The sequence below is a fragment of the Lentzea sp. NPDC036955 genome, from assembly GCF_055608005.1.
In genome coordinates this window covers 17,607-75,277 of the sequence record NZ_JBVJRC010000014.1, presented here as the reverse complement: position 1 = coordinate 75,277, position 57,671 = coordinate 17,607, and the positions used below count along the sequence as shown (strand labels likewise).

Genomic DNA, 57,671 nt, shown 5'->3' with positions numbered 1-57,671 from the left:
AACCCGACCCGTCGCCGGTCGCCACCACGGCACCGTTGTCCTTGACTTCGACTTCCTGGCCGCCGGGCTTGGGCGGATCTTCAGCCATGGTGGTGCCTTCGTGTTGCGCGGGTGCACTGCCCGCAGGGCCGACAGGGGTGGACGCGACGCCGGGGAGGCCGTTGCTCGGACGACGCCCTAGGAGGCGGGGGTGGCTCCGGAGATCGCCTTGCTGACCTCGGCCCTCGCACCCGCGATGTGCTCGTTGAGGTCCTTGCCGGTGGCGGCGTTGAGCTCCTCAGCGGTGTCGTAGGCGCGCGCGAGCTTCTCGAGCTCGTCGGCGACCGTCGTGATCGCGTCGATGCTCCTGCGGAGGAACTCGCGGGTCGTGGGCTGGATCGCCGTGCCCTCACCGCCGCTGACGACCTTCACCTGCAGCTGGTGCGCGTCGTAGAAGATGCCGGGAGCGACCTTGACCTTCTCGATCTGCTCCAGCGCGGTCTTGAGGGTCGGGATCAGCGAGCGGATGTTGGTGGCGAACGTCTTCAGCGCCTCGGTGCTGACGCGGATGCCGCGGCCGGAGTGGTCCTTGTTGCGCGGCACCTTGGGCGGCGGGTACTTGTTCGCGAAGTGCTCCCCCTCGGGACCGCCCCAGTCGCCGAGACCGTCCCTGGGCCCCTCGGCGTCGTACTCCTCGGGGTTCTTCTTGGCCTCCTCGTACGACTCCTTCTTCTCGATGCGGTCCGCGATCGTCTTCTTCTCGTCTTCGGTCAGCTGCCGCGTGGTACCCGGCATGGTCACAGCCCTTTCTCTTCGATCGGTGTCACAGCGGAACGGGGGCGTCGCCGGGACGTCCGGCGACGCCCCGGGGACTTACTTCACGCTGTAGCCGCCCCAGGCGTTCATGCCGGTGTGCTCGATCTTGAGGTAGCCGCCGGTGATGTTGTTGAGGGCGACCTCGGCCGAGTTCAGGCTGTGCGGCATGCGCGCGGCGGCGGCGTCCCACTGGGACTTCGCCACCATGTACTGGTCCTTGGCGCCGTCCTGCCAGTCCCCCAGGCTCTGGAGGATCTGCTGGTGCATGCTCTCCAGCTCGGTCTGCAGGCGCTTGGTGACCGCGGCCATCTGGTCGCGGACCGAGTCCGCCATGCCGCGGTCAAAGGTGTAAGTGGGCAAAGCACTGTCCTTTCGATGGCTGAGCGGGGTGGGGTGTGGCGGCGATCAGAGGCCGGCCAGGCCCGGACCCACGGGGATGCTCGACGCGGTCTCGGTGTTGGAGCTCTCACCGGCGGTGATGACCTGCCGGTTGCCGTTCATGACCTCGATCATCTCGCCGAGCTTGTTCACGATGAACGTGCAGTCGTCCATCCAGGCCCGCATCGAGGTGTCGAAGGCCGCGGACGCGTCACCGGTCCAGGTCGACTTCAGCGTTCCGAGCGCGTCGCCGACGGTCTGGACACCGCTCTTGGCCACGTTCTGCGTGTTGCCGAGGTGGCCTGCCGCCGCCTGCATTCCCGGGGTAGTAGTTGACACTCCGGCCATTGGCTGTCTCCCTATGTGAACGAGCTAGTGGTCGCTGACAAACGAAGCTTGCTCAAGCAGCGCCCCGCCGCAGAAGAGCTTGCTCCCACTCGCCGGACCGATCAGCACTCTGCGGACGTTCTTTCCCTTCCACACACCTTTGGTGGCGCGTTCGCCCTCGCCTCCGGTGAACCGCAGGTGGCAGGCTTGTCCGGATTCGGACAACAGCGTTTGCGGTCAACCGACCGAGGCCACCGGACGCGCGACATCGCCATTCGCCGAAGATCGCCAATGCGAATGCGCGAAAGCAATGAGAACAACGAAAGACCACGCACGGCCGAAGAACGCCGAATCCGGCGCTCTTCTCACCGGACTCCCAGGACAGCGCCTAGGACGTCACCGGTGCGGGTTCGTCGACGTCGCACGACGCGAGCAGCTCACCGACCCTGCGCGTGACGTGGTCGTGCGCCATCAGCTCGGCCTCGCTCGACCCGGTCTCCGTCACGAGGTAGTGCTCGCCGTCCGTGCCGCACCACGTGAGAGCGGGGAGGGCGGAGGACCGGCCAGCCCCGGAGAACCCGATCCGGCCGGTCGCGGGAGGTCCGTCCGCGGCACCCGACCGAGCAGTGGACCAGCGGCCCTCCGTCAACAGGTCGGTGATCGCCACGGCCAGCTCGTCGGGTCTGATCGAGGACAGCCACAGCTCGCCGCCGGCGAGCACGGCGAGGACGGCGTCGTCCGCACCGCGGGCGGCGAGCGCCTGCAGCGGATATCCCACGAAGGCGACCAGGTCGACGGCCTCGCGGTAGTTCCCGAGCAGGTGCAGCATCCGGGTGAGGCGGGCGTCCGCGCGGCGTCCGCGGTCGGCCAGACCCCGGTTGACCAGCTCTCGGTAGACCTCTTCGACCAGCACGGCGCCGCATTGGGACCGTCCCCCGGTCTTCGGCACCATCAGGGGGTACGGCATCGGGCCGGGGCAGACGTCCGCCCACAGCACCTCGAAGTCGTACGTCGACAGCGGGAACTGCGGCATGCGCATCCCCCGAGTCAACACCGCGGCGGGCCGCCGTGCAGCCCGCCGCCCGTGTTTGAGCCCGTTCGATCGCCCGGTCCTTCCCACTCGGTCAGAAAACGGGCGATGAGGTCACGAAATCCGGGCCAGCTCGATCTCCACGTTGGCGCAGCGGGTCGGCATCGCCATCTCGTCGAAGACGGTCCACGCGTACTCGAGCAGCTCGCGCGCCTCGTCGAGCGCACCCGCGTCGATGCAGCACCGGCCCTCCCACAGCGCCGCGTCGGCCGCGAGCCCCGTGGCCCCCACCTCCTGCTGCATGACGCGGGACCGCGCGAACAGCGGCACGGCCTGGTCGCACCGGCCCATCGCGTGCAGGCAGCGGGCCATCCCCTCGACGAGAATGGCCGTCAGGCGGTTGCGGGACTTCGTCTCCTCGCCCGCCTGGCCGCGGCGCACCGCTTCCTCGTGCAGCGCCTCCATGAGAGCAAGCGCCTGCTCGTGCTGTCCGTCGAGCAACAGCAGCGCACCGAACCGGTATCGGACCGGCAGCTGCACGGCCCAGAAGTCGTAGGAGGCGGCGAGCTCCACGGACTCCCGTGCGTGCTCCATCGCCGTGGCGCGGTCGACCTGGGAGTACTCGAAGTAGGAGGCGTAGGCCAGCGCCCACATCCGTTCCAGCCGGTCGCCGGCCACCTCGGCGCGGCCCAGGGCGAGCAGGTGCTGTTCCAGCGCGGCCTTGGTGTCGGCCACCATGGAATGCGCCCACCCCAGGAAGTTGAGCTGCTGCGCCTCGGCGGTCACGTCGCCCAGCGCCCGTGCCGCCTCGACACCGGCGCCGAAGACCTCGACCCACTCGACCACCTGCCAGCGGTCGTCGGAGTACCAGTGCATCGCCTGCGCGAGCGTCAGCACCTCGCTGTGCCAGCCCGTGCGCACCGCTTGCCGGAACGCGGCCAGCCAGCTCGACCGCTCCTGCTCCAGCCACGACCGCGCCTCGTCCAGCGTGTCGAAGACCTCGTTCGCGGGTTCCTCCGGCGAGAACCTCCTCCCCGCCGCGATCGCCATGTCCAGCAGGTGCTCCACCACCGCTTCGGTCGTCAGCGCGCGGTCGGCCTCGTCGTGCTCGGCCTCCCAGCGCTCACGCGCGAACAGCCGCAGGAGGTCGTGGAAGCGGAACCGGCCCTCCGCCGGACCGGCCAGCACCATGCTCGCGTCCACCAGCTCGTCGAGCTGGCCGAAGGCCTCCGACTCCGTCAGGCTTCCGACGACCTGGGTCAGCTCCACGCCGAAGTCCGCGCCCGGCACCGCCGCCAGCCGCCGGAACAACATCCGGCCCTCCGGTGACAACCCCCGGTAGGACACCTCGAACGCCGATCGCACCTGCAGGTCTCCCGCGGACAACGACGACAGCCTCGTCCGCTCGTCCCGCAACTGGCCCACGAGGTACCTCAACGTCCAGTGCGGCCGGCTCGCCAGCCGGTTCGCCGCGATCCGCAACGCCAGCGGCAGGTTCCCGCACAGCTCGATCAGCTCACCAGCCACACCGGGCTCGGCCCGCACCCGGTCCGCCCCGACGACGGCCTCCAGCAACGCCTCCGCGTCCCCGTCGTCGAACGGTTCCAGGTGCAACCACCGCACACCCTCCAGGCCCGCCAGCGTCCGGCGGCACGTGACGAGCGTCCGGCAGCCCGGAGCCGCCGCGAGGAACGGCCGGACCTGCGCCTCCGAGGCCGCGTTGTCCAGCAGCACCAGCACCTTCCGCTTCTCCAGCAGTGCCCGGTACCGGCTCGACTGCTCGTCCACCACCGCGGGGACCTCCCCCGGTCCCACGCCCAGCGCTTGGAGCAGCCGGTCGAACACGACCTCCGCGGGCAACGGCAGCTCGTCCATCCCGCGCAGGTCGACGGCCAGGCACCCGTCCGGGAAGTCCTCGCGCCGGAGGTGCGCCGCGTACGCCGCCAGGACGGTCTTGCCCACGCCGGGCTGCCCCACGATCGCCACCGTCGGGTTCGCCTGCAACAGCCGTTGCAGCTCCGCGAGGTCCGCTACCCGCCCGACCGGGTGGGAGGGCAGCGGCGGCATCTCGGCCGAGCCTGCGGCCGACACCGCGGGCCGCCGCCTGCGCCCCTGTTCCGCGACCCGCAGGAACTCCTCGCGTTCCTCCGCGCCCAGCTCGAAGGCGTCCGCCAGCACCTCGGCCGACCGGCGCTGCGCCGCACGGGCCCGGCCCTGCTCCAGCTCCCGCAACGCCCGCACGCTGATGCCCGACCGCTCCGCCAGGCCCGCCTGGCTCAGCCCAGCGGCACGCCGGTACCCCAGCAACAGCTCACCGAAAGTCGTCTGGCCATCCGAGTCGCGCACGAGGCAAACGTAACCGCCCGCTCCGGGCCGATCGAGACAGCGACACCCGTTCAGCCCAATCCGTTTCCATCACACCCTGGTGCGTGGTGCTCCGCCAGGGCGGTCAGCGCGGCGTCCACCCGCTCGCGATCGGTGCGGTAGACCGGAGCGTCCAGCAGCTCGCGCGCGGAGAGCAGGCAGCGCCGCGCCCGGTCCGGCTCCCCCGCCGCGCGCCACGCGAGCCCCTCCCGGACCGCCTGGTCCGCCTCGTGGTGGGCCGACTCGTTCTCGACGGCCAACCGGCGCGCCTCGTGGTGGCTCTCGGCCGCCTCCCGCCACCGGCCGAGACCGGCGAGGCAGAGGCCGATGTTCTCCGTCATCAGCATCATCACCCAGCGCACCACCTCCTGGCCGGCCTCGTGCCGGTGCTCGTGCGCCTCGGTGAGCAGGGTCTGGTGCACCGCCAGCGCGTCCTCGTAGCGGCCCGCTTCCTGGAGAGCCACACCGAGGGTGCTGCGCATCCAGTACCGCATCTCGAAGAAGCCGTACTCCGCCGACAGCTCGTGGGCCACGCGGAGGTGGGCCAGACCCTCCTCGGCCTTCCCGAGCCGCGTCAGCTCGACGCCGAGGTAGCAGTGCGCGAACGCCTTCCCGCGGTGGTCGCCGATCTCCTCCGCGAGCGCCAGCGCACGCGAGCTGGTGCGGAGGGCGAGCTCGTTGTCGTTGCGGCACATGTACTGCGCCCAGCCGAGCTGGTTGAGCATGTCCACCTCGGCCACCTGGTCGCCGAGCCGCCGCGCGGCCTCCAGACCGAGCCGGTAGACCTCGTCCCAGCGGTAGTCGAACTCCTGGCTGTCCGCGAACCAGTGCATGGCCTGCGCCAGACCGAGCACCTCGGCGTGCCGGCCGAGCGCCGCCGCCTCGCGCTGCGCGGCCGACCAGTTCGTGCCCTCCCGCACCAACCAGTCCCCCGCGCTCTCCTGCGAGGGGAACGGCGAGCCGTCCGCGTCGGCCGGGCTGCGGAACACGGACGCCCCCGCGGCCGTCGCCGTGTCCAGCAGGTACCGGAGGGTGTGGTCGCGCAGCTGCTCCCGCACGTCCTCCGGTTCCTCCTGGGCCAGTCGCTCGGCGGCGAAGAGCCGGAGCAGGTCGTGGAACCGCAGGCGTCCCGGCGACCGCGCGGTGTCCAGCAGGGACGCCTCGACCAGTTCGTCGAGCAGTGCGCCGACCTCCGGCCGCGGCGCACCCGTGGCCACCGCGGCGAGCGCCTCGTCGAAGTGCTCGCCGGGGATCACCGCGAGGCGCCGGAGCACCCGGCGTGCGAACGGGGACAGCCGCCGGAACGACACCTCGAACGCGGACCGCAGCTGGAGGTCGCCCGCCGACAGGGAGCTGAGCCGCATCCGTTCATCGCGCAGCTGCGACACGAGGTAGGACAGCGACCAGTGCGGGCGCGTGGCCAGCCGGTTGCCCGCGATGCGGATCGCCAGCGGCAGGTTCCCGCACAGCGCCACCAGCTCGGCGGCCACGTCCGGTTCCCCGCGCACGACGTCGTCGCCCACGATCGAGGCGAGCAGGGCCACCCCGCTCTCCGCCGTCAGCGGCGCGACCGAGATCCAGCTCGCGGTCGTCAGGCCGGCCAGGACCCGGCGGCAGGTCACCAGGGTCACGCCGCGGTGGCCCGTGCCGAGCAGCGGCCGCACGTGCGCCTCGTCGACCGCGTTGTCCAGCAGCACGAGCACCCGCCGGTCGCGCAGCAGTGCCCGGAACAGCTCGACGCGGTCCGCCTCGGCCTCGGGAACACCCCTGGCGGGCACGCCGAGGGCCCGCAGCATCCGCTCCAGCGCCTCGTCCGCCCCCATCGGCCGGTCGCCGGAACCGCCCAGGTCGACCGCGAGGCAGCCGTCGGGGAAGTGGGCGGCCAGCCGGTGCGCCGCCGCGACGGCGAGCGAGGTCTTGCCGACACCGGGCGGTCCGGTGACCACGACGACGCCGGCGGGCTCCGCGGTGCCGAGGCCGATCAGCTCGCACAGCTCCCGTTCCCTGCCGACGAGCTCGGTGACCGCGGGCAGCGAGTGGAGCATGGTGGGGTCGACGGGCTTGGCCGTGCGGCGACGGCCCTCCCTGGCGAGCGTCAGGAAGACCTCCCGGTCCTCGCCGGTCAGGTCGAGGGCGTTCGCCAGCACCGCGGCCGAACGCTCCTGGGCGGAGCTCGCCCTGCCCCGTTCCAGGTCCCGCAGGGCGCGCACGCTCATCCCGGACGAACGGGCGAGATCGACCTGGGACAAACCGGACTCCCGCCGGAGTCTGAGCAGCACCTGACCGAAGGCGGGAATCGCATCATCCGGGACGCTCACGGTCAGCATTAGACCTAGAACAGCGGCTTGATAATTCCTTGATGTTCGCGCGGATGACGACTACCGGCGAGATCGGCACCGACTCGGGTAATGCTTCCCACCAGGCAAAACACCGCTGACGTCAGTTCCGCGAGGGCACCGTGGCACCTCATGGGGTGAATTCACTCTGCACGTCCACACCATGATCGATGTACGTTCGGACACTCTTTCCAGCGCCGCGTTACTCCCTTTCAGTGAATTTCCCGGAAGACCACGCAGAATCTCCCCCGCCGTTCTCGGGTTACCGCCTGGGCTGCTGAACCGGAACAGCCGCGTCCTGCGGCGCGGGGAGCCCGAACCGCTCCGCAACCTCCTCCGGCACCTCCAGCGCACACGTGCCCGCCCTCTGCTTCCCGTCCGGCCAGTACCAGCGCCAGCCGTCGGCGGTGGGCCGGGTCACCGCGACGCCGAGCCGCGCGGCGAGGTCGGCGGCATCGATGCCGGGGTTCACGTCGTCGTGCGCGGTGAAGAGCCGGACCGCCTCGTCGCCGTTCCACCCGGCGGCCCGCAGCACGCGGCGCACGTCGTCCGCACCGAGCGCGACGCCGCGGTCGAGCACCAGCGCCACGACGTCGTCCTCGGCGGGCAGGTACCGGGCCGCGGTGGAGAGCGGGCCGTCCGGGTCGGCCCCGACGAACACGCCCGCGTCGACGCGGACCGCGCTCGCCGCGGGCAGGTCGACGCTGAGCCGCTCGTGCCGGTGGAACGCGGCGTCGCCGGCGAACACCGACTCGGGCGCGGACCAGCCGTGGCGGTGGGCGAGGTCGCCGAACTCGGGCAGCGCGTGCAGGCGCTGTTCCGCCCGCCGCGGGTCGCCGAGCGCCACCAGGTTCCTGCCGTCGAGCCGGACCGCCCTGATGTGCACGGCGCTGCTCCCGCCGTGCAGCACCTGCCCCGGTCCCGCGGCGAGCCACGACCAGAAGCCGTACTGCGACCGGGCGGTCGTGAGCTTCGTCGAGACCGGGACCATGCGCTCCCCCGCAGCCGCGGCGAACCCGCCCCCGAAGGCCGTTCCGCCCGGCTCGGGTGCGAGCACGGCGCCCAGCGCGGCGAGGTACCCCGCCAGCTCCGGCTGCTGCCTGCGGCGCACCGGCAGGTCGACGAGCTTCAGCGCGGCGCCGAGCCCGCTGACGTGCGGGCGACCGGGCGCGGCGGTGGGAGTGAGCACGGGCAGCCGGGGCCCGGTGAGGTCCGTGGCCGCGAGCTTCTGCATCGTCCTCGACCACCGGTCGGTCAGTTCGCGCCAGGCCGCCGGGTGCTGGTCCGCGGCGGCGGCGGCGAGTTCCCCGGCGCGCGTCCGGATGTCCGCGAACTCCTCTCGCGCGAAGGCGATCCGGTCACGCACGCGGCTGCCCTGCACGCGGCCCAGTGGCCGGTCCCGGTGCGTGCGGAAGTCGACGGACGTGGCGGGCAGCGCGGCCGCCATGGCACTCACGACGGCGTCGCCGGCGTGCAGCATCGACACGATCGTCAGCGCCCGGTCCCGCACGGCGATGTTCACCGCGGCGGGACCGCCGGTCGTCTGGAAGTGCCGGGGCTCGTGCCCGGCCGAGGCGAACAGCGACTCCGCGAGCGCGTCCGGGTTGCCGAGCAACGCGGTGAACAGCGGGTCGCCGAGCACCTTCGCGCGGGCCGGGCCGGTGAGGTTCACCGTCGCGAGCACCGCCAGCCGTGACTGCACCGGGGCGCCCACCGGGTAGGAGATCCCGTGCAGGAGGGACCCCTCGGTGGTGAAGGGGTCGTGGCCCTGTTCGAGGTGCCGGGCCACGTCGGTCAGCAGGTGGACGAGCCGGTCGGGACTGAGCGGCCGGACTGCCCGGTGGTCACCGGACCGGGCACCACCGGCACGGACCGGTACGACCGTGGCGGCGAGCACGGCGTCGTTGAGCACCGCGCGCACCTGGTCGCGCAGAGCCGTGCCGGACACGGTCCCCAGCGCGTCGTCCAGGTTCCGCACCAGCTCCGCCGTGCCGTCCGCGAGGTCGTGCTGTTCGACCGCGCCGGACGACAGCGCGACCACCTCGCCGGCCCAGTCCGCCAGATCGGTCTCGGACAGGGACAACCGGGCACGTCCGCGGGTCGCGTCGCGGTACGCCGAGGTCAGCCTGGTCCGGTGCCGCGGGTCCGCGTCGGGCTGCGGGCGACTGGTCGCGGGCGAGATCTGACCGGCGGGCGGAGCGCTCTGGCCGGTGCCGGCGCCGGGTGGTGTGAAGCCGAGTGCGCGCGCTCCCGCCAGGTCGACCTGCAACCAGACCTCGCCGTCCACGCCGTCCACGCCGTTCTGCCCGGTCGCGACGGCGGCGGAGGTCCTCCCGTCCCGGTACCCGAGCGTGAGCGTGGGGCGCAGCTCCGCCAGCACGAGGTAGGCGCTGTCCTGCCGCACCTCGGCGGGAACCGGCTCGGCCTCGCGGGAGGCGTACCGCGAGGCGGCCAGCGTCCGCTCGACCTCTCCCGTGCCGATGAGGTTCTCCGCGATCGGACCGGCGAGCAGGGCGGCCTTCCCGGTCACGTCCTCCTCGGTCGTGACGACCGGGCCGGTCCCCTCCGCCGTCGTCTTGCGCAACGACGCACCGGGGATCGGGCCGAACAGCTGCCGCCTGCCCAGGTCGAAGGTGATCTTCGCCGTGGACACGGTCCTGCTGCCGACGTCGACCTGGTAGCCGTCGGGCGACAGACCCGCCACGAAGCGGGCGGCCAGCTGGGTCGCGGTCGTGGACACGAGCAGCCCGTTCGCCCGGCCCGCGTTCAGCTCCGGCAACAGCTCCGCGAGCCGGGCGTGCAGCCCCTCGGCGTGGAACGGCGTGGCGTTGATCGTGGCGTCGACGGGCAGGCCGGTGCCGTGCGTCAGCTCGCTCAACGGGGTGTCGATCGTCTCCAGCGGCGTCCTGGCGAGGTCCAGGACGGACGGCACCGGCGTCTGGACGGCCGACTCCAGCGTGAAGCCCGGCAGCACCTGCATGTCCCGCACCGGTGTCTGCCGCAGCCCGGGCAGGTGCCTGCGGTAGACACCCGACCGCGCCCAGGGCCGCACCTGCACGGTCACCCGCATGCCGTGGCCGTGCCGTCGCGCCTGACCGGACCACCGGTAGCCGACGGTGGTCCGGGACAGCACCCGGTCGTCCTGCCCGCGGCGGGCCGCCGCGGCCAGCTCGACCGCCGGGTTGACCAGGCCGCTGGTCACCACCGACCCGATCCACTTCGGAATGGACGGCGGCAGGGCCACGCCCGCGGACCCGGTCCACTCCGACCGCTCGCCCCCGCTCGACCGCCGGGTCGTCGTGACCTCGGAGTCGACCAGGAAGGCCTCCTCCACGCCCAGGTCCGCGCCGTCGACGCGCTGCGCGCTCACGACGACCAGCTGTTCGAGCTTGCCCGACTCCCCCAGCCGCTCGCCGAAGATCGGCGAACCACCGTTGAGGACGTTGGCCAGCACCTGGTCCCCGCCGAGCTCCAGCCGCCTGCCGAACGCCTGCACCATCTCGTCGTGCAGCCCGGCGAACTGCTTGCGCACCTTGGGATCGGTGATGGTCTGCTCGTAGTCGCGCAGCAGGTCCCGGAGGTCCCGCACCATCCGCAGGGCCAAGTCCGGCCGCAGCGGCTCCGGCATCCCCAGCTCGATGCCGGCCTCGCTCGTCGAGGTCGCGGGCGGCGTCACCGCGTCCGCGTTGTGCGCGGCCTCGTACGCCCGGAGGTCGTCGGGCAGCAGGACGTGGTCGAGGTCGTGCCGGCTGAGCTCACCGATCCTCGGCACCTCGCTCGCCGGAATCCACAGCGTGACGGCCCGCGGCACGTACTTGCGCCGGTCGCCGCCGGCCACCGGACCGTCGTGCTGATCGCCGAACGGACCGGTCCACGTGTGCCGGGCCGACGTCGTCAGCCGGTGCCGCGCGTCGAACTCGACCAGGTAGCCGCGCTCGACCCAGGCGACCTTCGTGCGCGCGTCCACGGTGGTGGTCTCGGTGGTCTCCGGTCCGCGCAGGTAGGAGGCCGCGGCTTTCGCCTCGGCCGTGGCCACCTCCCCCAGCTTCACCTTCGCGGTGAGCCCGGCGTTCGGTCCGGTGCGCCGCTGCCGGTGCGACTCGACCGTCGTGTGGGTGGCGTTCGAGCGGGTGAACTCGTGGGCTTCGTCCACACCGATGATCCGGGCGTTGCCGTAGGTGCTCGTCAACGTCGCCGTGCCGGTGATCCTGCGGCTGCCGAGCTCCAGCGGCGCGAACCCGCTGTCGCCGTTGTAGTTCTCCAGCCGCAGCTCGTCGCCGGGTCCCTCGGCGAGCCCCAGCCTGCCCTGCCGCGACTGCCAGCTCACCCACTGCTCCAGCGCCCGGCGCGACACGTCCTGCGCGTCGTCCTCGCCGGAGCTGCCCAGCTGTGCCGGACGCGCGCCGACGAGCCGGCTCTTCGCCAGCTCCTCGGCCCTGGCGCGGGAGCCCTCCGGTTCGGGAACCGCCAGCAGCCCGGCGGTCTCGGCGCCCAGGCGGGTGATCGCGGCCATCGAGTCGACCTCGAACCGCTTCGGCAGGTCCGCGGCCCGCTCGAACTCCGCAGCACCGCCCGGCCGGGTCCCGGCGTCGACCCAGTCGCTCTCGGTCCCTGGCTCGACCGGTCCGGCGTCCACCGCACGACCCGGTCGCTGGGCGACCGCGATCTCCAGCTCCGCCGCGATGCCCGTCCGGAGCTCCGCGTCGGCCGCGGGGTCCGGGCGCTCGGACCACGTCATCGGCGGGTCCAGGTCCGACCAGTCGGTGCCGGTCCGCACCTCGATCTCCGCCGGGTGCCGGTAGAGGTGGACCGGGACGTCCTCCCCTGTCCAGGCGCGCTCCTCCTCCATCGTCTCGCTGATCTGGCCGCGCCGCTGCTCGGACCGCGTCACGCCGGCCGTGCCGCCGAGCTCGACCGGCCCGGCGTCGCCCTCGACCGCGACCTTGAAGCCCTTCGACCGCGTCCGCTCCGCCGTCAGCTTCGTCGTCTCGCTGGTCGCGACGAACCCCTGCAGCTCCTTCGTCGACGCCTTCTTCACGTACTCGCCACCACCAGGGGCGACCACGCCGCCGAGGAACAGGTCCTTCTCGGCCCCCGGCAAGGAGATCCGCTTCGGGTCGCCGCCGAAGAGCGCCCTCGGGTCGTCGACCAGGGCGTCCCGCAGACTCCGCTGAACGTCCCGTGCGTCCTGCGCGCCGGAGACCACCCCGTCTGCGTAGAGCCTCCGCACGACCCGGCTGATGACCGCCTCACGGGACACGTCGCTGAGCTTCCACCGGCTCCGCGCGTAGCCGGCGACCTCGTCCGCGCTCAGCCCGGACCGGTCCCGCGCGCCGGCGGCCCGAACCGTCCCCGCGGGCGCCGGCTCGTCACGGGCACCGACGTTGTTGCCGCTGTCACTGTCCACAGGGGAGAAGAGCAACACCGCAGCGGCTTCGACGTGCAACGCCACCAGCGGTTTGTCCTCACGTCGGAGGAACCCGAACGAACGGTGCGCGTCGTCGGATGACAACGTTGCCAGCCGGTACCTCTTGCCCTCCTCCGCCATCACCACCAGGAACGGGAAGCTGATCGTGTCGTCGACGAAGTCGCCCTTGATCCGCTCGGTCAGCTCGTGCCGCACCTGCGACACCCGCTCGGAGAGGTTCTGGTTCACCCGGCTGCAGGACACACCGGCCCCGATCTTCACCCCGACCAGGCCGGCGAGCTCCTCACCGGCGTTCACCCCCAGCTCGAACCCGGCCTCGTGGGTGCCCGCCGCGACCACCGAGTGCCGGTGACCCGCCGCCACGGTGCGTCCCAGCGACCGCGCGGCCGTCTGCGCCAGACCGGTTGCGGACGACTGCCCCTCCAGCGCTTTCCCCTGGCGCACCACGATCTTCACGGGCTTGTGCCCCGGGAAGCTGAACGTCTCCTCGACCTGCTCGCCGGTGACGAGGCGCTTGCCCTGCTTCGGTCCGAGGTCGTCGAGCCACCTCTCCAGCCGGGTGATCTCCTGGTGCGACCCCGACAGCCGCAGCGAGGACTTGACCGCGCTGAAGACCGTGTCGATGCCGACGAACCGGACGTGTTCGAGCGCGTCGCGCGCACGTTCGAAATCAGCGTGGCTGCGCGCCCTCGCGAGGGCGTCGGGGGTGGCGGCGAGGTCCGGGTAGCTCAGCGCGGGGCTCGCCGTCAGCGGGCTCTCCGGCGGCGGGTCGCCCTGCTCGCTCGGGGCGGAACCGAGCTGCGGCCACGACAACGTCATCGTGACCGACTGCTTCCACTCCACCGGCTCCGGCCGCTCGCGGTGGAGGTGCCGCTTCGGTGGCTGGATCCGCAGGCGGTGGTGCACGTCGTGCGACGTCCGGGTCACCCTGGCGCCCGCCTGGGTGATCTCCACGGTCTCCCGTGTCGTCGCGGTCGTCGAGGTGCGCCGCTCCGACGCGGTGCCGAGCACGCCCTGCACCGAGAACGACACGGTCACCGGCCCGGCCGGCACCGATCCCTGCACCGGGTTCACCGGCGTCGAGACCACCTCGGCCGACGTGACGTCCTCCACCTGCCGGACCGTCTCGGACCTCGTCAGGTCCGCGGTCGTGCTGACGGCGTGGTGGTGGGGTGCTCCGATGCCGAGCGCGTGCACCTCGACCTCGAAGTCCTCCCACACCTCGCGGATGCCTTCGAGCGAGCGGTCCAGCTGCTTGAGCTTCGCGTCGGAGAACGTCACGTCGACCCACCGGCCCAGTTCCGCCGAGTCCTCGCCGAGCTCCCGCAGCTGGTCCCGCAGCGCGCTGCGCAGGTGAGCGAAGTCCGGTTCCCCGTCGACCTGCGGCTGGTCGACCTGCGCCCGCCAGGCGCGCGCCTCCTCCGCGGCCGTCACCCAGGAACCGGTCGTCGACAGGCTCGTGCCACGCCGGTGCCGCACCGACCTCCGCCTGCCCGGTCCCGCCGGACTGCCAGGACCACCGGGTGCCCGGTGCACCTCCGCGGGGCTGAGGAGGCTCGTTCCCCGCCGCGGCCTCGACGCTCCGCCTCTCAGCGCGGGCTTCAGCCCGGCCTCGCGCGCCAGCTGTTCGGCGAGTGCACGGACCGGTTGTCCCGGGGGCAGGCCCTCCTCCAGTTGGTACAGCCGGTACGCGACCAGCTCCACCACTTCGTCGTAGGCCAGCTGGAACCGCGACCCCGGCACCGCGAACTGGTTCACCGTCAGCGCCGCCAGGGTCCGCAGTGACGCGACCCGTTCCGGTGGCAGCTGCCGCCACTGCTGCGGCAAGCGGTCCACCTCGGCGACGCTCGACAGCACCGACGACGACGGGACGAGCGGGTGCGGTGCCGCGGTGTGGCCGCCCTGCTCGGGCAGGGCGCTGCGAAGTTCCGCGCCGGCATCCTCCCCTTCGGACTCCGGCCGCGGCGCCGCCGGGACGACGGTGTGCCGCGGCAGGCCGGCGACGGGGCGGTCGGGGAACACCGTGGCGAAGTCGTCCAGCGGCACGTCACCGATGAACAGGTCCAGCACGTCGGTGAACCGCCGCGGCATGCGCAGACCGCCTGCGGGCACCGCGTCCGGGCTCCACCGGCCCATCAGCGTTCCGCTGACGTCGAGCCCGCCACCCTGGTTCGTGGTCTCGTCGACGAGCCCCAGCATGTGGCCGAACTCGTGCGCGCTGTGCTCCTGCGACTGACCGGGGTGCCAGTTCGTCTGGTCGACCAGGCGGCCGGGGTCCATCGTCACCACGTGGTGGACCGCGGACGTCCCGTCGGCGGGCAGGAGGCGGAACCACAGCGGCTCACCGTCCGGTCTGCGCAGCGGCCCCCCGTCGCGTCCGCTGTTGAAGTAGCGGTCCACACCGGCCTGAGCGCTGCGCAGCAACGCCTCCCGCGTCGCCTCGTCGTGGCGCCCCTCGGGGTCGAGCGCGACGCGGACGGTGACCTCGGTGACCGGCCCGTCCCCGGTCGCGAACCGGCGCACCTCGAACGCCGACCTCTCGACCGCGTCGTGGCCGGGCAGTGCGCGGATGCGGCCCCGCTGCACCACGCCCGTGCGCTCCGGCTGCGCTCCGGCGTCGAGTGCCCCGCCGGGCGTCACCGCATCTTCGATGGCGTCGGCGTGGTCGGGCAGGAGGTGGAGCAGTCGCCGCAGCGGCTCGGGTTCCCGGTCGAACAGACCGCTCACGCCGACGGGTTCGCGTTCCGCGAGAGCGGACAGGGCGTCGTGGACCAAGTCGATGGACACGCCGGCACCGGAGGCTGTCTCCAGGTCGACGCGTGCGGCGATGTCGGCGAGCGCGCGGTCCACCCGCCGTTCGGCGGCAAGGGCGTAGAACTCGCGCATCTCGACGATGGCGGCCCGCGACTCGGCGTCGGCGTGTGCCCACGAGGTGTCGTACGGGCCCACCAGGTCGGGGAAGCCGTACACGTGCGAGTCGGTGAGCACCAGCACCGGCACGTCGACGGGATGGCCGTCGTCCCACCTCGCCGGGAAGTTCCGCTGGTCGTCCATCAGCTGCTGCTGCACCGCCTCGGCGGTGCCCTGGTACCGCCGAACCATGTCGGCGCCCGCGGCACGAGCCCAGTCGTCGATGCTCAACGGCCGTTCGGCGTTCACGGACGGGTCGAACACGACCCACTCGCGACTGTTCGGCGTCACCACGGCGACCGCGACGGCGATGTGGAAGTCCCACTCGACCTCGGCCGTGCCCAGCCCCGGTCCCCCGATGACGACCTTGCGCGGGTCGGCTCCCCGCTGCTGGAGCGCGACGGCCATCCGGTGGGCCCGGTAGGTGCAGCCGTCGTCCGCGTAGTCGTGGGGCAGGCGCCGCTCGCCGAAGAGGTGGTCGTCGAAGGTCAGCTCGCGCAGCTGCGCGAACCACGCGTCCGCCTGCTCCCGCGACACGGGGTCCGTGATCACGTCGCCCAGCAGGTGGTCGACGTAGGCGGACTCGTCCGGCCGCAGTCGGCGCAGCTCGGTGCCGAGGTCCTCGCGGAACTCGTCCCAGTAGGCGTCCTCGACGACCCTGATGGTTTGGGGGTCCCTGCCCAGACCGTCCAGCAAGGTCACCGCACCCTCGAAGTCCTGGCGCTGGACACGGGCGTCGACCTCCCGCACCAGCTCCCGCACCGACGGCAGCTCGGCCGGGTCGGCATCCGGGCCCACCGCGATCGAACCGAGGGGCATCTCGGCGGCGGGGTCGGCGAGGAACGTGGTCACCCGCCCCATGACCTGCAACGCGCGCTCGTAGTCGGCGCCGGACAGCCGCCCGTCCTCGTGCGCGGCGGACAGCGCCTGCGCCAGCTGGTACGACCTGTCCTGCGCGCCCGGAACCTCCATGAGCCGGTGCAGCTCGACCAGCAACCGCCTGCCGTTGACGGCGGGCTGCTCCAGCGTGGAGACGACGGACCGGTGTGCGATGTCCGTGGCCTGCTCCGGTGCCACGGGCGTCTGGGCGCGCACGACTTGGCTGACGGCGTCCGGGGCCTGGCTGACGGTGTCCGGGGCCTGGCCCGGTGCCTGTGGCACCTCCGTGCTCGGAGGCAGTGCGGCGGTGACCCGGCCGCCGGAACCCGTGGCCGTTCCCCCGGTCTCGACGGGTGGTGTCTCGTTCGCGGAGACCTGCCCCGCGGCGACGTCGCGTCCGCTGGGCCGGTCGTCGCTGGTCTGCTGGGCCGACGGCGCGGACTGCGGGTCGTTCACAGCCGCCGGGTGGGTGGCGGAGGAGTCCGCAGCCGGCTGCCCGGACGGCGGGGAGGCGGTGAGTCCGTGTTCGGCACGCGGCTGCGCTCCCAGCGGAGCGTCCTGACCACCGGTGATCGGTGCCGTCCGCACCTCGTCCCGCAAGGCGGGCGACGTCTGCGGGGTGAACGGCACGTCCGCGGCGGAGGACTCGGCTGCCAGAGGCACGACCGCTGGAGAGGAACCCGCCGCCGGAACCACCGCCGGAGAAGACCCGGTTGCCGGAGCCACCACCCCCGCAGAGGGCCCGGCCATCAGAGGCACCACCGCCGGAGACGAACCCGCCGCCGGACGCACCACCGCCGCAGAAGAGCCGGCCATCGGAGCCATCACCGCCGAAGGCGACCCGGTTGCCGGAGCCACCACCGCCGAAGACGACTCGGCCGGAGAAGACCCGCTGGCAGGTCCGGCCTGCGGCCCGTTCCCGGTCCCCGACACAGCGGGAGGCCCACCGGCGGGAACATCCCGCGGAACCCCGACCGCGGCGGGAACACCGCCTCGTACAGGCGCCACCCGCCCACCGAGCGGCACGTCGGCGCCACCGTTCCGCATCGACCCGGACGCCGGGCCCGTCACGGCACCCGGCCGACCGCCTCCGGACGCTCGCGCGCCTCCGTCCGCGTGAACGCCTCCCCCGGCAGACGTCCCGCCCTTCCGCCCCGGCGGAACCGCACCACGAGCCGCGCCTCCGCCTGCCCACGTCCCGGCCCCATCGGTCGCCGACAGGTTCCTTTCCGCCACAGAACCAGGCGCGTCCTCCTCGGCAACAGGCCCGTTCGCCGGCGCACCTCCGGCATCGCCGATCGCCCCCGGCACGGGCACCTTGACCGCGTCCCCGTTGACCAGCCGGTCGATCGCGTCCCCGGCGTCGTGCGCCTTCTTCGCGGCGGCACCGCTGAAAGCACCGCCCACCGCACCGGCCCACAGGTCGTTCAGGCTGCCGCCGAGGACCCCCGCGGCACCGGCGCCCACCACGACGTCGGCGACCGCCTCCGCCGCGCCGTGAAACGCTGCCGTGTCCTCGACGCGCGGCTTCCACCGGCCCGCGCCCAGGTGCATGGCGCCGGCGAGGCCCTCCGCCGCGCCACCGGCCACGAAGCTGATCAGCGAGCTGGTGCCGTCCCAGCGGTGGCGGTTGCCCTCGGCGACCTGGGAGAGCTGTGCGATGGCGTCCTGCACGACCTCCTCGACGCCGCCCTCGACGGCCTCGCCGATCAACCGGATGGCCCAGTGCAGCCGCATCGAGATCTGCTGCACGGCGATGCGCGCCGAGGTGATGAACGACGGGACGAGCGGCGCGGTGAAAGGGCTCGACAGCGCCCACAGGATCGACGCGGCGAAGAAGGCGATCTCCACCATCATCGCGTAGACGGAGTGCTCGACGTTCAGCGCGAGGTCGAGCAGGCTGCTCGACTGCGCCCCGGCGATCAGCGCGATGCCGGGGACCTGGCCGAGCACGCGGGTGACCTGCTCGCGGAACGCGCGCCCTGCGCGGCCACCGATGGCGTGCTCGACCGAGCTCACCAGCTGCGCGACGCCGTCCGCCAGTTCCTGCAGCGTCCGGCCGCTGTCCAGCCAGTGCTGCGCGAGCGCACGCGTGGCCGCCACGTCGACCTTCGGCGCCTGCTGCCCTGCCACGAGGACCCAGAGCCAGTCGAACGACGGATCGAAGTGCAGGCTCACCGTTCCTCAGCAGACGTCCGTCGAAATCCTCGCAGCAGCAGCAGCGGTGTCAGCGGCGGCCGTCACCGTCCGGCTTCTGGCCGGGCGCGTTCCCGGGGCCCATCGCATCCTTGAGTTTCAGCGAGATGTCCGTGGCGTTCTCCTCCGTGCCCACGCAGAAGGCTCTGAACTGCTTCACGCTGCCGGCGATGACGCCGATGGCCTTCGCCAGGCTGGCGAGGCCGTTCAGGTACTCCTCCGAGCGCTTGTAGTACTTGGGGGCGAACGCGTTCCAGCTCTCGTCGCCCTGACCGGACGGCAACGGCGCGTAGGAGGCGAGCTCCCTGTTGCTGTTCGCGTAGTGGCGGAACCGGTCGGCAGCCGACTCGAAGCCCGCCGCACCCCGGTTCAGCTGGTCGGTGTCGACGGAGATCCGCCCCGACCCGTCTCCGAGGTTGAACGGGGCCGGCCTGCTGCTGCCGCCTCCGCTCTGCTCGTCACCGGAAGCGTCCTCGCCGGGGTTCTCCGACTTGATCATCGCGCTCAGTCCCTGATGTTCATGACGTCACGGGTGGTGGGGCGCAGCTCGGGCGTGGGAGGCAGCAGCGACTGCAGGTCCACGTCCCCGGAGAAGAGCTTGCGCGCGTCGACCCCGGGAGGGAGCGTCGGCGCGATCACGTCCGCGGCCTCGTCCGCCACCTGCTGCTGCGCGTCCGTGATGGTCTTCAGGACCGCGGACTCCAGTTCTGCCGGTGTCATGCGCTTGTAGGCGCCGCTCGGGAACTTCACGTCCTTCACCACGCCACCGTGCCCGACGGTCACCGCCACGACCCGGCGGGGAGCGGTGACGGTGCACGACAGCTCGCTGAGCCGTCGCTGCGTCTCGCGCAGTTCGGCGAACTGCCGCTCGTACTGGCTCTTCAGCTGCTCGACCTGTTCGGACTGGGGATAGGACACCGCACGCCTCCCTCGGCCTGCTCGCCGTGACCGGACATCAGCAGTAAACGGGCACAAGCAGAGCGTCCGCCCCCGAACGGACCGGTTCCGAACCTGAAAGGAACCGCATGATGCCCAAACGCACCCGATGCGGCGGTACCGATTGAGACGCGGCCCTCAAGAAGGCAGAGTTCGAGTCGAGAGATCGATTACTTCCCGGTGATATGGCTGCAAACAGCCGTGTCCCCACCCGGTGGACCAGGGGTAAGTTCGAGCTTCCCGGCAGCCGCGTCCTGGCACCGGCAGGCACCGGCGGTCGACAGGCAGCTTTGTCGTTTCGCAAACCTGCCCCCCGTTCTCGCTGGCCTTCCGCGTGGCTCGCACGGTCTCCTGTGAACATGACTTCGCAGACCGCCTGGCCGGACGGCCGGCGCCCCCTGGCACCAGGGCACGCAAGCCGCACGGCCATCCGGGTCTTGGTCCACGCCTCGGACCCGCTGATCGCATCGGGCCTGCTCGCGATGCTGCGGCCGACGCCCGGCATCGAGATCGTCACGGACCCGCAGAACGCCGACGTCACCGTGGCCGTCGCGGACGACTGCCTGCAGGAGGCGTTCCAGCCCGGCACGTCCCGCCTCGTCCTCATCGCGGACGAGCTCCGCCAGGCGGAGCTGTGGACGGCCATCGAGCACGGACTCGTCGTGCTGGTGCCGCGCGCGGAAGCCACGGCCAGGACGAGGCTGCTGCGCGCCATCACCGACGCCCGCGAGGGACGGGGCGACCTGCCCGCCGAGCAGCTGGGCAACGTCCTGCGGGGGCTCAAGCAGCTGCAGGAGACGACCCTCGGGCCGCGCGACCTCACCCTCGCCGGTCTGTCGCTGCGCGAGACCGAGGTGATCAGGCTCCTCGCGGACGGCCTCGACACCGCCGAGATCGCGGAGCGGCTCATCTACTCCGAGCGCACCGTGAAGAACGTCCTGCACAACCTGCTCAGCAGGCTCAACCTGCGCAACCGCGCCCACGCGGTCGCCTACGCGTTGCGCCACGGCCTCATCTGAGACCGGCCGCGGACGGCCTCCCGCCGTCCGCGGTCACAACGCCGTGACGCCGACCAGCAGTGGCCCCAGCAACGACTCGAGCCACGCCTGAGCGCTCGTGGGCCCGTCCTCGCAGCAGTCGCCGCACGGGTTGAGGGCGGCGAGCACGTCGCCGATCAGCCGGCACCAGGCGTCGACGTCCTGTGCGGTCTCGAGCAGCACCACGCCGCCGGACTCCGGCAGCGTGCGCAGGACGCGCCGTGCCGCCTCCGCGGTCTCCGCCAGGTGCACCGGCGCCCACCACGAGATCTCCCAGTCGGCAGCACCCGCGGGCACGTGCTCGCGCACGATCGCGGTGATGCGCTCGTCGTACACCGGTTCGTCGGCGACCAGGCGACCCGAGCCGCGGGTGCTGCCGTCCACCCACCGGCACCGGGCCAGCCACCGCTCCGCTATCAGGACGAGCCCGTCCGCGTGGGACCGCAGCAGTTCGACCTCACCCCCGGACAGCACACCGATCATGCCTTCGTCGCCACATCGGTCCCAACGGTTCACCGCTTCGTCTCCTCGCAGCGCGTGCTCTCACCTCTTCCGTCCGCCGCACGAGCTGACCGGGGTCTGCCGGGCGCGGAAAGATCAAGCTAACGGGCGGCGAAGGACCAAACGAGACCCGAAGTCGTGATCGGCCCCTCCAGCCTCCGAAAGCTGCACCGAAGGCCGCGCCGCGGGGCGCGTGAGGAGAGGCTCGTCAGTGGACGGAGACACCGTGTCGCCCAGCGGAATCGACCCCCGGTTGCTCCGGCGCTGCGCCGCGGAGCAGCAGAAAGGCCCGCGAGCCGCACCCGTGGGCGAGCCGGCGGCGGAACCGGACGGGGCGGAGGTCGCCGAGCAGCCACCCGCCCGGCCGGGCACGCAGTCACCTCCTCGCGACCACGCGGAGCCGGCGAGCGGGAACCGGTCCTCCCGCACCCCGGTCACGACCGCCGCGCCTCCGGAGCGACCGGTGCCTCCGCCTCCGTCCTGAACCGCGGTGCGGCGGAGTCCTGCTCGGCCGGCGTCTCGTCCTGCCCCGGCCCCCAGGGAACGACGCGCACGCCCGACTCCTGCCGGAACCTGTCGTGGACGGCGGACACCTCGTCGTCGCTCATCATGAACGTCTCGCGCATGAAGTCGCCGGTGAGCCGGACGGAGGCCGGGCCGCCGGGGTTGAACAGCACGTCCACACCGTCGGCCAGCAGCATCACGAGCTCGTCGAGGTCGATGCGCCGCCACTGCGGTGAGCTGACCCTCCTGCGGTGCGGCTCGGCGGTGGCCACGACGACGCAGGCGATGTCGTCCGGCGACTGCACGACCAGCGGCTTGCCGTCCCCGTTCAGCGCGATGTCGAACAGGCAGTCGCGCAGCATCAGCTGGATGTGCTCCACCTCCGCGCCGCCGTGCAGGACCAGCCTCAGCACGGCGTCCAGCGGGTCCGTCGGCGAGTGCTCGTCGGCGGGTACGTAGTCCGGGTTGGCCCGGAACCGGCCGACGCGGCCGTCGGCCTCCACCGGCCACAGCCCGACGACGGCCTGCGCCGGCGGCAGTTCGTCCTCTTCGGACGGAGCCCACGCCGGGTCCATGAGCAGGAACCAGTTCTCGAGCGGCCCGCTGTCCCTGGTGTCCTCGGTGCTCTCGGTCATGTTCTCCATCCTCGTCCCTCACGTCTTCGCCGGCAGTGCCGACGCCCTGTTCCCGGGAGCGCTCGTGCTCACTGGTCCTGCGGTTCTTGCTTGATCTTGGGGAACTCGTACTCGTCGGAGTAGTCGGCCAGCAGGATTCCGAAGGGGTTCGCGGCGGGGTCGACGGCGTTGTCGAACGCGACCTGGACGCCGCCACCGACCTGGAGGAGGCCCTCGGGGTGGTTCGGGTCCGGGAACACGGCTTCGATGCCGAGGAACACGACGTTGACGCGATCGTGGTCGATCTTGCCGTCAGGGGTGAGGACGGAGTTCGCGAAGGCGGTCGAGTTGCCTGCTCCTTCGGCGCTGATGAGGTTCTGCTTCGTCCTAGAACCTCCGTGGAACAGGTATCCCGGGTAGTGCGGGTGCAGTCCCCTCCACTGCGCTTCCTCCTCCAGCTGCCCGTCGTGGTCCTTGCGGAAGTCGAACATGCCACCGAGGTAGAACTCCAGGAACTTCGCCTGGCTGAGCAGCGGCTGCTGGTCGACCGGGACGCTGCCGGGTGGGTTGGCGAGCAGGAGCTGGTACTGGCCGACCAGGACCTCCTCCCGGGGCTGGACGTGCCGCTGCTTCACACGGCCGACGTAGATGAGGTCGGTCGGGTGCTGGGGCCGCGGGGGTGCGATGGTGATGCTCTCCGGAGTCGGGTTGACCGCGGTGGCCACGATGTGGCGCAGGCGCTCGGTCATGTTGTACTCGAGCTCCTTCCACAGCGCGCGGAACTGTTCCGGGGTCATCGGGGGCAGGCGGTGGTCGTCGGGGTCGGCGGCGATGCGCTCGACCAGCTTCTTGCCCCTGGCGACCCGGACGGTGATCTGGTCGACCTCGGCGCGGATCACGGGGTGGATGTCGCCGTCGGGCCCGGCGAGCATCGGCGTGACCGCGTAGAGCGGGTTGGCCGGGTCGCGCCAGGGGAACTGCTGGTCCATCCCCATGATCGGCTGCAGGCTGTGGGTGATCGCGTGCGAGACGTACAGGTCCTGGGACAGCGCGGCCTCCTCGGCCGCGAAGGTCTGCTTTCGCCGTCCCTGGTCCAACCACGTCATGCCCTCGACGTCGGGCGGGGTGTCGTCGGCGATGTTGTAGAGGTGCGCGACCTGGTGCGTGGCGATCAGGCCGCCGGACAGCTCCGAAACCTGCGAGGGCGTGAACTTGGACGGGTGCTCCAGCATGGCCAGCACCCACTGCCCGACCACCCCGCGGGTGACGGGGTCGACCGGGGCCCCACCGGAGTCCCTCGTCAGGTCCAGGGCGGGGTGCACGTTGGCTTGGACGTGCTCCAACGCCTCCAGCAGCGTGGCCAGGCCGTGTGCGGGCGGCACCAGGGTGACGATCCGGTCGCGCACCTCGTCCGGCAGATCAGCACGCACCGGTGCGGCGGGTGCGGCGACGACGTCGGACGGGGTCTCGTGCGAGAGGGTGTGGACGTGCTCGGCCAGTGCTCCGGTGACCAGGCCGCCGGAGAGTTCCGCGACCTGCGCGGGCGTGAACCCGGACCGGTGCTTCAGCATGGTCGACGCCCATTGGCCGACCAGTTCCCTGGTGGTGGGGTCGGTGGGGATGCCGCTGGAGTCCCTCGTCAGGTCCAGGGCGGGGTGCGCGTTGGCTTTGACGTCCTTCAGCGCGTCGAGCAACGTCCCCAACCCGTACGCGGGCGGCACGAAAGCGATCACCCGCTCACGCACCACGGCCGGCATGTCCGTGCCCATCGGCACAGCGGACTCCACAGGGCCGGCCGCGACATCGGCCGGGGTGTCGTCAGGGACGTCGTGCACGCGTTCGTCCTGCCGCACAACGATCAGGCCGCCGGACAGTTCCGCGACCTGCGCGGGCGTGAACCCGGACCGGTGCTTCAGCATGGTCGACGCCCACCGGTCCACCAGCTCACGGGTGGCGGGATCGGTCAGGACACCGCTGGGGTCCTTCTCCAACCCCAGGGCGGGGAACACCTTGGCTTTGACGTCCTTCAGCGCATCGAGCAACGTGCCCAACCCGTACGCGGGCGGCACGAACCCGATCAGCTGTTCACGCACCGCGGCCGGCATCTCCACGAGCTCGGTCGCTCGATAGTTGTCGTCACCGTCGAAAACGACGTAATGGGTGGGGACGTCTTCGCCAAAAGCGCTGTGGGTCGACAGCCGGCCGTCCTCGCGGATCGCCCTGAGGTTGCGGCCCAGCACCTCCATCACCAGCTGCGGAGCCAAGAAGGCGCTCTGCCTGTTCGAACGTCCCGGCGTGCGCAGACCGGTCTCGACCTCATCCGCCGGGAGCCCGAGCTCGTCCCGGCTCCGCCCGCCCCGCTCGGGCAGCTTCATGCGGCGGTAGGTGTCCGCCGTGGCGTTGCGCAGACCCGTCACGGACGGTTCCTGGCCGAGGCGCCCGAGCCGATCCGACAGCACGGCCCCGGGCACGGACCTGAGCACGGCTTCGTAGAAGGAGTCCGGACCGGTTGTGACGTCGACGATGCGCAGCCCGAGCCCCGCGGCGGCGACGGACTGCTCGGCGTTCTCGACCCGGGCTTCACCGGGGGCTTGCTGACGCGGGGCTTGCTGACGTGAGGGCTGGGTTTCCGGCGCCGGCCGGTTCCCGTCGTGCGAGCCGCTCTCCACCGCAGGGGGTGGTTCCGCGTGCGATGGGGCGGGGCCGGACGGTTCCGGCGGAGTGTGAACGGCGGAGATCCCATCATCGATCACGGTCACACGCGGCAGGTCCGGTGCGTGGACCGAGCCACCACCCTGGACGACGGCGAGCGGGGCGGTCGCGCGGTAGTGATCGGCACCGACGTGAACGACGTAATAGGTGGGGAGGATGCGACCGAGGGCGAGGGTGGTCGCCAACCGGCCGTTCTTGCGGATCGTCTTGACGTCGACGCCCAGCACTTCGGCGATCAACCGCGGGACCAGGTCGTGACCCGGAACGGGCGAACGCTCCAGGACGAGCAGTCCTTCCTCCACCTCGCCCGCCGGGAGCCAGATGCGGCGGTAGGCGTCCGCCATGGCGTGGCGCAGACCCAGCGCTGTCGCTTCTCTGCCGAGTTGCGTGAGCCGGCGCGACCACACGTCCTCGGGCACGGACCTGAGCACGGCTTCGTAGAAGGAGTCCGGGCCGGGAGCGACCTCGACAACGCCCAAGCCGAACCCAGCGGCAGCGACGGACTGCTGGACCCTGTGGATCAGATCCGCCAACCGCGCTTTCCTGGTGGCCACACCCGACACGCGAAGAGCCAGGACGATCACCTTGTCGGTGTCGTCGGGGTACTCGGCGAGGTGCACGCGGATCAACTCCCCGATCCGCTCATCATCGAGGTTCTTGACGGGTACCGACGCTGTGACGACCTCGTAGACCAGGGCACGCACCCGATCGGGGTCGACCTCGGAAACCTGACCGCTGACAGCGTTCACGATTTCCCGGACCGCGCTACCAGGATGGCCGCCGTGGTACTCCTTGATCAGATCCTTGATCTGGTCGTCGGTCCGCACGCCGTGATCCCGGCTTCCCGCGTTCTCCTGAGCGGGTGCCGGGGCGTCCGGCGCCGACCAGCTCCCGCTGCCCGTCGCCTCGTCGTTCCGCGGGGCGGCTTCGAGCCGGATGGTGGCTCGGTAGTGGCCGCTACCGTCGCGAACGACGTAGAAGGTCGGGAGCTCGTCGTTGATCAGGACGTTCTCGGCCGCCAGCCGGCCACGTTTGAGAGTCATCGTCTTGACGTTGACGCCCAGCACCGCGGGCATCAACGTCGAGACCCAATGGCTGTTCCGCACGTCCCGAGGCCCCGGGTTGCGCACGCCTTGCTCCACCTCGTCCGCCGGGAGCCCCAGCTCGTTCAGGCTTCGTGACTCCAGGTGGGGCAACGGCATGTTCCGGTAGGCGTCCGCCGTGGCCTGGCGCAAACCCAGCGCCGTCGCTTCCCTGCCGAGTTGCCCGAGCCGGCGCGACCACACGTCCTCGGGTACGGACCTGAGCACCGCTTCGTAGAAGGCGTGCGGGCCGGTGGTGACCTCGACGACGTCCAGCCCGAGCTCAGCGGCGGCGATGGACTGCTGGACCAGGCGGAGCAGGTTGAGCATCTCCTCGTTGTCGAGGGAGACGCCTTGCTTGCGAACGGCTGCGGCAGTCGAGACCTGGTCGGCACCGGGATGCTGCTCGAGGTGCTTGCGGATCAAACCCAGGACGTGGGTTCGAGTGAACTTGTTGCGATGCCGGACCGGGGTTCCCATGACGTCGCGGAGCAGGGCGGCCACTCGCGCGCGGGAAGCTGCGACACCCTGAGCGAGGACAGCGTCCACGGTGTTCGTGATGCTGATCTTGGGGTGGGCCTCGTGGTAGTCCTTGAGCACGTCCTTGATCTGGCTCGGACTCCACGCGCTGTCGTCCTGCTCACCGGTGAGCTGGAAGAGCAGGAGTCGCAACTTCCCTTCTGTGCCGGTGGCGTGCGGACCGACAGCCTTGAAGATCGCCGCGAAGTCGTCTCCGGGATGCTCGGCGAGATGCCTGCGGATCAGGTCCCCGTCCCGCGCGTCATCCGCGTTCTCCTGAGCGGGAGCCCGGGTTTCCGACATCGGCCGGTTCTCGTCGTGCGAGCTGCCCTGGACACCGGCGGACGATCCCGCAGCGGTCACGAGCGGTCCCGGTGCGCCGACCGGCGCCTGGGCCGAGGCATCCGGGACGGTCGCCTGGTAGCTGACGCCACTGTCGTGAACGATGTAGTGGGTGTCCCGGTTGTCGGAGAAGGCGTCGCTGGTCGACAGTTTGCCTTCTCTGTCGATCGTCTTGAGGTTGATGTTCAGCACGTCGACCATCAACTGTGGAGCCAGGTCGTGGATGCGCGCGTCCCAGCGCCCTGGAGTGCGCAGGTCGGTCTCGAGTTGATCCACCTCCAGCGCATCCGGGTGCTGCTCGCCCAGCACGCGCAACCTCAGGCGGCGGTAGGCATCCGCCGTGGCGTGACGCAAACCCCGCACGGACGCTTCCCGGCGGACTTGCCAGAACCGGGTCCACCACACGTCCTCGGGCACGGACGCGAGAACGGCTTCGAAGAAGGCGTCGTTGCCGGGCGCGACGCGGACGATGCGCAGCCCGAGCGCAGCGGCAAGGGCAGACCGCCTGACCTCCCAGATCAGATCCGAAAACCGCGATGTCTGAACGGCAACACCGTGCGCACGAGCAGCAAGATTGATCATCTTGTTGGTGTCTTCGAAGTACTCGTCAACGTGCTTGCGGATGAAGTCCTTGATCTGGTCGTCACGGAACTGCCGGCGCCGGACCGAACTCGCCATGACCTCGTAGATCAAAGCGCGCAGGTAGTTGTCGTTGGGCACACGGCCACGTCGGGCAACGGCACGCGCGATGGCCTTGACACCGCTGCCGGGATCACCGTCGCGATACTCCTTGATCCAATCCTTGATCTGGTCGTCACTCGGCGGTTCCACAGCCACCTGTGCAGCGGATGGGGCCGGCACGGCGGGTGTCACAGGCGCGGCGGGTGTCACAGGCGCGGTGCCGCCGGAAGCACGGTGGATGCGCTCGACCACGTCCGCCGTGACCAGGCCGCCGGAAAGTTCCGCTACCTCCGCGAGCGTGAACGCACGCCGATTCCCCAACATGGCCACCACCCACTGGCCGACCAGTTCCTGGGTGGCGGGGTCGACCGGGACACCGCCGGCGTTCCTCGTCAGGTCGAAAGCGGGGTACTCGTGGGTTTGGACGTACTCCAAGGCATCGCGCAGCGTGTTCCAGCCGCGGTCAGGCGGCACAAAGGCGATCACCCGTTCACGCACGGCGGTCGGCAGGTTCTTGTGCTCGGTCGCCTGGTACTTGTCGTCATCGCGATGAACGACGTAATAGGTGGGAAGTTCGTCATCGAAACCGACATGGGTCGACACCCAGCCGCTCTTGCGGATCGTCTTGAGGTTGACGCCCAGCACGTCGGCCACCAACTGCGGAGCCCAGTAGCCACTGTGCGCGTTCTGATGCTCCGAAGTGCGCAGTCCCTCCTCGACCTGGTCCGCCTCCAGCTCATCCGGGCGTTGCTCGCCGGGCTCGCGCGACCTCTGGCGCCGGTAGGCATCGGCCGTGGCCTGACGCAACGCCGCCACAGGTCCTTCCTGCCCGAACCGGTCGAGCTTGGCGGACCACACGCCCCTGGGCACGGACCTGAGCACGGCTTCGTAGAAGGAGTCCCGGCCGGCCGCGACGTCGACGATCCGCAGCCCGAGCCCGTCGGCGGCAATGGACAGCCTGGTGTCGTCGATCAGCCTCGTCAACCACGTGCTTCCGAGGAGGACCCCCTGCTCACGAACAGCCCGAGCAGTCGACTCGGTGTCGTCGAGGGGGTTCTCGACGAGGTGCTGGTGGATCACACGCTCAGCGGCGCGCTGTTCCTCGACCGTTCCCGGCTCATCCGACCCGTGCCTGACGAAGTGCGTCAGACGCTGCAACCGTTCGTTCCTGACCTCGCCGACCAGCCTGTGCAGGTGGTCGTCGGAACCGGTGACGCCCCATCCGCGAACCGTGGCGACAACCGCAGCGTCGCCGTCGTCGGGATGACGGGCGACGTGCTCGCGGATCAGGTCCACGTCCCGCTCGTCAGCCGACTTCTCCTGAGCGGGTGCCCGGGTTGCCGGTGCCGGCTGGGTCTCGTCGTGCGAGCGGTCCTCGGTACCGGCTGTCGCAAGGGGTTCCGCGCGCGACGGCCCCGGTTCGCCGACCGGTGCGTGGATCGAGGCGTCCTGGGCGGCGTCGAGCGGCGCGGTCGCCCGGTAGTGGTTGATGCCGTCGTGAACGACGTAATAGGTGCGGAGGCCGGGGTCGATGTCGACGCCGTTGGTCGACAGCCCGCCGTCGTTCGTGATCGTCTTGAGGTTGATCTTCAGCACTCCGGGCACCAACTGCGGAGCGAAGTCACCGCTTTCGCTTGCCCAGTGCCCCTGGGTGCGCAGCCCGATCTCGATCGCGTCCGCCGGCAGGCCCAGGTCGTCCGGGCTCTGCCAACCCAGCTCCAGCCTCCTCAGGCCGCGGTAGGCGTCCGCCGTGGCGTGGCGCAAACCCAGCACCGTCGCATTCCTGCCGAGTTGCGTGAGCCGGCGCGACCACACGTCCTGGGGCACGGACCTGAGCACGGCTTCGTAGAAGCAGTCCCCGTCGCGTTCGATGTCGACGACTCGCAGCCCCAGCCGAGCAGCGGCCGCAGCGGACTGCGCGGAAGGGCCGTGCTCCTCCGCTGACGAAGTTCCCAGCCCCTCCTCCACCGCACCCGCCGCGATGCCGTGCTCCCCGGTCGCCCTCGGCGTGGCCCGCTCGTCCCGAACAGCTTTGATCAGCTTCATCATCTTGTTGGTGCCGCCGGCGCCGTTACGCTGACGAACAGCCTTGACGATCGCCTTGACGTTGTCGCGGGGATGGTCGGCGATGTGCTCGCGGATCAAGTCCTTGATCTGATCCTCCTCCGACCCGCCCTGGATTTCCGTGACCTGGCTGACCAGGAGCCGCAACCTCTCCTCGGTGCCGATGGCGCCCCGCGCGGTGACAGCATCGACGATCGCCTTGAAGTCGTCTTCGGGATGCTCGGCAACGTGCTCACGGATCAACCCGGTGTTCCGCTCATCAACGACCTGGCGAACCAGGTCCCCCAACCGCTTGTCGCCGCCACTGGCGCCCCGCGAACGAACAGCCTTGACAGTCGTCCAGACACCCGCATCAGGCGTCTCGGCGAAATACTCGCGGATCAACTCGATGACCTGACTGTCACTCGACTTGTTACGGGCCTCGGCCTGGGTTCCCCTGGCGTCGTGAACCAACGATGACAAATACAGGTCGGCGCCAGTGGCGCCCTGCCTGCGAACAGCCTTGATGATGTCTTTGACGCGCTCGCCAGGATTTTCGTCAAGACGCTTCCGGATCAAATCACTGATTTGATCTTCACTCAACCCACCATAGGCCTGGACCTGGGTTCCCCTGACCAGGTGAACCAGGTTCCGCAACTTCCCGTCGCCGCCGATGGCACCTCGCAGACGAATGGCGTCCCTGACCGCCACGACGCCGGCATCGGGATTCTCGGCAAGGTGCTCCCGGATCAAACCTTCGATTTCCTCGTCACTCGAGACACCAGAAGACTGGGCCTCGGTTCCCCTCGCCTTGTGAACCAGGTGCCGCAGCAGCTCCTCGCCGCCGGTGGCGCCCCGCTGACGTACGGCCTCGACGAGCAGCATGATGCCGGCATCAGGATTCTCGGCAAGGTACTCCCGAGCCGCAGCGATGACCTGATCGTCGCTCAACCCCCTGCGGGGACGGGACGGTGTTCCCGGTACCGGCGGGTTCTCGCCGTGCGAGCCGTCCTCGGCGCCCGGCAGCACCGGCGCTGGTTCCGTGGGCGACGAGGCGGGGCCGGACCGCACCGGCAGATCCCGATCGGCGAGCGGCCCGACGGCGAGCTCGCTCGGACGTGGCCGGTCCGGGTCGCCGACCGGTGCGTGGATCAAGGCGTCCTGGGCGGCAGAGAGCCCGGCGGTCGCCCGGCGGTGCCCGGTATCCGGGATCATGTCCTTGAGCCGGTCGTCACTCGGCAGGTCCGCATCCCCCGGCACCGCAGGCGCAGCGGGTGCGGCAGGCGTGGTGTCGCGAGCGGCACGGTGGATGCGCTCGACCGCCTCCGCGGTGACCAGACCGCCGGAGAGCCGCGCGATCTCCACGGGCGTCAACGCAGGCCGGTTCTCCCGCATGGCCGACACCCACTCGCCGACCAGCTCCGCGGTGACGGGACTGACCGGGACGCCACTGGGCCCCCTCGTCAAGTTCAGAGCGGGGTACTGGCGGGCTTGGACGTGCTTCAACGCATCGAGCAGCGTGTCCCTGCTGTGAACGGCCGGCACGAAAGCGACGACCCGCTCGCGCACCTCGTCCGGCAGAGTCGCGCGCTCGGTCGCCTGGTAGTCGTTCCCATCACGGTGGACGACGTGATAGGCGGGAAGTCCGTCGTCGAAGCCGGGATGGGTCGAGACCCAGCCGTTCTCGTGGATCGTCTTGAGGTTGACGCCCAGCACGTCGACCACCAGCTGCGGAGCCCATTGACCGCTTTGCGCGTTCTGGTGCCTCGACGTGCGCAGACCGTTCTCGACCTCGTCCGGCGCCAGTTCGTCCGGGTGCCGCACGCCGAACTCGCGCGCCTTGAGCCGACGATAGGCATCCGCCGTGGCGTGGCGCAACGCGGTCACGGACCCTTCCTGACCGAGCTTGGCGGACAACACATCGCCGGGCACGGACTTGAGCACGGCTTCGTAGAAGGAGTCCTTGCCGGGTGGGACGTCGACGACGCGCAGCCCGAGGTCGCTTGCGACGGTGGCGAGCCTGATGTCGTTGATCAGTTTCACCAGTCCCGAGGTCCCGAGGACGACACCCCGGTCACGAAGGGCCTGAACGATCGACTCGTTGTCGGCGAGAGGATCCTCGACGAGGCGTTCGTGGATCGAACGCGTGATGGCGCCGTGGTCCTTGACCGCCCTCGGCTCGTCCGCCCGCCGCCTGACAGCGCGCATCAGACGCTGCAAGCGTTCTTTCCGCACCTCGCCGATCAGCTCGTGCAGCCGGTGGTCGGAACTCGTGGCGCCCCCTGCGCGAACCATCGCAAGGATCGTGCTGTCGTCGTCATCGGGATGACCGGCAATGCGCTCACGAACGAGTTCGAGGTCCCGCTCGTCGTCCGACGGCTCGTGGGCGGGGACGTTCGAGGCGTCGTCGAGCGAGGTGGTTGCCTGATAGTGGTCCACATCGTCGTGGACCACGTAATACGTGTCGAGGCTGTCGTCGATGACGACGCCGTTGGTCGACAGCCGACCGTCGTGGGCGATCGTCTTGAGGTTGATCTTCAACACTCCGGGCACCAACCGCGGAGCGACGTCAACGCTCTCGCCGTCCCACTGTCCTGAAGTGCGCAGACCTTCCTCGACCGCATCCGCCGGGAGCCTCATGCCCTCCAGGCTCCGTCCGCCCAGCTCGGGCAGCTTCACGCGGCGGTAGGCATCCGCCGTGGCTTGGCGCAACCCCGCCACGGACGCGTCCACGCCGAGCTCGTCGAGCCGGTCCGACCACACCCGCTCAGGCACGGAAGCGAGCACGGCGGCGTAGAAGTGGTCGCCGTCGGGTGCGATGTCGACGACACGCAACCCAAGCGCAGCAGCAGTGGCAGTGGGGCTGTTCTCCTCCAGGGACAGGGCCACCAGCTCGTTCGCCACCGCGCCGGCGACCGATGGCCTGCTTCGCTTGTGCTGTGAGGTCACCACACCTTCGACGGAGGAAACCGGACGTTTCGCCGCGGAGCCGGACGCGCCCGGCTCGTGCCGCCTCTCCCCGCTGCGGTCCTGGTTCACCCTTTCTTCCGCCTGGCGGTACAGGGCCTGCCACTTCTCGTGGGTGGCCGCCATGCCGATCAGGCCAGCCGCCTCGATGGCGGTCTCGAAAGTCCCACCCGCGAGGATCTGCCTCTGCAAGAACTCGGCTTTCTCCTCGTCGGACCCGAACAGGTACGGCCGGGATTCGGTTCCCGTAACCCTGTGGTACGCGTTCAGGAACCGCTCGTTCCTGACCCGGACGCCCTCCGCGCGAAGTGCTTCACGAACCTCCTCGGCGGTGCTGTGACCGAAGAGGTGTTTCCGGATGAGATCCTCGATCTGCTTGTCGGTCCAGGTTTGCTTCTTCCTGGGGACGACACCCGTGGCCTTGTAGTAGAGCTTCAGGAGCCGCGTGTCGCTGCCCGTGACACCCTGCAGACGCAGAGCGTTGAGGGTGTCCTTCTGCGTTTCGCGAGGATGCTCGGCATGCCGCCTCCGGATCTTGTCCTCGATCTCCTCGTCGCTGAACCTGCTGCCCACGTAGGCCTCGCCCCCCGTGGGTAGCGGTTGCGCGCTCGACGAGGAGGCATCGGGTCGTACCGGGAGGTCCTGATCGCCGGGCGCTCCACCGTGGAGCCCGCGCGGGCTCGTCAGTCCCAGGTCCTTCGCCAGTGTGCGCACCAAATCGTCCGGGCTCAGGGCCGGAACCGCCGACACCCCCTGGTCCGTGGTGTAGAGGTGGTGGGCGACCACCTCCACGGCGAGCTCGTGCTTGTTCCGCTGCTCCACCTGCTGCGCACTGGGCTCTCCCAGGGACATGGGCGGCACCGAGTGGCGTTCCACGATCTTGCGCGCCTGGTCGTGGAACGCGCTCAACGCGTGGGCGGGCATCTTCTGCCACCACACCGGAGCCGGCTGCCGCGGATCCGTCCACTCCGGCCGCTGCTCAGGCCCGGCCGGAACGGTCCGCGGTGAACCGCTGCGGGCAGCGTCCAGGTCGTCAAGGCCCGCGAAGGACGTGGTGCCCGACTCCGTCCTGATCGGTTCGCCCGAGACCTCGACGACCGCCTCCTCCGGCGGAGCCGCTGAGTCGGCACGCGTGGACACACCGTCGCGGACGGTGGCCGTCGAGTCGACCTCCGGCTTCGACTCCGGGTCCACAGTGGAGGGAGTGTCGCCGGCCGGGTCGGTGTCCGCGGTGTCCGCGACCTCAGCGGCGGGCGCGGCGTCATCGGCGGGCGCGGCGAGCGGCCGGGGTGGCGGAGTGGAGCCGTCCTCGTGCGAGGCGGGTGGTGCGTCGTCCGGGACCGGTGGTGCGTCGTCCGGCGTCGGCGGCACGTCCTCCGCAACCGGCACCTCAGCCAGAACCGGTGGGGCGTCGTCCGACATCGGCGACACATCACCTGACACCGGTGTTGCGTCGTCCGACAATGGCGACACGTCACCCGACACCAGCGGCAAATCCTCCGACAACGGCGACACATCACCCGACACCAGCGACAGATCCTCCGATGACAACGACGACACGTCGTCCGGCACCGGCAGCACGTCGTCCGACAACGACGACACGTCGTCCGAGAAGGGCGGCAACTCCACCGACAACGGCGGCAGCTCCACCGAAGCCGGCCGCACCTCCTCCGGACTCGGCGGCACATCACCACGGACGGGCGGTGCGTCGTCCGCAGCGAGCACGGCCCGCAACTCCACCCGGACGTCCCCGGCCTCCGCGACGTGCCTCATCTCCACCTGGACGGGCGGGCGCGGCGCCGATCCCGCACCACGCCGGGCGGAGCGCGTGATCTCCGCCATCACCGCCGACACCGCGGCGGCCGGTGCCGGACCGGTGAGGTCGCCGTGGGCGACGATCTCCAGACCGGTGGCGGAGAGCTCGCCCGCCCGTCCGAGGACCCGGCCGACGCGGACCCGGTCTGCGGGGGTCAGCCGGGGCGCTGCCGGGGACAGGCGGATCTCCGCGCTGGGGTTCGGGCCGGGACGCGGTGCGGGCACCCGTGCACCGGACTCGTCCACGGCAACGGGCGTCTCCGTCGTGTCGTCGAGGAGGTCCCGCAGCTCGGCCGGTGTGTCGCGGGGGCCGAGGTCGAGCGGCGGCAACAGGTGCTCGTCAGCGGGTTCGGTGAGCGTGCCGACCTGAGCCTCGTGCGCGTGCAGGGCGTCCCACCAGGCGTCGAGCGCGTCGGCGTGGGCGTTCTCCGCCCGCGCCAACGCTTCCGCCGAACCCTCGACGTCGCGTTGAGCGGCGTCGAGGGCTCCCGCGAGGGCGGACGCTGTGGCCACGAGCGTCGCGTCGGCCGCCGCGAGGGTGCGGGCGGTGTCGGCGAGCTCGGCGGGGATGCGGTCCTGGTGGTCGTCGTCGACGAGCACGACCGCGTCGCGGACCTCGAAGTCCACCACGGCGGCGCGGTCGCGGTGCCCCCTGCGGCCCTTGGTCCTGGCGACGAAGCGCACCTCGATGTCGTTGAGCCACAGCCCCGCCAGGCCCGTCGAGCTCGACGCGGGAACGGACTCGCCGTCGTGGTGGTGCTCGGCCTCGGCCTCGCCTTCGGAGCCGGTGCCGCCCACCACCCGCAGCGGCACCGCGAACGCCGCGCCGCCGCCGAGGGTCTTCTGCTCGCCGAACTTCTCGTGGCCCGGCGGCTGTGTGCCGCCCGGACCGAGCAGGGGGCCGGCGGCCATGCCGAACTCGGCGGCCGACTCCTCCGCCACGGTCTCGGTGCCGGAGCTGTTGCCCTGCGTCGAGACGGTGGTGCGCGCCGAGACGCCGGTCAGCGTCGGGGTGCCGGTCCTGCGCGCGTGCAGTTCGAGTGACCGGCCGCCGCCGAGCGGGATCTCCAGGGGCGTCCCGGTGGTGGCGTGCAACGGGAGCAACGCCTTGAAGCGCGGCCCGGTGAGGGTGGTGCGCAGGGCGCTGCGGACGTCCGCGGGGACCTCGCGGAGTCCCGTTCCCTCGCGGTGGGCGAGCTCGGCCGCGGCGACCAGGTCACCGACGTCGAACCTGAGGTGCCCGGCCCAGCCGCGGCCCAGGCCGGTGTCGCCGCGCCAGCGCGTGAGCGCGTCCGGTTCCGCTTCCTCCTCCGGCTGCACGACGGGGGCCACGACCGCGGCGGGGCGTGCGGGGACCGTGTCCTCCGGCAGGTGCAGGATCGAGACGTCGTGCGCGGCACCGGCCTCCGCCACCCGCCGGCCGTGCCGTTCGACCGCGACGGTGAACTCGACGGGCGCGTGGAACCTGGCGAACGTGCCGGCCGTCTCGGCGCTGCTCTCACGCACGACCTTGTGCGTCTTCTTGGTCGTCTTCTTCTTGCGTCCCAGCAGGACGTCGCCGATGACGCCGCCGCCCATCATCGCGTACGGGTTGCTGCGCGAGACGTTCTCGTCCGGCGCCGGGCCGCCGGCCTGGAGTGCGGGCAGCACCACCGGCTCCAGCCGCAGCAACGTCCTGGTGAAGGTGCGGACCCGGGAACCGAGCGTCGTCGTGCCCCTGGTCTGCTTGACGCCGCCGTGTTCGAGGCCGGCGAACACCGGCCGGTCCAGCAGCTCGTTGGTCATGACGACGTCGTAGGTCTCACCGGTGGTCCGGTCCTCCAGGCGCAACGGCTGGGGAACGCCGCCGCGCGCGGAGTCCTCCAGCGTGGTCTGCGCGTCGGAGAGCCACGAGCTGATGGCCGCGTAGTTGTCGTGGCCCGTGCTCAACGGTGAGAGCGGGATGAGGCGGCGGGCGCGCTTGGGGCCGAGCGAGCGTTCGAGGTCGCGGCGCAGCTCGGGCAGCACGGACCGCAGGTCCACCACGCCGTCCACCACGCCCAGGCCCACCGACAGCGGTTCGCCGGGACGCAGGAACGCGGGAGGTGCGACGACCCGGTCCCCTGCCGTCTCCCCGGTCTCGTCGTCCACGGCTGCGGCCGGGTCGTCCGCGAACGCGTCGGCGACGGCGGAGGGAGCGGCCGGTGCCGTGCCGGCCAGCGTGGTGACCGCGAGCGCCGCGAGCGCGGACGTGGCGGGATCGCTCCTCGTGGCCAGGTCGCGGACGCGGGCGTCCTCTTCGGCCTGCTTCGTGCGGATGGCGTCCAGCTGCGCGGTGGTCACCCAGGCCGTGACGGCACGCGGAAGGTCGAACTGCTCGTTGGCCGTCGCCGGAGCCGCGGGCCGCAGCACGCCCCAGGCGTTGCGCCAGCGGCGCGACCGCACCTCCGCGACGACCGTGGTCCGCACACCGAACCGCACGAGGTGCAGGCGCTCGGGCTGACGGACGGTGGAGGTGCCGGTCGCGACGTCCGTGGCGACGTCCTCGGTGCTGGACTTCTCCAGCACCATCGGGTCGCCCTCGATCACCAGCAGCGCACCGGGTTTGACGGTCGCGCCCTCCTTGCCGTCGGTCGTGACGTCCTTGTAGAAGGCGAACGCCGTCAGGTCGGCCGCGGCGGTCACCGCCGCGGTGAACTCCTTGCCGGCACCGACACCCGTCTCGACCGCGGCGGACGTCACCGCCTGCCGCCAGCCCTCGCCCAGCACCTCGACGTCGCGGGGCTGGAAGGAGACCTCGGCCGCCGCGAACCGCTTGACCCGGCGCCGCGCCCACTGCAGTCCGCGGACACCGGTGGTGCGGCTGAAGACGCGCTGGTCGGCCATGACCGAGTCGGGCGACAGCACGGTGTCGACCAGCACGCTGTTGTCCGACTCGGCGAACGAGAAGGCAGGGTCTCCCGAAGCGCGGGTGAGGGCGTCCTTCACGGCGGCGCGCACGTGCGCCAACCCCTCGAAGCTCAGCACCCTGATGCCGTCGAGGTCACGGGAGAGACCGCGGCGCAACGGGTCGGCGGACACCGGGGCGTCCGGTTCCGGTCGCAACCGGACGTGCGGCTGGTCCTGGCGTCCGGCGGTGCGCTCCACGACGATCGGGTCGGGCCGCATGCGCGACACGTGCGCCTCGGGAACCCACACGTCGGCTTCGACGCGGAACGTCGTCTCCTCCGAGGTGGCGCCCGATTCCGGGTCGACCAGGGTGACCGGCTCCGTCCGCGGCACGTGCAGGCCGGGCCGGCCGATGCTCAGGCCGCGCACCATCGCGTTGTGGCGCTTGTAGGTCTGGCCGCTGAGCGTCCAGTCGACCGTGGCGGTGAAGCGGTGCTTCGGCTCGGCGACGACGGCACCGGTGTCGTCGAGCGCGCCGCCCTCGCGTCGTTCCTCGCCCCGCTTCGCGGTGCGGCCGGAGAGCCCGGACCTGGTCCAGGCGAAGGCGCTGTAGAGCGACGCCACGACGACGACGGCGCGTTCGGTGATCGTGGCGGTGACGCGGCCCGCCGCGCCGATGCCGGTCGACTTGGTGCGGGACTTGGTGTGCTGGGTCGCCTGCGTGTCGGAGGTGGTGACCACGGCGGGGTCGGCGGCGGTGCGCACCTCCCCGGTGTCGCGCAGGTCCGACATCGACGCCTTGAGCGTGAACGACACGTGGTAGTCGTGGCCCCAGCCGTGCTTGGGCTGCACCGGGATGCGCAGACCGTCCGCGGACAGCGCCCGGTCCGCGAGCAGACCGAGCTCGCGGTCGGTGAGCAGGCGCCGCAGGGCGTCCCTGCGGCCCAGCGCCTCCTGGAGCTTGCGGCCGATCGTCCTGCCCGCGGAGGGGTCGTCGAACTGGGACAGGAACCGGTCGCTGCTGAGGTACCACCGCTTGTGGCCGGGAACGGTGCGAATGGAGTTCTCGATCAGGCCGAGGACCTGGGACGCGACCTGCGACACCTCCAGCGACGCTCCCGCGAGGGCCCGGCCGGACTCCAGCGCCTCGGGCCCGTAGAGGCGGCGCGGCGGCACGGCGTCCGTCTCCGGTGCGACTTCGGCCGTGACCTCACGCCACTCCACCGCGCGCACGTCGCCGGCGAAGGTCATCGCGGGCTTGCCCGGCACCCGCACCTGGAGGTCGAAGACGCGTTCGACCTGCTGCGCGCGCCCACGCCGGGTGCTCGTGTGCTTGACCTCGCCGGAATGGCTGATGGACTGCTTGTGCGCGCTTTCCACCCCGCCCATGACCACCGGACCGGCGACCAGGCCTGCGACGCCGAGGTCGAACCCGGGGCCGGCCATCATCTTCGAGTTGGCGCCGTGGCTGGCGGTGCCCGAGTCGGAGACCTCCGCACCGATCGACTCGACGTCGGTGAACGTGACGTCGTCGAGCGTGCGGAGCACCACCGGTTCCTCGCGCTCGACCAGGCGCATCTCGACGGCGCTCGGCGTGTGCAGCCACGCGACGAACGGGTGCTTGCCGGTGAACAGCATCTCGGACCGGACCCAGCCGTGCCCGCGTTCGGCCTGCTCGGCGGTCACGGCCATGTCCTGGTAGCGCTTCTTGAACGTGCTGTCGTCGAGGAACTCCCTCAGGTTGCTGCGTCCGGGACGGCCCGGCTTCACCAGCGAGCCCGGCAGCGCGGAGACGACCTTGTCGAACAGCCGGTGCTCGCCGTCCGCGTCCGGCGGCAGCGGCCTGCCCCGGTAGCTGCCCGGCGCGTTCCGTCCGATGTGGACCGACTCGACGAAGGCCGGGCCGTCCGCGAGAACGCCTCCCGGCTCCCCGCCCGGCACGTCGGGCACCGAGAGGTCGGCGACGACGTCACCGACCTCGACGGGGTCGCCGACGACCCGGCCGCGGGCGTCGCGCAGGGTCAGCTCGATCCACACCGGCACCGACACGTCCCGCGTCGGGAACGCCACGGCCACCTGCCGGCCGCCGCTCGCCGTCGCACTGGCACCCACCGCGACCGAGTTGCTGGCGTCGGTGGAGGCCCCGACGGTGCCGACCGCGGTGAACCCCGGGGTGGCGGGGATGAGGACCAGCGCCAGCGCGGAGTTGGCCTGGGCCGCGCTCGACGCCGCCGAGAGCGTCGCGCTGCCGGTGGGACCGTCGAGCCCGACCGACCGCGACGCCGTTCCGCTCTCCGTCGCGCCGTCCCAGAGGTAGCGCGTCCTGGCGTGCAGCTCGTAGTGCTTGCCGCCGATCTCGACGTCCTCCGACCGCCCGTCGCCGAGGAACCCGCCGACACCGGTCTTCAACGCCGTCACGAAGTGCTCGACACCCTTGCGCTCGCCTTCGGGCAGCAGCGCGTCGATCGCGGCGTCCACCGCCGCGCCGCCCGCGATCTCACCGCGCTGGGTGACGAGCCCCGAGGACCGGTCGCCGGGGAGGTCGAGGCCTCCGGCGGTTGAGGACTCCTCCGCGGAGGGTGCGCCGTCCTCGACCGCAGCACCGTCCACTTCGGACCTCACCAGGGTGACGAGCGGGATGTCCTCGACCGCGGGATCCGGCAGGAGAGAGGCCGCGTCCTCCCGCGTGCCGCTCAGGTCCGGCTCTGCCTCGCGACCGTGCACCGCGTCGGCCACCACGTCGCCGGTGAAGGGCTTCGGTGGCATCGGCACGAAGGACGTCGCGGGCAGGGCCTCGTCGTTCACGGAGCCCCCGGCAACGCGCAACGCGGCCTCCAGGCGGTCCGTGCCGGTGCCCGAAGGCTCGTTCGCGAGGGTGAACTCGACCCACTCGACGGGACCGTTCTCCCCCACCGCCACCAGGTCACCGGCCGAGTCGAACCGCACGTCCCCCGTGGTGGCGAGCACCGGCGCGCCGATCCGGTTCGCCAGGTGCTGCGCGAGCTCGGTGCCTCCTGAGGTCAGCAGGACGACGCGACCGGCGGGCGTCCCACCCTGCCAGTCGACGCTCTGCCGCTCACCGATCCCGCGTTCCTCGGCAGCGGCCGCGAAGTCCGCGACCGACCGGGTCTGACCGTTCCACAGCCGCACGTGCCGGCCGTCCGGTGTCAGGCTCACGGACAGCAGCAGGTCGTCGCGTCGGCGGGGCAACCGGTCCAGCAGGGCGAGCACCTGGCGCAGCTCGGTTTCGGGTGCGGGGAAGACGATCGCGTCCTTCCTGCCGACCTCCTGCGAACGCAGCGTGGCGTCGACCTCGGGGCTGAAGTGCCAGGGGCCGCTCATCGCCGCGCGCTTGACCAGCTCCTGCTGCGCCACCGGGCTCAACGGCAGGAGCTCCGCGAAGGACAGCAGGCGGTCCAACCAGAACTCGCGGTTCTCCACCCGGCCGCCCGGCGCGAGCAGGAGCGGTTCGCGCATCATCGCGGCGATCCGGTCGTGCGTGCTCGCGTCCGTCGCCGCCCGGTACATCGCAGCGCTGATCTCCGACTGGACCTGCCACGTCGCCGGGTCGAGGCTGCCCGTCCAGAACCGGAACTCGACGCGGCGCAGCGCCTCGTCGGGCTCCCCGAGGTGTTCGAAGTTGACGGCCTCGTTCCTGTTCGCGTTCAGCGACCACACGACGAGCTGGTCGTGGGTTTCCGCGCGCGCACCGTCCGCGTACTCGTCGACGGAGTGCGGTGGCACCGGGTTCGGCCCCAGCAGGTCGATCCTGCGGTCCTGGCCGTCCGCCTCGACGCGGTTCCCCAGCCAGAACAGGACCTCCTCGTTGGCCTTGGCCAGCTGGGCAAGGCGCACCGCCTGCTCCGCGGTGAGACCGCCGGGGAGGCTGACGTTGACGTGGCCGCCCATCGCGCTCGCGTCGGGCGTGTCACCGTCCGCGTCGGTCTGCCGCCGCACGGTGCTGAGCACGGTGCGAAGGCCCTCCCACGCTTCCCTGCCACCGTGCAACACCGGTGACACGAGCTCGGCACCGTCATCGTCCGAGTGCTCCGCCACCAACCGGTAAAGCCCATCGGACGCGGAAGGGGCCTCGTCGTAGAAGCGGACGCCGTCGTCCCACCTCAGGAAGCCCTGCTCCTCCAGGCGGCGACCGATCTTCTCCGGCACACCGGTCTCGAACTCGACCTCCAGCCCGAACCTGGCCTCCGGAGACGCGGTCAGGCCGCCCGGGATGCCGGCGGGGTGGAAGCCGAGCGGGTTGCCGCCCCGCTCGACGACGGCTCGCGCGCGGTCGTAGATGCCGGTGATGTGCCGCAGCCGCACGGCTCGGGCACGGGTGAGCAGGGCGTCGAGGGCGTCCAGCCGGTCCTGCAACGCTTCGGCCGCCGTCGGGGGGAACGTCTCCGCCGGCCGGTCCACGACCTGCCGCCAGTGCGCGGCCCGGTCACGCAGCTCGGTGCCGAACGCGCCGGGCAACGCGGTCAGGTGCCGGTCCAGCTGAGCGAGTCCGTCGGAGATCGACCGGAGCAGCTCGGGCACCGACCTGTCCCCGGGCAGCGGAACGTCCGCGGTCCGCACGACCTCGTCCGGGTCCACCAGCGGCGAGGTCCGGTCGGGCCGCACGGGGTTCCAGCCCTCGACGGGCCCGAGCTGGCTGACCATCGTCCGCTCGATCATCCAGGCGTGCCGCGGCTTGAGCACCGGCAGTCCATCGTGGACAGCCGGTCCCATCGGGCCGTCGTCTGCCACGACGCGGCTGCGCGAGTCGTCGGCGAGGAACACCCGGCGCGGGTCGACGTGCTCGTCCACCAGCCCGACGAAGTGCAGGACCTCGTGGGCGAGCGCCTCGCGGTCGTCGGAACGCCACCGCGTCTGGCGGCTGGCGTCGTCGTCACCACGGGGCCGGATGTCGACGTCGGAGTGCGCGAGCTCGTGCGGCCCCGCGAACTCGACCCGCACGTGCAGCTGGTCGCCGCCGGGAAGCCGGTACCCCGCGTTCGCGATGGTGTCGAGGCCGCGCTGGACGTCGGCCTCCACCTCCAGCCGGAGGTCCGGGGCGATGTCGCCGACCGGCCGCAACCGGACGGTGAGCTCGCGGACGTGCCGGTCCCCCACCTCGATCCGGCGCACGTCGTACCGCACGCGCTGGACGTACCCCGCCGGTCCGCTGCGGGAGAGCCAGCCGCGGGCCGGGTCGAACAGCTCCGTGTCGACGGTGCGGACCCCGGCACCCGCACGCAGGTGCTCCCAGTCCGACGGCCGCAGTGGCGCGTCCTGGGGGTCGAACCACGGCGCCTGCTCGGCACGGGAATGCCGCCAGCGCTCGTCCTCGACCACCGGACGCGGGCGGGCGGGTTCGACCTGATGCGCGAGGTCGACCGGTGACGCGGTCTGTTCCGATCGCGTCGCCACCTCGTGGTGGGACGGGTTCTCGTCCACCGCCGGACCGCGCCGGACGGGCTGCGCCTGAGCACCGGAGCCGAGTCCGACCGGCTGCGGGGACTGCACGGTCGCCGAACCACGGCGAGCGAGCGGCGCGAACGCCTCGTTCATGTCGTGGATCGCCTGCGGGAAGCCGGGTCTCGCCTCCACGGCTGCCAGCTGCCGCGCGCCGAGGATTTCAGGTGGGAGTGTCACGATGACGCGGGCGGGCGGCTCCGAGCCGGGTGTCGCGACGTCGACGGTCACGCTGACCCCGATGACCCAGGGGTCCACGCCCAAGCCGAGCCGGTCGAGCTGCGCGCTCTCCGCGGCCACCGCCGCGCGGAACATCCGCTCGATGCCCTCGGCACGCGCTTCCGCCAGCGCGCGGTCCACGCCGTCGAGAGGCATCTCGTGCACGATGATCTCCACCGCGGGGAGACCGGCCTGCTTGAGAGCCCGCCACGCTGCCGCGCGCGTCACCAGGCGCGCCGTCTCCCGGACGTCCGCGGCCTGCAGGTACGACAGGTAGGTCTGGCCGGGGTCGAACTGCACGGTGGTGTCGTCGATCCGGTACGCCACGAGATCGGACAGCGGTACCTCGGGGATCGGCGCCAGCGGGTCGGCCGCGGTGAAGCTCCCCTCGTTCTTGACTGCCCTGACCGCGTTGTTCGTGTGCACGCTGACGACGTTCGTGGCGGCGAAGACCTGGGACCCGTGGTTCCGGTCCAACTCCCGCTGGAACAGCTCCGCGGCGGTGGGGGTCGTGGGCGAGATCGAGGAGTTGAGCCAGCACTGCACCAACGCGACCGGCGTGTCGGAATCCGGAGCCGCCGCGGCGAAGAGCGTCGTCCCCGCCACCACCGCAGCGCTGTCGACACCGTTCAACGTCTGCGTGTCGCCGAAGACGAAAGGACGATCGGTCTGAAGACCGAACATGAGCCCACGAGGGGCACCGTGCCCGTCGACGAGCCACGGGACACGACTGGAGCCCGCCCACGGTGCGACGTAGGCCTTCATCACGGCGGTGCCGCCCGGTCCGGTCATGACCTCGCGGAGGTAGTACTGCAGCTCCACCTCGTCGCTGTGCCGCGCGGCGGCGGACATGTGGTGGTCATCGACCAGGGTGAGCGGGAAGTACTGGCCGTGCTCGCCCAGCCGGTCGCTCACCAGGGGACGGGTGATCACGTCGGCGGAGGACGCCTTCGACGGCGGAGAGGAGAGGAACTCCCCGCTCTGCAGGGAGATCGTCCCGTCCTGGTGCAACGTGGCGACACCGCTGGGCGAGTACGTCCACCTGGAGTACCCACCGGCCGCGAAGACGCTGGAGAACGCGTCGAAGTCACCGGCCACGCCGTTCAGCGCGAGCAGCACGACACCTCGGCCGTTCTGCTCGCCGGTGTCGGTGGTCAGCGCGGCGCGCAGCTCGTCGTCCGCGCGCATGACCTTGGCCAGAGCCGCGGGGGTCAGGTCCACAGCTGCCTGGTCACGGCGCACCGCCTGGACCCCGCGCCTGCCGGAGCTCGCGATCAGGAAGACCGGGAGCCGGTCCAGCCACGGTGACTGCTCGCTGCCCTGGGCCACGCGGAACGACTGCACGGTGTCCGCGGTGACGTTCTCCGCCCACTGGCTCGCCCGTTCGAACTCGGTCTCGTCTCCGGGAGCCCTGAGGTAGACGGCCACGGCGACCTCGTCGCGGTTGCGCAGCACCACCGACTGGAGATCACCGGCGCGCAGGGGGGACACGAGGGGGAACTCGGTGGCGGGGTCGTGGGTGACCGAGTCGTCCCTGATTTCGACCGCACCGTCGGGGGCGTAGACGTCGGTGAAGAAACCCGCCTCGTGCAACGCTCCGGCGAAGTCGAACCCCAGCTGGCCGAAGTTCGCCTCGGTGCCGGCGAAGTTCGCGAGCAGCACCACGGGACGGCTCGGATCGGCCTCCAGCGCGGCCCGGGAACCGCTGTCGGACAGCCACAACCGGCCCAGGTCCCCGCCTCCGAGCTCCAGCACCGCTCCGGCCTTGGACCGCACGCGCACGAACGTGCCGTCGGGAGAGTCCACCACGACGACCAGGGGCGAGCCGGGTGCCCACGGACCCGTCGGCCCTTCCGTGCGGCCCGTCCGCAGGGCGTCCGCGAAGTCCTGGATCGTCGCGGCTTCCAGGCCCGCCACGGGGAACCCGGTCACCGGGCCGCCTGCGACACTCACCACGTCGCTGGCGGTCGGCGTCCCGCTCTCCTCGACCCGTGCGTCATGGGGGATCACCAGCGCGCCCTCGTCGGAGAACTTGAGCCTGCCCCCGAAGTCGTGGCCCTGCACGGGTCCGGTGAGGTCGCGGAGGGTGGCCAGCAGCTTCGCGTTCGCTCCGCTCACCGAGCCGGTCGGCAGTGACTCGTCATGGGTGAACAGCAGCAACTGCGGGCGCACCGGACCGGCCGTCGCCTGGCGGAACAACGCCGATCCCGCCAGCATGTGCGCCGCCACCTCGGCGTCCACGGGCAGGGTGGAACCGTCCACCAGGGGCAGGGTGTACCCGTTCTGGCCGTGTTCGCCCACCAGCGTCACCGGGCGGGTCCGGGCGCCCGTCGTCGCGGGAGCCCACTTCCCGGCGCGGTAGTGGTGCACCACGTGACCGTCCGCGTCCTTGAGCTCCTCGGCCACCAGTCGCTGGGACTGGTCGGTGGACAGGGCCATCGACCGCAGCACGTCCCCGTCGAGGACGCCGGGGGTGGCGAACCCGATGCCCACCAGGCCGCCGTCGTTCCTCCTGAACGAAACCCAGCCGACATCACTCGGCCGGACCTGGGAGACGGGCTCGTAGTAGCCGTCGTTGATCACCACGGTGCTGTTGGACGGGCCGAGCCCGAGCGGATCGGTGGCCGCGCTCACGAGGTGGCGCGATCCGGCGTGCCACAACGCTTCCGCGAACTCCTGCGCCGCGCGCCGGGACGCCTCGGGACGGTCGGGGTCGGCACCGACGAGCCGGATCGGCGTGGCGGGGGTGACCCAGCGCCGGTAGGCGGGCGAGTTCCGGACGCGGAACGCGAGGGTCGCCGGCGTGACCGGCACGCCCCGGACGAGGAACCGGTCCCCCACGAGCGTCGCGTAGACGTAGAACGACTTGCGCGCTCGCGGGTTGACCGGCTGCCGCGCGTGCAGGAACACCCAGGGCGGCTCGTCCGGCAAGCCGGAGCCGAAGCTCAGGCCTCCCGCCGCGGCCGTGGTCGGTGCGTGCTCGTGGCCCTGGGGCCAGTCCGGCAGGTCCACGACGACGCTCACCGCGGTCGACGGAACCGCCAGCTGCAGCACGTCCGGCGCCGGCTGGGAGGGGTCCACCGCCTGGCCGTCCCGCAGCAGGGCCGCGACGACGGTCGTCTGCTCGGGCCTGCCGGAGATCAGGACGACCGGCATCGCCGAGCCGGAGTCCTGCTGGAGCGTCACGGCGGTGGCGAGCCTGGACCTGAGCACCGCCAGGTCCGCCTGTTCGGCGGGGTCGGAGAGCTGGTTCGACACCGGGTCGACGTGGAAGAGGCTCGCCTGCGCCAGCTGCTCTTTGACGACGTCGCGCAGTGCGGGCGTGACCGGTGGCTGCACCAGTTCGAACCCGGCCGGGATGGAGCCCGCGTCGCTCGCGGTGTCCGAACCGGAGTCGTCGCTCTCCGCGCCGGGGACCGGCGTGGCGGGCCGGGGCAGGAGGGCGACCGGCGGTGCGGTGTCACCTCCACGCGTCGTGCGGACACCGTCCGAACGGTCCACCGTCCTCGACGGACCGTCGAACGCCGCGCGCGAGACCGCGACGGTGGCCCGCCCGCTGCCGGAGTTGCTCATCGCGGGGAAGGCCGCGCCGATCGCGGTACCCCGCCGGTCGCGGAACAGCTCCCGGATGCTCTCATGGTTCCCGGTGCTGACGACGTCCGAGTCGGCTCGTGCCTCCAGCGCCACCTCGATCCTGACCTCGTGCGGCCCGACGCCGTGGTCGCCCTGCGGCCCCCTGGTCGTGATCCGGACGTGGTCGACGTCCACGGGCATACCGCGGTCGGCCATGTCCTGCGCCTCGTCGGCCAGCGCCGCGCGGAACCGGCGCTCGACCTCGACCACCCGCGCGGACGAGAGCAGCCCACCGGTCTGCGGGTGCGCCGGACCGCGGCTCGTCCCGCCGCCCACGATGGTCACCGCCGGCATCGCCGTGACCCAGTGCTCCTGCGCAAGCCTCAGCTGCCGCCACGCGGCGGCCCGCACCACGGCACGAGCAGTCGTCTCGATCTCGGCGTCCGAACCGGCGAGGACGTCCGTTCCGGCCGGGTCGAACGCGGCGGTGACCGCGGGAACGTCGTTGGCCGCCAGTTCCCGCAGTTCGACGGGCGGGCGTGCGCGGCCGCCGGGAGGGACGACCTCCACGATGTCGCCGCCGTCCTCGACCACGTAGTTGTCGCCCTTGCCGGGCAAGAGTTCCCGGGTGGCCGCGAACATCCTCGGGACCGCCCGCTGCGGCGCGACCGACCGCCACGCCCGCAGGATCGCGCTGGCCATGCTCTCGCCGCTGTCACCGGGTTCGACACCACCCACGAAGCACATCTCGAGCATCAGGGCCGGGGTGGTGTTCGGATGCGCCTGTGCGAACAGGTGGTGGCCGCTGAGAACGGCAGCCGCCGCTCGCGGGTCCAGCGGGACCGCGTCACCCAGCAGGTAGGGCCGATTTCCCGGCAGCGCCGCGTACACGGCCGACCGGTTCCCGTGCGCCCCGGCGTACCAGGTCTCAAGCCCGAAGAAGGGACTGAGCTTCGGCACCAGGGTGTTCGCTCCGGTGCCGGACGAGTCCTGGAGCACGCGGCTGGAGAAGTAGAAGTCGCGGTAGCCGGCGCTTGCTCTGCCCGCGTCGTTCACGTCGTCGACCAGATCGAAGTCTGCTGACGGGAAGATCACACCGTGAAGACCGTGGAGGTCGTTCTTCTTGGGGTAGGAGACGAGGCTGGAGATCTCGACGGGTGGCGTGGCCGCACTGTCGAACCGGGGCACCTCCACGACGACTGAACCGTCGGACGAGAACCCCATCCGTCCACCGGACCAGTGGATCCTGCGCGAGTAGCCGCCTCCGGCGAGGCCCGTCGCCAACTCGTCCGGCCCCACCACGGGACCGTCGATCGCGGCGAACACGACCGACGGTTCCACCAGGCCCGTACCGTCGGCCTCCGTCGGTCCGCTGCCGAGGAGGAACCGCAGCCTCAGGTCGTTCCGCAGCACCGTCATCATGACCTGCGGGGTGACGTCGAGATCGCGCAGTCCTCGCAAGGAGGCGCGATAGCCGACCGGACCGGTCCGCACGAGGACGAACCCCGGCGTGCTGTCCTCGTTCGACCAGCTCGCCGTGACCGGAGTGCCGTCCGGAAGCCTCGGGAACCACAGCGAGTCGTCCTCCGCTGCGGCGGCCCACGCCTGGACCTGGGCGAAGAAGTCGTCGTCGCCCAGGGTGCGCACGACCAGGGCCCTGGGGTCGCCCTCCCGGTCCAGCACCAGCGTCACGTCGAGGTCACCGGCTCGCAGCCCCGACACGTCGGTGTAGCCGGTTCCCGGATCAGCGATCGTCGTGAGGTCGCCGCCGCCCCGCAACGCGTACACCGTCGGGAACAAGCCGGACTCGTGCAGCCGTGTGACGAGGTCGAAGGCGAAGGTGCCGAAGTCCTGCTCACCGGACAGGTGCGGTTTGACGATCACCACGGGACGGGTGGGATCGGCCGTCAGCGCCGAGAAGAAGCCCTGGTCGGACAACAGGGCCGTTCCGCCCCAGGCACCATCCACGTCGACCTGCGCGCCGTCGCCGAGAGTCGCGCGGGCGGCACCCGCGGCATCACCGGGGGCGGCGACGAAGAACGGCCGTGCGGCGCCCCACGGCCCAGGAACCACGAAACGGCCGCTTTCCACGGCGTCGGAGAACGCTTGCAACGTGTCACGTGACCACGGGCCCGTCTGCTCCGCGCCGGGAAGACCGAACACCGAACCGGAGCGGAACACCGACGTCGCGTCGACCGGCAGCGGGTGGTGGCCGAAGAGAACGCCGGTCGCCACTATCGTGACGCCGTCCGTCCTCATCCCGATCTCGCCGGCGGCGGTGTGGGTTTCGAACGTCTTCCCGGTGGCTCTGGAGAGTTCGGCAGCCAGTTCAGCGGTGAGGCCGAGCGCCTGTTGCGGGTCCCCCCAGACGTTCCGGTTCAGCAGCACCAGGGCCGGTTGCTCGGGTCCCGTGACCGCGGTGAGGAACTCCGGCCTGTTCACCAGGAACTCGGCGGTCTCCCGCGGGGTCGACAGCAGCATCCTGCCGTCTTGACCGACCGCGAGGTCGAAGTGCCCTGGTTCCGGGGTCGACGACAGTGCCACCACCAGGGGGCGCACCCGCCCCGGTTCGGTGAGCACCGCCCACGGAAGCGGCAGTTCACGTCCCTCCGCCCTGGGCCGGCCCGGAGGAACCACCGCCGAGACCCGTTCCGCGTGCACTGTCGGGACGGTTCCCGGTAGAGGGGTGAACCAGCGTGCTCTGGAGACGTCGAACCCGATCAGAGCGCCGGTCGAGTTCGTGATGGGACCGGAGACGACGTTTTCGGAGGTGGTCAGGTATTCCCGGTCGAACAGCAGGTCGGCCGGCTCCAACAGGGTGCGGAGATCGTCCGGTTGGTCTTGATCGACCCTGGTCCACACCGGTCGGTTCGGCGCGTCCGCCAGAACCACCTCGGCGAACCGGTGGACGAAGTCCTCGGCGGCACGCACCTCGCCAGCCGGATCTTTGGTCAACGCGTCGGGCGAGCTGAACAGGAGGATGACGCGAAGGGGCAGCTCCCGGTCGAGCGACCGGAAGGTGTCCGAGTCGCGCACCACCCGGCCGGCGGTGTCCGCGTCGAGCAGGTGGTCACCGGCGACAGCGTGACCGTCCTCGAACTCCAGCAGGACGAACGCCGATGAGGTCGCCGTCCAGTCGCCCTCCCCGAGCCACTCGTGCACCCGCTGCGGCCACCCGTCCGATTCCGACTCGTCGGACACCAGGGCGATCGCTTCGCGTGCGTTTTTCGTCGGTGGGTAGGTGACAACGGCGTACGGGGATGTCGAGGGGCTTCCGGCGGTACCGGCCGGACCGGCGGGAGAAGCGCCGCCGGGCAGTCCCTCGCGCTCGCGCTCGACCACCTGGGTCCCGGTCTCGACGGCCAGGTGCGCCGCCAGGTCCTCCGGCCTGTCCCCGTCGCCGACCAGACCGCGGAGCTCCTGGTACCTGCGGTAGGCCACCAGCGTGACGATGGCGTCGTGGTCGAGGTTGTCCTGCGTGGGGACCTCGATGAACAGCGGGGGCCTGCGCACGTGCCGGTCGACGATCCGGCGCGCCTCCTGCCGCAGCGCGTCCACCTCGCGTTGCGGCGCCTTGCCCCAGCGGCGGTCCACCTCTCCCACCTGGTCCAGGCGCGAGAGCAGGTCCGGGGCCGCGGTGCGGGGAGCCTCCTGCTCCTCGACCTCCGGTGCCGGATCGGGGGCGACCTCTTCGTCAACGACCTCTTCGTCAACGACCTCTTCGTCAGAGACCTCCTCCTCGGCGATCTCCTCGTCGGCTTCCCGGCGTTGCTCGGCGGCGATCTCGCGGTCGTGCTCGGCCTTGGCGGCCCACCACTCCTGCTTCGCCTTCTCCTCCTCGCGCACGGCCGCGCGTTCCGCCTCGACGGTGGCGGCGTGGGCGGCGGTGACCGCACCGGACTGCGCGATGACGCGGGCGAGTCGCGTTTCCTGGTCCACGAGCCTGCGCAGAGCCGCGTCGGCGGCCGCCCACTCACCGCGCCGCCGCTTCACCTCCTCGCGGTGGTGCTCCCTGGACTCGGCGGGTGCGTTCTTCCACTCCTCGCGCGCCCGCGTGAACTCGTCGCGACGCTCACGTGCCAGCTCCCGCTGGGCCTGGACGAGGGGCCGGATGTCCTGCCGGTCCACGATCGCGGTGGAGCGCCGCTGGTCGGCGGCCTCCAGCGGCCGGGCGGCGACCTCCACCCGGTCGGACGCGGCGATCCGGGCCCGCTCGGCCTTCAGCCAGGCCTCGGCCTTCTCCGCGAGCACCGTCGTGGAGTCCACCAGCTGGTCGGGCAGCTCCCTGCCCGTCAGTTGCGTGGCGTTCGTGTCGTACATTCGCACGGCGAACGCGTCGTGCACGCGGCGGTCCTTGTAGGCGACCGCTTCCGTCTCGCCGTGCTGCGTGCGGGGACGGGCGACGACACGGGTGTCCACGCTGGCGACCAGTGCCCGGGTGAGCTTCTCGTCCGTCCTGGTCTCGGAGCTCATCGGCTCGGCGCTCCTGGACTCGTCCGTCCGGGAGAGCTCGCTCTCCTCCAGCTCGGGACCGAGCGCGGTGTGCGTGGTCCTCGTCGTGGAGGCGCCCTTCGCGTCGAACGGGCTGCGGAACGGCTTCGTCCCGGACTCGGTGCCCTTGCCGGAGCCGGTCGAGGTCGCCTGGCCCAGCGCGCCGAACGGGGCCGTGTTGAGCAGCTCCGCCTCGTTGCCGCTGGTGAAGCCGACCTCGGTCTCCTCGGACCGCACCCGCTGGGCGTCGATCCGCACACCCGCGCTCGTGCTGGCGAACCTCGGCGTGCGCGACGGCCGGAAGTGGATCTCCACGTCGTGGTCGAGGCCGTCGTGCAGGGAGAGCACGAACCGGCCGTCCAGCGCGGCCTGGAACGCGGCGCGCACGCTCGTGGGGGTGATCGCGGTCCGGAGCACGCGCAGGACCTTCGGAGTGATGTCGACGCCCGCGGCGCGCAGCACGTCCACCGCGTCGCGGCGCAGGACGTCGATGTCGCCGAAGTAGTGCTCCGCCCAGTGGGCGCCGAGGTCCTTCATCGGCGGAACGGGCGTGCCGTCGGGCAGCGTCGTCCGCCACGCCACCATGTCCTCGTCGCTCAGCGGGCCGGTGCGGACACCGCTGTCCGCCTCGGCCGAGCCGAACCGGCCTCCCCGCACCGGCGGGGGGAACGCCTCCTCCGCGAGCTTGGTGACCTCGGCCTCCTCGGTCACCTCGACCGAGCCGTAGTCACGTCCGTGGCGCTGGACCCGCAGCGTGACGTCCAGGCGTCCGGTGTGGACGGCGACCGGGCCCTCGACGGTGGCCGACTGGCTGTACTTGGTCCGTTCCTCCGTGGACTTCTTCAGCTCCCTGCGGCCGAAGATCCCTTCGAGACCGGGCCCCGCGCCCGCCTGTCCCTCGGTCCGCTTGGGCTTGGCGTTCTCGTCCTGCCCACTGCTCGGGTCGGTCGTGCCGGGGTTGCGCACGACGACGGCCGCGCGGGACGACGCGATGGCGGTGAACAGGGTCCGCACCCGGCTCGTGACGCCCTTCGCGCCGAGCTCCGCGCTCACCCCGGCCTTGAGCTTCGCGACGTTCCGCACCGCGCCCTGGGAGGGTTCCTCGGTGAACGACGCGTCGATCACGAGCTCGTAGGTCTCGCCGTGGAAGCGGTCCTCCAGCCTGTTCGGGGCCACCTGCCCGCCGTTGATCAGGCTGTTGACCATGCGGTTGGCGTCCGACAGGAAGTTCTTGACGCTCGCGATGTTGACGTTGTTCGGGTCGAGGGTGGAGTCCGGCAGCAGCCTGCGGGCCTTGTCCGCGCCGATGGCGGGGTGGCGTGCCAGCTCGTCGCGCAGGGCGTCGACGTGCTGCTGGAGGTCGATCGGCCGGCTGATGCCGCCGAGGCCGACCGACTGGCCCTCGGTCCGTCCTGGGCTCAGCCCCGGCGGCACGGCGAGCGTTCCGTCGGGGCGGGGCGCGGCAGGAGGGGTGCCGGTCGCGAGCTCCGCGAGCTGGTCCGCCGTCACCCAGGCGAGCACGGACTCCGGCAGGTGGACCACCTCACCGGCCCTGGTGAGCGGCTTCGGGGCGGTCAGGCCGAAGGTGAGGTTGTTCTTGTGGACGGCCTCCGCGACGACGGTCGCGTCGACGTCCAGGCGGACCAGGAACATCTTCTGCGGCAACTCGCTGATCGAGAGCTTCTCCGCGGTCTCGACGTAGCCGGAGTCCGACCGGCTGTCGCTGCCGCTGTACGGCGATCCGAGGAGGACCAGGATGCCGCGGGGCATCGCGTGCGTGCCCTGCTCGCCGGCCGTCAGGCTCCTGTCGGTCAGCACCGGAACCCCGACGACGTAACCGCCGAAGCTGTCCGTGGGGCCGCTGACACCGGTGACCTTCGACGTGCCCTGGACCTCGCGCACGACCTGCTGGTACTCGTGCGCGGTCACGGGTGTCGCCGACAGGCGCGGGGCGAAGGTGACGCCCCAGCTGCCGAACAGGTCGTGCACCCGGCGGCCGTGCAGCTTCTTGGCGGAGTCGATCACCAAGGTGTCGCTGAACAGGCGCAGGTCCTGCGTCAGCTTCTCGGAGGCGAGCTCCTCGCTGACCGTCTGCGCGATGACGCCGGTGCGGCTGCGCACCACGGGGTCGTGACCGGAGGCGGCGCTCATCACCTCCAGCGCGGCCTGCTGGAGCTTCTCCGCGCCGTGGAACGACACGATCTCGACGTCGTCGAAGCGGTGCGACATCGGCGGGCGCAACGCGTGCGGTGCGGGCGGGTCTGGCAGCGTGCGCGTGGGCGTGGGCACGACCGGCGCGGCGGGCTCGGCGTCGAACGGGTTCCCCGGTGCCAGCAAGACTTCGGGGACCAGCGTGCGCATCTCGACCGAGATCTCGCCGGGCACGCGGGGCATCTCCGCGTGCGTGGGCAGCTGACGACCGCTGCGGCCGGGGATGATCCTGCGCACGGCCTCGGCGTGGCGGCGCTCCGAGTCGACCCTGAAGTCGATCGTCAGCGTGGACTTGAACTGGCGGACCGCCCGGTCGCCGATCTTGCCTTCCTCGGTGAGCGAGTCGCCCTTGCGCCGTTCGACCCTGCGCTTCGCCTTCGAGCCGAAGGTCGTCTCCTTCGACCAGTTCCGCGCTCCGCGCACGCCGAACAGCAGGACGCCGAACGCGGTGGTCGAGGGCCCCGAGCCGGGAAGGAGGCCCATGAACCGCAGCTGGGGTCCGCCGCCGACCTCGGCCGACCTGGAACCACCGCTCTCGATGCCGTCGGTGGCCTTGCCGACGTAGACCTCTTCGAGCTCGTCGGCGGTGAGCGGGTCACCCTCCTCGATGTCGCTGACGCGTGCCGTCACGGTCACCGTCGTGCGGTAGTCGTGGAACCAGCCCTTGCGCCGCACCGGGATCAGCAGCCCGCCGTCGCTCAGGCGCCGGGTGAGGCGGGCGATCTCGTTCTCGTCCAGCGCTTCCGCGAGCGATCGGCCCCGCTGGATCGCCTCGACCGCCTTCGCGGTGAGCCGCCCGTCCTCGACGTCGCCGTCGGTGAACTGCCGGACGAACATCGAACTGCTGACGTACCACCGCCTTTGCAGCGGGACGTCGTGCAGCAGCGGCACCAGCGCCTGTTCGAGCAGCCGGCCGCTGTCGACCTCCTCCACCACACCGAGGATCGCCTTGCCCCGCTCGAACTCCGGCGGCCCCTGCACGGTCCGGTCGGCACCACCGCGGAACCCGCCGTCCTCCGGGTCGGGCCCGGCGAGCCCGACCCGTGCCGCGTTGCGCCGCGAGGTCCAGTGCAGTGCGGTGACGTTGCCGTCCAGCTTCCAGGGCCGCTGCCCCTCCTTGCCGACCTGGCGGACCTCGATGTCGTAGACCATCTCGTAGCGGACGGCGTCGCCCGTGATCTTCAGCGCCTGCTTGCCCGCGGTCGAGCCGGAGACCTTCCCCGACGCGTTCCGCTCGACGCTCGCGCTGCCCGTGAGGCCACCCGCCGCCATGACACCGGGGATCGGCTCGCCGCCACCACCGATGAAGCCGGACAACGCGAACTTCCGCTTCACGGCGTACTTGCCGGAGTGCTCGAAGTGCGCGTGCGTCCGCTCGGTGATCTTGACCTTGTCCCTGACCTGGTCGACGCGCACCCACCGCGCGACGGCGCGCATCTCCAACTGCGTGCTGCGCGGACGCCACTCGAACCCGCGCCCACGCCCCTTGAAGATCGGCGGTGAGGCGACCCACCCCTTCTCCGGGTCGGCTTCGCCGTCGTAGACGGCCATCTTCGGCAGGTTCTCCGCGATCGTGCTCTCGCTGAAGAACTCCTCCACGACCTCGCGGCCGTCCGAACCGAGCGCGGTCGCCTTCGCGAAACGCGGCTGCAGGCGGGACAGGACCTGCTCGGCGAAGGTGGCCGTGCCGGGGTTGTTGACCACGGCCGACTCGGTGGCGACGCCGCGCGGCAGGCCGGTCAGCTCCGGCAGGCGGGTGGTCTCGTCCCCCTGCTTCTCCTGCCACACCGGGTCGTCGGCCACGAGCCGCTCGCGGTCCGCCCTGGTGACCGGGGCGATGTCCGCTCCGACGACGTCGCCGATCCGCGGCCCGATCTCCTCGTGGAGCACCGCGCGGCCCGCGTCGTCCTTCGTCGGGAGGTCGGTCGGCACCGTGAGGGTCACCCGGCCGCTGACCTCGACCTCCTGCTCCCCCTCCGGTGACATGACCCTGCGGCCGTCCTCGTCGAAGAGCCGGAACGACAGGGTGACCGGGACGTCGGCCTTCACCGCCGGGGTGTGCTCGACCTTCGTCGACCTGCCCAGCTCCTTCTTCTGCTCGCTGCTCACCTGCTCGACGGGCGCGGCGGGGATCGTGGGCATGACCTGGACCACGACGCCGGGCAGACCGGTGAACTGCAGGGGCGGCGAGAGGTTGTTCTGCCGCGTGCCGTCCTCCTCGACCGAGGACGACGTCTTGGTCTTCGACGAGGCGACCTGCTTGTTCTCGGCCTCGCCGAGGACCACCACGCGGTCCCAGTGCGCCGTGGCCTTGACCTCCAGGCTGTGGAACCGGTCGTCACCCTTGACGGTGGGACGGCTGCCGTGCTCCTGGAACGCGCCGGCGACCGCGTGCTCAAGCCCCTCGGACAGCTCGGCGGCACCGTCCCACTTCTGCACGCCGGGTGCGAGGCGCCTCAGCGCCTGCTCGACCTCGACGCGCGTTCCGTCGTCCCCGCGGAGCACGTCGATCTGCTCGGCGGCACCGAGCCCGCGGCTGTCCCGGAGGTACTGCGGGAGGCTGTCGCGCAGCCGTTGTTCCGCCGACTCGGGTGTCTGCTCCTCCGGTGTTGTGCCGCTTTCCTGTTCCTCGTCGGGTTTCTTGACGGGTTCCTTGTCCGGCAGGGCGAACCGCACCCGGCGCCCGCCGGCCCCCTTCTCCTCCGTGCCCCGGTACAGCCGCGGCTCCACCGCGCCCGTGGGCAGATCGGCCGTGACCCGTCCGCGGGGGACGTCGGCGAGCAGTTCGACCGGCCCGATCACCCGCGACAGCACGGACAGGTACCGCGAGGGCACCTCGACCTTCGTGACCGCCCGCGGCACCCCGTCCGGCCCGGTCCGCTGGTGGCGCCCCATCAGCGTGCCCTCGACCGTCGGCCGGTTCGCGCCACCGGTCTCGTCCACGAGCCCGAACATGTGCCCGACCTCGTGCGCGGAGGCCAACGGCCCCTGCCCCGGCGTCCAGTGCGTCTGGTCCACGTCGTGCTCGGGGTCCAGGTGCACAACGTGGTGCACCACAGGCGAGCTCCCGTCGTGCGGAACAACCCGGAACCGCAGCAGGTCCCCGTTGTCCGTGCGCAGGTCCGGCCCGTTGAGGTACTGGTCCACCCCGTCCTGGGCGTCCCGCAACACCTCCCGCCGCACGTCCTCGCCGAAGCGGCCTTCGGGGTCGATGTCGACGACGACGGTCAGCTCCGTCGTCCACACACCGTCCTGCACCGCCCTGCGCACCTCGAACGCCGACCGTTGCACCTCCGGTTGGCCGGGCAGGCCGCGGAGGGTTCCCCGCTGGTGGGCGGGGGCTTGTTCCAGTGCGTCACGGCGGTACTGCTGTGCGGGGGTGGCTGGGGTGGGCTGCGCTTCCAGGTCTGGCTCCGACTCCACGTCGGAGTCGTCGGTCAGCGTGTCGTCGAAGACGGATTCGGTGTCGGTTTCGCGGTCGGAGTCGTGGTCGGTTTCGCGACTGGTCGCGCGGTCGGTCTCGCGGTCGGAGTCGCGATCGGTCGCGCGGTCGGAGTCGCGGTCGGTCGCGCGGTCGGAGACCGTGTCCACCTCGGCCGCGTGCGGCGTCGGGGTGTGGGAGACCTCCGGGTTCTGGATCTCCGTTGTCCCGCGGTCCACTCCGAGCTCGCTCGGCGCCTCGACCACCGGGACCACGTCCGGCCTCACCGGCACGTGCTGGGGTGCGGGTGTTTCGACCGACGAAGGCACGGGCGGTGCCACGACATCGTCCCGGCCAGGTCGGCCCATGGGCTGCCCGGTCTGCGGCTGAACTTGCTGGGGTTGCCCGGTCTGCGGCTGCCCGGTCTGCGGCTGCCCGGTCTGCGGCTGCCCCGTCTGCGGCTGCCCCGTCTGCGGCTGCCCCGTCTGCGGCTGCCCCGTCTGCGGCTGCCCCGTCTGCGGCTGCCCCGTCTGCGGCTGCCCCGTCTGCGGCTGACCTTGCTCGCTCTGGGGCGTCTGGGACTGACCCGGCTGAGGCTGATCCGGCTGAGCCTGGTCCGGCGGAGGCTGTGGCGTCTGGGACTGCGGTGTGTGGGACTGCGGTGTGTGGGACTGCGGTGTCTGAGGCTGCGAAGCCTGAGGCTGCGGCGCGCTGGACTCACGCCGTTCTTCACCCACGACATCGACATCGGTACGCGTTTCACCCCCGACGGTCGGCGGCAGCTGCGAGTGCACGGCCCCTGGCGGGGGAACCTCCGACCGAACCCCGCCCGAATCCTGCGGACTCAACGCCGGCGAGTCCAGACGCGGAGCGTCCACAACCGAAACGTCCCCACCCTGCGGCGAAGGCGAGAACCCACCCGGCTGCACCCCACTAGGCTGCGAGCCCGGCGTCTGCGAGCCCGGCGTCTGCGAGCCCGGCGTCTGCGAGCCCGGCGTCTGCGAGCCCGGCGTCTGCGAGCCCGGCGTCTGCGCC

14 protein-coding genes (1 of these 14 only partly in view) are annotated in these 57,671 nt (G+C 71.5%); 1 reads left to right on the top strand and 13 read right to left on the bottom strand.

Annotated features, from left to right (window positions below; all coding sequences use genetic code 11):
* The 10 genes from ACZ7CF_RS37530 to ACZ7CF_RS37485 all read right to left on the bottom strand — a co-directional run.
* Nucleotides 1-88: the 5' portion of a WXG100 family type VII secretion target gene (locus tag ACZ7CF_RS37530; RefSeq protein ID WP_470372040.1), read on the bottom strand. Its footprint begins 3,839 nt before the window's first position; the window shows 88 of its 3,927 coding nt (coding positions 1-88); the start codon lies at nt 86-88; its stop codon lies beyond the left edge, outside the window.
* Nucleotides 89-177: 89 nt separating this feature from the next.
* Complete coding sequence (locus ACZ7CF_RS37525; protein ID WP_360388239.1) at nt 178-774, bottom strand: hypothetical protein; 597 nt, start codon at nt 772-774, stop codon at nt 178-180.
* Between the two features lie 78 nt (nt 775-852).
* Nucleotides 853-1,155 carry a WXG100 family type VII secretion target gene (locus ACZ7CF_RS37520; protein WP_143091682.1) on the bottom strand — a complete coding sequence of 101 codons (303 nt, stop codon included), beginning with the start codon at nt 1,153-1,155 and terminating at the stop codon, nt 853-855.
* 45 nt (nt 1,156-1,200) lie between these two features.
* Nucleotides 1,201-1,521: a WXG100 family type VII secretion target gene (locus ACZ7CF_RS37515; protein WP_360388235.1), complete on the bottom strand. Its 321-nt coding sequence runs from the start codon at nt 1,519-1,521 to the stop codon at nt 1,201-1,203.
* 367 nt (nt 1,522-1,888) lie between these two features.
* Nucleotides 1,889-2,539, bottom strand: coding sequence for an ESX secretion-associated protein EspG (locus ACZ7CF_RS37510; RefSeq protein WP_470372039.1), 651 nt, complete (start codon nt 2,537-2,539; stop codon nt 1,889-1,891).
* 105 nt (nt 2,540-2,644) lie between these two features.
* Nucleotides 2,645-4,876 (bottom strand): ATP-binding protein, encoded by a 2,232-nt coding sequence (locus tag ACZ7CF_RS37505; RefSeq protein ID WP_470372038.1) that lies wholly within the window; start codon nt 4,874-4,876, stop codon nt 2,645-2,647.
* Nucleotides 4,877-4,926: 50 nt separating this feature from the next.
* Entirely contained in the window at nt 4,927-7,221 is a 2,295-nt protein-coding gene (locus ACZ7CF_RS37500; RefSeq protein WP_470372037.1) for a helix-turn-helix domain-containing protein, read from the bottom strand.
* 271 nt (nt 7,222-7,492) lie between these two features.
* Nucleotides 7,493-18,625, bottom strand: a complete 11,133-nt coding sequence (locus ACZ7CF_RS37495; protein ID WP_470372036.1) for a protein-glutamine glutaminase family protein — start codon at nt 18,623-18,625, stop codon at nt 7,493-7,495.
* Between the two features lie 49 nt (nt 18,626-18,674).
* On the bottom strand, nt 18,675-19,142 hold the full coding sequence (locus ACZ7CF_RS37490) for a hypothetical protein (RefSeq protein WP_360388220.1): 468 nt from the start codon (nt 19,140-19,142) through the stop codon (nt 18,675-18,677).
* 5 nt (nt 19,143-19,147) lie between these two features.
* Nucleotides 19,148-19,561, bottom strand: a complete 414-nt coding sequence (locus tag ACZ7CF_RS37485) for a YbaB/EbfC family nucleoid-associated protein (protein ID WP_360388218.1) — start codon at nt 19,559-19,561, stop codon at nt 19,148-19,150.
* Nucleotides 19,562-19,938: 377 nt separating this feature from the next.
* Between ACZ7CF_RS37485 and ACZ7CF_RS37480 the strand changes: the two genes are divergently transcribed.
* The gene (locus ACZ7CF_RS37480; protein WP_089919718.1) at nt 19,939-20,598 is read left to right on the top strand and encodes a helix-turn-helix transcriptional regulator; all 660 of its coding nucleotides are present in this window, start codon (nt 19,939-19,941) and stop codon (nt 20,596-20,598) included.
* Nucleotides 20,599-20,631: 33 nt separating this feature from the next.
* On the opposite strand, the gene ACZ7CF_RS37475 is transcribed toward ACZ7CF_RS37480, so the two are convergent.
* From ACZ7CF_RS37475 to ACZ7CF_RS37465, 3 genes are all read right to left on the bottom strand, one after another.
* Nucleotides 20,632-21,132 (bottom strand): hypothetical protein, encoded by a 501-nt coding sequence (locus ACZ7CF_RS37475; protein WP_470372035.1) that lies wholly within the window; start codon nt 21,130-21,132, stop codon nt 20,632-20,634.
* Nucleotides 21,133-21,551: 419 nt separating this feature from the next.
* Entirely contained in the window at nt 21,552-22,256 is a 705-nt protein-coding gene (locus ACZ7CF_RS37470; RefSeq protein ID WP_470372034.1) for a type VII secretion system-associated protein, read from the bottom strand.
* Nucleotides 22,257-22,324: 68 nt separating this feature from the next.
* A complete protein-coding gene (locus tag ACZ7CF_RS37465) occupies nt 22,325-56,923 on the bottom strand; it encodes a hypothetical protein (protein WP_470372033.1) in 34,599 nt (11,532 codons plus the stop codon).
* Nucleotides 56,924-57,671: the final 748 nt, after the last annotated feature.

Bases quoted from the DNA above. Each gene is read 5' to 3' on its own strand.
- ACZ7CF_RS37525 (WP_360388239.1), bottom strand. From the start codon at position 774: ATGCCGGGTACCACGCGGCAGCTGACCGAAGACGAGAAGAAGACGATC.
- ACZ7CF_RS37515 (WP_360388235.1), bottom strand. From the start codon at position 1,521: ATGGCCGGAGTGTCAACTACTACCCCGGGAATGCAGGCGGCGGCAGGC.
- ACZ7CF_RS37510 (WP_470372039.1), bottom strand. From the start codon at position 2,539: ATGCGCATGCCGCAGTTCCCGCTGTCGACGTACGACTTCGAGGTGCTG.
- ACZ7CF_RS37500 (WP_470372037.1), bottom strand. From the start codon at position 7,221: ATGCTGACCGTGAGCGTCCCGGATGATGCGATTCCCGCCTTCGGTCAG.
- ACZ7CF_RS37490 (WP_360388220.1), bottom strand. From the start codon at position 19,142: ATGATCAAGTCGGAGAACCCCGGCGAGGACGCTTCCGGTGACGAGCAG.
- ACZ7CF_RS37480 (WP_089919718.1), top strand. From the start codon at position 19,939: ATGACTTCGCAGACCGCCTGGCCGGACGGCCGGCGCCCCCTGGCACCA.
- ACZ7CF_RS37470 (WP_470372034.1), bottom strand. From the start codon at position 22,256: ATGACCGAGAGCACCGAGGACACCAGGGACAGCGGGCCGCTCGAGAAC.